Consider the following 57,671-nt stretch of genomic DNA (forward strand, 5'->3'; position numbering starts at 1 on the left):
GCGCCTGAAGGCTGTACACCAACGGTGCGGATCGATGCCAACCGTTTTTCAGCGCTTCTCGCTCTCGCGGAAATACTCGCCGGGGAAATCTGCCTGAGGTGCGTGATCGGGATGACGCCAGGGGAAATTGGGGCCGCGATCTTCCAGCAACGGAATCTCGTTGCCCTCGGATTCTTTCAGCAACGACCAGAGTGTCTGATTCATGGCGTTGATTCGCGTTTGATGCGAGGGATCATCGATCAGGTTGTTCATTTCCTCTGGATCGTTTTCCAAGTCATAAAACTCGTCGCGATCCCAAAGCCCATGGCAGCGAATGTATTTCCACCGTCCACCGATCACGGCGTGCAAGGTCGGGGTGTGGGGATAGTTGCGTTCCCAGTAATATTCATACAGCAAGTGTTTTCGAGTCACGTCTTCGGTCGACGTTCCGCAGATTGATTTCCACAGACTGATGCCGTCGATGGCCGCAGGGGATTGGGCACCGGCGGCTTCCAGTAGCGTCGGCGCGATGTCGATATTGCCGATCAGATCGGTGTAGGTTTGGCCTGCAGGGATTCGGCCGGGGGCTTTCATCAACAGCGGGACCTTGGCGCTCGCTTCGTAAGCGACCCGTTTGTCGATCAATCCGTGATCGCCGAACTGAAATCCGTTGTCGCCCATGTAGACGAAGACGGTGTTGTCGGCGAGGCCGGATTGTTGCAAGTACCGGTCCAGGCGTCCCACACTGTCGTCGACCGCGAGGATCGATTCACAGTAGCGGCGGTAATAAACCGTCGGTGAGAAATCGGCCATGTTGTAACCGAAATCGACTCCGTGTCGGCTGTTGCGTTGATTGCGGACCCACATCGGCAGCTTTCCGCTCACCATTTGCTCGGGCGTCGGGATGTGAATCGGCAGGGCTTTGTCGTCGTAGCGTCCGCGATGTCGATCCGCCGGCACGAAGTCCGCGTGAACGCCCTTGTGGCTGACGTACAAGAAAAACGGCTTTTCGGTTTGCCGGTTGGTTAGCCACTCGATGGCATAGTCGGTCAACTCGTCCGTGATGTAGCCTTTTTGTGCAACGCGTTTCCCATTGACGTTGAAACCGTCGTAGGTGGTTTGGGGCACTTCACGTGTCGTGCCATGACCGTCCGGCCAATAGGTGCCTTGCCCCTTGAACGCCACCCAGTGGTCGAACCCACGCTGCGGGTCATCGATGTCTCCACCCATGTGCCACTTGCCGACGAAGGCGGTTTGGTAGCCGGCTTTTTGAAGCTGTTGGGGAAAGAACACCAGGTTCGAGTCGACGGGATGGTAGTTGTCCACGACGCGGTGGTTGTGCGCGTATTGTCCGGTCAAGATCGACGCGCGACTGGGCGAGCAAAGCGACGTCGTGACATAGGCATTGGTGAACAGCGCGCCGGCCGAGGCGATCGCATCGATGTGGGGCGTTTCGATGAACGGATGGCCGGCAACGCCCAAGCAGTCATATCGATGGTCGTCACACAGGACGAACACGATGTTGGGAGGCGCGGCGGCACAGGCGTTTTGGCGGTTCCAGCATGAGAGCCAGGCGATCAGCAACAGCAGCAGGGCGGGGACGACGGACCGGTGACGGGCGATGCTTTGTGGCATGGGATCAAATCGGGGGACCAGGGCGAACGGACAGAGGCGTCCAAGATAGTCTGACGATCGGCTGGGCGGGGACGATCGAGAGATTGCCTGACTGGATCGAGAGATTGCCTGACTGGATCGAGAGATTGCCTGACTGACGAGGCGATCGGTATCCCGAAGGGATGAAAGCACGTAGCCGGAGGTGAGCGNNCACAGCGTTGCCGTTCGGGGTGGGCCAACGCCGTTGGCCCGTCGGCTCGCGGCCGCTGCCGATCACTCTTCGCGGATGTCGGCGGTCAGGATGGCTTTGGCGGTGACAGATTGATCGCCGGCGGTGGTGATCAGGACGGTCACCTTTTGCGGGCCTTCGGCGTCGGTCGGGGTGAAGGTGGCGGGAACGATGTGGATCGTCTTGGCGACGGTTGCTTGGGGGAAGGAGACGTCCCAACCTTCGCAGGTGATCGATTCGATCGTGAAGGGGGTGGCGCCTTTGATCACCAATCGCTTTTCAATTTTTTGCCCCGGCTTCAGGCTGCCGAAGGCGATCGCCTGGGGAGAGATACTGAGCGGGCTTTCGACGGTTCCGCTGACCGGGAAGGGGACTTCGGGGCGTTTGGTGTCGTTGGTGATGACGATGATTTCGTTTTGGAAGGGCCCCGTGGGCGCGTCTTCGCGGATCGCGACGGTCAACTCATAGTCGGCTCGGCCGGCGCTTCGGCTGACCAGTTTCTTGCTGGGGACCAACCACGGCACATTGCTTCGCACGTCGGCAATTTCCCAGTCGCTGCGGCCGGCATACAGCACACGAGTGGTCTTGCTGGCCGTTTCGCCTTGATTGACGGTGCCAAACTCGATCGCACCGGGGTGGAAGACCATGTCGCTGCGAATGTAGCCGTCCACACGCAGCCGTACTTCGCTGAAAAAGGGCTTGTCGACCACAACGGTCAGCGTCGCGCCCTTGGTTCCCCGAAAGGTGTCGGTGTTGAATCGCGCCAGAATCGATCCCGTTTGTCCGGGCTCGATGTACTCGGTTTCGACGATCGGCGTCGTGCATCCACAGCTCCGTCGGACCGTTTGGATGTGCAGCGGTTGCGTGTAGGGGTTGTAGACCGGGAAGCGGAATTCCGTTTTGGAAGCAACGGCCACGGTTCCAAAGTCATGCTTCTTGATCGCAAAGGCGTTGTCGGGCCATTGAGACTGGGCCGGTGCGGATGCAGCGATCGAAAACGAAGTCGCAATGGTCGCAAGAGTGATAACGGTGGCGCGGAACATGTGTGGGAATCCCCCCGGATGGCGATGTTGTGTAGTGACAGTGTTCATGCAGCGCGAATACTCCACAAGGTGTTCCCCGCTGGAGGGAACCTAGGTCGAGAATTTGACATTGGTCGCCACGGCGCCGGAAAAAAACAATCGCTTGGAGTCGCGGCGATCGGGCGGCTTGCTCCATTTTTCCGGGATGAATCCTGTTACGATGGGAATGATTACCGAATCCAGGTAGACGGGCAAGGGAATCCCCCTCGGTTGAACTGTTTTTCCGCAAGATCCGTATAATCCCGCGGTCGGATTATCGCGACGACGTCGACCTTGCGCCCCGCCTTGCTTCGACACTTGCTTTGCAAGGTCCCAATCCAGCCAATCCACCGCTTTTTTGATCGTCTGGACGATGTTATGGAATGGCGCAACAATCTGAACGTGATGGACAACCACCCCAACGATCCTCCCGGAGCCGACAGCAGTGGAGCGGAACGGTTTGCCGCTGCGCTGGAGCGTGTTCGTGAGGGAGACGACGAAGCGATCGGCGAGCTCTGGAACGGATACTTCCAACGGCTGGTACGTTTGGCGGCCAAGCGTCTGCCGTCCAACCTGAAGCGAGCCGGTGACGAAGAAGACATCGCACTGTCGGCCTTCAACAGTTTCATCGCGGGGATTCGACGCGACCAGTTCCCAGATCTCAGTGGCCCCGACAACTTGTGGGGGTTGTTGATCACGTTGACCGGCCGCAAAGTCAATGCCCACCTGAGGTTCCAGACCCGTCAGAAACGTGGCGGCGGTGCCGTTCGGGGGGAATCGGTGTTCATGCATGAAGACGATACCCGGAAGTCACCCGGCATCGGTGGGGTTTCTGACGAATCGATGACCGCAGATCTTTACGTGGAGCTGGAAGAGACATGCAATGCTCTGCTGGATCAATTGCCAGACGCCCAGTTGCGTCAGATCGCGGTGATGCGGATGGATGGGTTTTTGGTCGACGAGATTGCCGACCGGTTAGGGCTCAGCAAACGCGCGACCGAGCGGAGGTTGCAATTGATTCGGCGGACTTGGTCCGAAGCCGTCCATTCCAACGACGAGGAAATGGACGAGTCGGTTTGAGCCTGGTGAGTGAATGGTCGATCGTAGAACACCCGATGGCTGCGGCAAGCGACGCGGCACAAACAAGCCTGTGACCCGGTGGTAAAACACGATGAACTTGGACGACCTGACCGCCGACGAATTGGCCGCGATCGATACGGTTTGTCTGGAATTCGAGGAATGCTTTCCGACCGATCGTCCGTTGTCGGTCGAACAGGCGATCAAGTTGTTTATTGAGCAACATCCCAGTACGCCGCTGCGCGAGCACATCGAACTGTTGCGTGAAGAGCTGCTGGCAATCGAAAACGAACTGCAATCGAAACGACGTCGCGCCAGCCAGGCGGCCGAATCCCGGCCCACACCGTTCCAGTCTAAGACCGGCGTCCCCGTACAACCGGACCCGGTGTTGGGTTTTGCCGACCCGACCGGCCCGCCGGTCGGTGAGCAACCAGCGTCCGATGCCGATGCCCCGGTTGCCCGCGCTGATGTTGCCCGCGCTGATGTTGCCCGCGCTGATGATCGTCCGGCGGCTGTCGGTCCACGAGCGACCCAATGGATGGCTCCGGCGCCGGTTGCGGGGCGATCACCGAAATCGAGCGAACGCCCAGCCTCGGAGGACGGTTCCGCCTCGGCGAAATCGCCTGCTGCGGCGAAATCCCCTGGCACTGCTGATCGAGCCGGTGCCAACGATCGCTTGGCCCGCGGCGAATCGGTCAGCGCGATCGGGCCGTATGCGATCGGTCGGATTCTGGCCCGTGGCGGCATGGGGATCGTCTATCGCGCCCTCGACACACGGCTGGACCGCCCCGTTGCGATCAAGATGTTGGGCTTTCCGCACTTGGCACCGTCGGACCCCAAGCGAATCGAACTGGTGGAGCGATTTGAACGCGAGGCCAAGGCCGTCGCGGCGCTGTCGCATCCCAACATTGTGGAGCTGTTCGACGTCGGGATGGCGGGCGATGCGCCGTATGCGGTGATGGAGTTTCTGAGCGGTCTGACCTTGGCCGAGCAACTGGTCGCCGGTCCGATGTCTCCAGAGCAGACCTGTCAGATCGGGATGCAGATCGCAGGTGCACTGGCGACCGCGCACGCCGCGGGAGTGATCCATCGCGATTTGAAACCACAGAACGTGATGCTGGTCGACCATCATGATTCGGCAGGCGATTCGGCGCCGAGAGTCAAGTTGGTCGATTTCGGACTATCGCGGGTCAGTGATTCAGCGTTCGCCGATGCCGACCAAGACACCAGCCGGACTCGATCGGGGATGATTCTGGGAACACCCGGATACATGGCGCCCGAACAGGCGCGGGGCGAATCGGCGACCAGCGCGGCCGACATGTTTGGATTCGGGTGCGTGTTGTACGAAGTGTTTTATGGAAAGCAGGCGATCCCCGGTGAGACTCCGGCCGATCGATTGGCCGGCACATTGAGGGGAGAAGTCGAGTACGATCACGGCCCATGCGAGAAGTCGGCGGTGTTGTGTGAGCTGATCGCCCAGTGCCTGAACAAGGATCCCGCCAAGCGTCCGACGGCGACGGACGTCTATGCGCGTTTGCGTCGCTTTGACTTGAGCAGCAGCATCGCGGCAACATCGCCGCGGACCAACGAATCGGTCGACCGACACGGAGCCGGCGAGGGAATCTTGCGGCGACACGTGTTGACGACGTTGGCCGGCGGGCTATTCGGCGGCATGCTGGGCGGACTGTCATTGGGCAAGACGTCCTCGCGGATGGGATCGATCCAATCGATCGCGGTCTTGGAGCTTCGTGACATCAACGCCAAGGCGGGTGAGCGGACCGGTGGAGCGACGCCGTTGGCCGACCGGAGCCTTGCCGACGGTGAAATCCTTGCCTCGGCGCTCGTCAATGAACTGTCGGCGGTGGACGGCCTGACGGTGCTTCCCTACCGGCCGCTGACGGCCCAAACGCCCGAGCAGTTTGTCGCGCTGGGCGAAGAACTGGGGGTCGATGCGTTTTTGACCGGGGCCTTCGAAAGTCAAACGGCGGGACAACAAACCTATTGGGTCGTCAGCTGGCAACTCGTCAGTGCCGTCGACGGCAGCCTGATCGATGGCAAACAATTTGTGACCGAACAGTCGGTCGCCATGCCGGGAGGACAGTTCCTGACGCAAAGTGCGGTGGCGTCAGATGTCGCCAAACAGATCGGACGTGCCCTGGTCACCAGCGGGCAAAAAAGCGATGCACCGGACCCGATGGCCTACGGATGCATGATGAAAGGGCATGCCTACGCGGATGCCGACAGCACCAAGGGCCTCATGCGGGCGCTCAGTTGTTTTGAAAAGGCCCATGAAGAAGACCCGCGGTTGAGCGAACCGCTGGCGGCAATCGCCCTCGCTTCGCTGACCCTGGCCTCACGAACCGACTCGGCAGAGTCGCTCGCCCATCTGGAAAAAGCACGCAGCAGCATGACCAAGGCGCTCGAAAAAGATCCCAACTCCGTCGACGCTCGATTGGCCCAAGCGATGATCGAATGGCAGTCGCTGGATCATTTCGACGAAGCCTATCGGATCTTCGCCGAATTGCACCGCAAGTATCGATACAACTTCCAAGTCCAACACCAGCGCGGGTTGCTGTTGGCGGCGCTCGGTTTGGGCGAGCAAGCGATCGACGCATTGCGGACGGCGACGAAACTGAACCCGATGTCGATGCTGATCAAAACCGACAAGAGCCGCGTGGATTGGTTCTTCCAATATGATCGTCGTGCACTGATCGATGCACAACGCTATCGCGACTCGACGCCGGAATCGAATCCTTCCCGAATGCTCGCTGTCGGATTGCTGATCGACATCTACGAACAGCGAGGCGATTTTCAAAACGCGGCCGAGCAGCAGGGGATGGCAATGACGCCGACGACGTCACAGGACTATTTTCGCATGCGTCAAGACACGTTGGCAGAGTATCCCTACGGCCCGTTCGGCACGACTCTCAATCGGGCCATCTTTGATTTGCGGACCCTGCCGAAGCTGGACGATTCGATACTGGGTGTGTTGAGCGAATCCGGAGCGACGATGTTCTCCCTGTTGCTGGCCCAGCATCCCGCGTTCTTCCAGCTTCGCATCCGCCCGGCCGCCGCCCCTTACTTGCCATCGACAAAGAATATCGGACGGAGTGCCTGACCGGGCGGAGTGCCTGACCAGGTCGGTGCGGGATGGCCGTCTGGAAGCCGCCGCGGCCAAGCTTTTCCTGGAATCGCAAATGACCTTTACGGACCGCATGATCGAGTTGGCGATCGCAATGAAATCCGCCGGTGTCCCCTGGCAACCCTCGGCGGGACACTATGTCTTGGACCAAGATCGGGTGGTGCAGCGAGCGTCACCGTTTCAGGAGCACGTTTACTTCGTTCTGAACCTGCCGCACTTCGTGAAATTGGCCGGTGGGGTCGACGCGTTCGTGGACAAAATGGTCTGGTTGCCGACCTGGGAACAGTCGCGTCAGGTCCTTCGCGATGCCGGAATGACGGACCAATGCCTACAATCGATCCTGCTGGAAAAAAATTCGATCGCCCGGCAAGAGGAGTTGGTGACGCTTTACGAGCTGATCCTGGATCGTTTCGGCGGCGCGTCGCTCTCCGCCGATTCCCCCAATCTTGCCGTCTAAGGATCGGACGACGGGCAGCTGTTGAATCGCTGTTGGTGGGATAGGCTTCGAATCCGTGGGTTCGGCATCGACGCCATGATGTGAGCCCGTCGCGCGAGCGCGAAACGCCGCGTTGCCCCTAGCTCACACGTGCGGGCTTCAATCGACAGCCCGCTCGTGCCCTGCCGCGACCAACAACCACCCCCGCTTGGCTGAAGGGATGAGCGAAGGGATGAGCGAAACGGCGCGAGCCGTCCGGTTTCGGCTCGGACGACCGCAGGGCGCGCGCCCTGCCGCGAACCAAACCACATCGCTCGACCCGGACTGGGAAAACGCTCGTTGGGGCGATTGTGACGCCGTCGATCGGCATCGCTGATTGCTGGAACCGAGACCCTTCGTCGACTAGACTGCAGACGCGTTCACTTTCCTTTTCTCTCTCCGCATGAGCGACTTTTCCCGCATGCCGACCGCAGCAAGAACTCAGGCCCTGACGTTGCTCAACAAGGTGACGTGTCCGCATTGCTGGCATGCGTATGCGCCCGAGGAGTCACTTTGGATCGCCGAACACCCCGATTTGTTGGGCGATGCCAAATTGGGGTTCCAGCACGCCAAGCGGTTTTTGCCGAGTCGTTTCAGTCCCCAGGGGGATGCGATCGATGAGATGGGGCAGTACGCGACGCGGATGGCCTGTCCCAAATGCCATCTGCACGTCCCGCGTTCGATGTACCAGGTGCCGAGCCTGTTCTTCAGCATCTTCGGTGCGCCGGCGTGCGGCAAAAGCTATTTTCTGACATCGATGTCCTGGAAACTTCGTCAGACCTTGCCGAAACGATTCGCCGTTTCGCTCAGCGATGTGGATGCGGAAACGAATTCGCGGATTCATGAATACGAAGAGTTACAGTTCATGAACCCGGATCTGGACACGCCGGTCGCGCTGGCGAAAACGGAGGAGCAGGGGGACATGTACGACACGGTCGACATGGGCGACCACAGCGTCTCGTTGCCGCGGCCGTTCATGTTCAATCTGCAACCGCTGTCCAATCATCCGCGTTACCGTCTCAACCGCGAGATTTCCAAGTTGGTTTGTCTGTACGACAATGCGGGGGAGAGTTTCTTTCCCGGAGCGGACAAGACGGTCAACCCGGTCACCCGGCACTTGGCCTGTTCCAAGTGTCTGTTTTTCTGTTTTGATCCGACACAGGACACGCGTTTCCGCCGCGCTTGCGAAGGCAAGACCGAGGATCCGCAGATGGTGTCTCGAACCTCACGCTTGGCTCGCGAGACCACGGTGCGCCAAGACACGATTTTGTTGGAGGCGATCCAGCGGGTGCGTCGCCATGCCGGCCTGCGCGACGATGAATTGCATCAACGTCCCCTGATCGTCATTGTGACGAAGTGGGATGCGTGGAAGAATCTGTTGCCGGATGTTTCGTCCGAGGAGCCGTATTTGCCGGTCAAGGGCACCAAGTTCTGCTCGCTCGACAGCCGACGCATCAAGGAAACGTCTGAGCGGGTCGGCGAGTTGATGGCGGAGATTTGTCCCGAGATCGTCGCCGCGGCCGAAGGGTTCTCGACCAGTTTGACCTTCATCCCCGTCAGCGCCAGTGGCAGCAGCCCGACGGTCGATCCGGCAACCGGCACGTTGGGGATTCGGCCGCGAGACATGCAGCCGTATTGGGTCGAGATCCCGATGTTGATGGCGTTGCACAATTGGGCGGGCGGTCTGGTCGGAGCGACCGGCGATACCGCCTCGTTGGACGACGGTCGCTGGCTGACGGAACAACTCGAGTGACCTTTGAGTACTGAATTACTTTACACGTCCGCGCCCCAAGGGCTGCGTCATGGCAGTCGAGGTTTCTGTACGGTCCTGACGACGGCCGGAATGCCGATCAACGTGATCGGAAAGTTGGAAGCGATTTCCAGCTACCGGCATCTGTTTCCACCGGACAGCAACCGGGCTTCGGAAAACCCCGTTGCGCTTGCCCACCAACGTGTCAATCTGGGCGGTCAAATCGTCTCGGTCCTGTCTCGCGTCGCGGCTTACGGGACCGACTACTCGGGCCGGACCAACAAGATCGCCCATCACGTCACGATCGACCCGAGCGAAATGCCCGCGGCGGGGCCGGCTTGGTTGATCCGCCAGGCTTCGATCCTGCGCAGCGAGTGGTTGGGGCAGTGTGAAACACCGGCCACTGGACCGGCGATCCCCCGCGGCGACCAGCCGTCACGCATCTGCACGTCGTGGAAGTCGGTCGCCGGTGATGCCGGCTGGGGCGGCGTGGTGGCCGAAGCGATTTCGCAACCCGACGCGACGCCGTTGTGGGTGATTTACCCGCTGAACCAGCAGGGGCGACTGCTGGAGCTGATCGACGAATCGATCGCCCTGCTGCCGACCAGCCAACGCTGGAGAGCCACGTTCAATACGTTTGCGGCGAACATCCCGCCGGACGTCGAATGCAAGATCCGCTTCGTTCCCGTCGGTACCGAAGAGGCACGGTTTGCGGCTTCCGCTGGAAAAGCGATCGATCTGACCAAGCACCCATCGATCACCACGGCGTCGCAATGGGTGGAGCGGGCACGGGGGGTGATTCGCGGAGAATCCCGAACGCCGATTCCCAGCGGCGGATTCAATGCGGTCCAGGACGTCGACGTCGCCGCCCCGGTCGAGTCGTCGTGGTCGTCCGACGATGACGCGCCGGTCGGGCCGCCGCCGCCGATCGAACCCCCATCGTTGCCGATGGACTTGATCCGCGGCAGGGAGCGACGCAAGAAACTTGTGCTGGCCGGCACGGTGTTGACCGTGATCATCGGATTGATGGCGACCTGGACGGTGGCACGACTGATGGCGGGGCTTCCCATTCTGCCCGGATCCGGACCGCCGCCGGCACCGCAAATGCCGATCGACATCACGCCGCCGATCGAAGAACAAGAGCCCGTTCTCGCGCCGGCTCCCGTGCCGATCGAGACGCTCGATCTGGTATTGCACTACGACAAAAAACAACTGCTGAAGTTTGCGGTCCAACACCCCGACGAAGAAACTCCGCTGCCGGAGCCGGTTTCGCTGCGGGGCTATGTGCGACTCAAGCCGATCCCCGACGATTCGCAGAATGCTCCCGACATCAAACGCACCAAACTGGTTGCTTGGGGCGGCGGTGCCCTGCCGTTGGGAAAGACCGAGGAACTCGTCGTCGCGACCACACAATTGACCGAGCGGACGCAAACGCTGGCCGTGGAGCAGTTGCCCTCCATCCCGGAGGTGTTGGGCCCGACCAAAGTTTATTGGAGTCGCCAGACCGGCGACCTGATCGCGATCGCCGAATTAGACGTTTCCAACGAAAATGAACGGTTTCGCGAGCAGGGTCGGGCCTACCGCACCGCCGCGGTCAAGCTTGCCCGATTCGCGGATTTGGCCGACTCGATCGAGCGAGAGAGCGCCTCGTTGCCGCCGAATTTAAAAGAGGTCACCGAAGCGTTTTTCCGCCACTTGTTCCCGGGCAAGGCCCAGGCTCGGATCGAATCGCTGATTCGCCGGGCCGGAGGAGTGGACCTTTCCGAGGCGTCAACCAAACTGAAAGCGTCGTTGCGGTCCAAGCTCGAGTCGTCTAACAAGGCGTTGAAAAAAGACCAACAGGCGGCACTGGTGCAGATCGTGGACGACTGTGGACAACTCGGCCAAGTCGCCGCCGAACTCCATCGCGCCTTTGCCGTCCTGGCAGAAGGTCATCGGGTCGAAGTTCCCGAATTGAAATTCCTGGAATCGGAATCGGTCGTGCTGCGACGTGTTCCGCTTCACCTACATTTTTCCTGGTAAGTGTTGCCATGCCGACGACCGTTGACAAGATCCGACGCGCTCTCGAGAAACGCGATGGGATTGCCGAAGACGAGATGCGTGTACTCGCCGATTCCTACCGGACGAAAGTCCAGGAGGTCAATCAGCGTCTCGACGACGCCGTCATGTTGCTGCGCAAAGGGCTGCGCAGCGAAGCGATTCAACGCGTCGAAATGACGCCCAATGCGCTCGACGCCGCGGCCGAACTGGAGTTTCCCGAATGGGATGAGTGGAACGAGATCCTGCAGTTCATGGGGATCCCACTGCCGCCCAAGCTGAACCAAGATTACGTCGCCCAGATCAATGAAGCGATCATCGAAAGCCTGCCGCTGGACGCCCTGCTGCGACGGCATCGACGGTTGGCGATCGCAAAAGCGCCGTTGGCGGTCCGGCTGAGAACGCTTCGGCAGATTGCCCGCGTGGATTCGGCCAACAGTGTCTGGCAGGACGATGTGGAGAAATGGGAAAAGGTGCGGCTCAGCCAGATCGATCATGAGCTCAAGCACGCCCTGGAGCAAGAAGACGCGCGCTACCTGTATCAATTGAACCAAGAGCTGACCAGCGGCAACTGGCGGGTCGCGCCCTCGTCGCGGTTGATCGATCAATGCGCCTTCGCCGCCGAAGCCCACGTCCGCCAATCTCAAGAATCCGAACTCGGTGTCTTGGCCCCGCAAATCAACGCGGCGTTTGAAGATCGTGACGAGTCGCTCGCCAGAACGCTGCGATCACAATGGCAATCGGTCCGCGGCAAGTACAAGGTCAGTGTGCCGGGCCATTTGGAATCCAGCGTCGCCGGGGCGATGCAGTGGCTCGAAGATTTGGATCGGCAAGCCGTGATGGAAAGTGAACGGCAGATGGCGATGGCAAATCTGGAATCGACGCTGGAGTCCGATTCGCCGATCGAAGAGGTCAAGAAGGCCTATGATCAGGCATCGCGGTTTGGTGAGCCGTTGCCCGAAGATCTGACGCAGCGCGTCGAAGAGCTGGCCAAGCAGCCGGCCAAACAAGCCAAACGCAAAATGATCCTGATCGGAGCCGGTCTGGCAGCGGTCGTGCTGGTGGGAATCATCGGCATCGGCATGTTCATCGCGTCCTCGGGAAAGCAAACCGCACAACAAGAAAGCGTCGACCAGATGACCCGGTTTGTCGAGACCGAACAGTACGGCGCGGCGATGGATTATTACAACTCGGTGCTTGCCTCCGACCCGGACCTGGCGCGGTTGCCCGCAATGGTCGCGATGCAGGCGACGGCAAAGAAAGCCATCGAGAAACAGACGGCACGACTCGAATTATTCGAGAAACTGATCGCCCAGGCCAGCAACGACGACCCGGCCTTGATCGACGAAATCCTATTGCCGCAACTCGACGAATTGGCCGCCACGCCAGGCGAACAGGCCCGCGTCGATGATCTCCGCAAACGCAAGGCGGCCTACCGGGCCGGCGAGGCGATGCGACAGTCCGACGAAATGATCGGCAAGGTCGCCGAGTTCCAGCGACAGTTCGGCGAACTGTCCTCACGCGGTGATTCGACCGCCAACCGCCAGGCCATCGGGCAGTTGCTCTCGTCTGTCGTCCGGCTTCCCAACCAATTCCCGCTCGCTTCGGACGGGGCGCGGGCGAAGCAGGAAACACTGCGTTCACAAGTCGATTCGACGTTGAAACGTCTCAAGGACGAAAGCATGGTGTCCCAGCAACGCGATGCGGCCATCGATTCGTTGCTCAACTCCCGTTCGTTGGAAGTCTACTCCGATCGGCTGCGCGATTATTCCACGCAGTCCGTTTCACGCACCGACTTCGTCGAATTTCGTACGGTCATTGATGAAGAAGACCACTGGTTGAATGTGGAGCGGACCAACGCGTGGCTGGCCGATCTGGAGTCCAAGTTGAACAATGGAGTGACGTCGACCGAAGCGGCGGCGTTGATCGAGTCGGCGGAAAGGATCCAATCAATTGTCTCGCCCAATCCGGTCTTGCAGGCCATGCCGCGATTTACCGAGACGATGAAAGAGATCGTCGGGCGGAAGGTCATCCTGGACGGCGCCTTCGGGCTGATTGCCAAACATCCGCTGTCGCAATTGGTCACGCTGCCGATTCCAGATTCTGAAAGCCCCACCGGCACGACGTCGCATTTGATCTACAAGACCTTTGCCGAGCAAAACACCGACCGCATGGCCCGCGCCGGTAGTATCGGCGTGGACGTCGTTTCCGATCCGCTGGGCGGTGTCCGCAACCGAGCCTTCCAGGGGCCGTTGCCGAAGGTCATCGACGAACCGATTCAATCGATCGCCCAAGTCGTCAGCCAAAAGTCCAAGCAGGCGATTGAGTTTGACAGCAAGTGGGAACTGACATTTCTGTTGCAAGTCAGCGAGGTGATGAAGCGGCCAGAACTCGACGGCGTCATCAAAGAATGGCTGATCTATTACTTGCTCGACGCCGCCACGCGCGGCAGCAATAAACTCAAGGAGATGATTCCGTTGACGATGCGAACGCTGGTGCGACGCAGCACCGTCCGCGAACAGTGGCACCAGTCGCGACCGACCGACCCCGAACTGAACGCGGAGGTCAAGCGGGTGATCGCAGCCGAATTGCCCATCGCCTATCGACGTTTGGCCAACCCCTTGTCCGACTACGAAAAAATTGCCGCCGAGCGGCTCAAGTGGGTCGGTTTTCTGACCAAATCGTCCGGCAACCAAATCGAGTATCATCTTCGCGGTGGAACTCCAGAATATGACGGCACGTTGTATGTCGCCGCGGCCTCCAGAGAGGGTGACGCGGAAACGTCGATTTTTCCGGTCGGAAAACTGCAGCAAGGTCATGTTCAATTGACACCCAATCCCGTGCATCAAGTCCCCGGACGCCCCCTGTTCTTGTTTCCGAACTGAATCGCATGACTCAAATCGAACGTGTCTTTATTCGTTTCCGCGGTCGAACGATCGGCCCGCTGACACCGGACAAGGTCAAGGACATGGTCCGTCGGGGCCAGGTCACTCGGATGCATGAGTTGTCCGGCGACGGGTTGAGTTGGATGAAGGCCGATGAGTTCGGTAACTTTTTCCCCCGAGCGGTCGCCAGCGGTGGCATGGCCGGCGATATGGCGGCGTCCGCATCGAGCGTGCCGCCGGGTAGCGAAGGATCAGACGGCGAAGGCGGCACCGCGCCGGCTTCCAACGACAACGCCACGGCGCAGTGGTACGCCCACGTCAATGGTGAAAAACAGGGACCGGTTTCGATGGACCAAATGCGTCTCTACAGCGAGGCGAAAATCCTCAAGAAGGATTCGCTGGTTTGGAAGAACGGCATGGACACGTGGAAACCGGCTGCCGAAGTGATTCCGGAATTGTTCGGCGGTGCCCCAGCCGGCGGCGGCCAGACGATCGTGTCACACGTCACCAGCGAGACGCCTCCGTCCGACGGCGGCGCGCTGTCGACCGAGTTGGCCAAACACCACGCGCTGATTCTGGCTTTCGGCGTCAGTCTGCTGATCATCGCCGCGATCTTCATGGTCGGCCAGATCGTGGCCCTCAATCAGGGCGGCAGAAAATTGAAGTCCGATACGATGTCCGCCGCGATCCGGATTTCGCTCAGCGGTGTGGCCGCGATCGCGGGCGTGATGGCGGTGCAGTCGGCGGTCAAACTGAAAGCCGCCGCCCAATCGTCCTCGGCCATCGCCGCCTTGATGGCCGCACGGACGTTGAACCAATTCTGGCTGCTGACCTCGGTCGCCGTCATGATTTGGCTGGGGATCCTGTTGCTGATCCTGATCACCGCCCTGGCCACCAACGTGCCGATCACCAACGTGTTGGCCTAAACCATCCGAGCCCGGCGACTCCACCGCGTCATGCAAGGCATGCCGTCACCACGTAGGGCATGCTGTGCATGCCGTCGCTTGGTAGGGCATGCTGTGCATGCCTTCGTTTGGTAGGGCATGCTGTGCATGCCGTCGTCACTGAATAAAATCTCCCTTTTCTTGCACGGATCATCGCGTCGCTTCCCACTAACTCGGTAACTGTTTCCCGACTCTGTTTAGTGATGAGACGAACGATGCGACTGACGCTGCGAACGTTGCTGGCCTACTTGGATAACACGCTTGAGCCCCAGGAGGCGGAAATTCTGCGGCAAAAGGTCGAACAGAGCGGGTTCGCCACGCAACTGGTTCAGCGAATCCGCCGCTCCGTGGCTGACCCTTCGTTATCCGCTCCCGCTCCCGATTCGGTGCATCCGATCGAGGAGCCCAACATGATGAGCAACTTTTTGGACAGCACTCTGTCGCCGGAGCAGATCGCTGAAATCGAAAAGGCCTGTCTGGAATCGCTGCCACATCTTGCCGAGGCGGCCGCCTGTCATCAGATCTTGACGTTGGTGTTGGGACGACCGGCCGCAGTGTCGGATCAGTTGCGTGAGCGTGTGATCGCGATGGTCGACGCCAACGGCAAGGTCGTTGCGACGGATCCGTCGCTGTCGACCGGCCCGCTCGGGGGAACCGCATCGCCGGCGATCGCCGGCGAAATCGGACCCCGTTATTCCGGCATCGATCTCACCGACGCCGATGACAGGGCGGCAACGCTGCCGCCCGCAGAAACTCCAGACGACGCGGCCGTTGGAACGTTTCCCGATGCATCATCGGAGCCGATCGCCGATCCCCGAGCGACACCGCCGCAAGACGTGAAACCGGTCGGAGTGAGCGATAGTGGGGTGTTTCAGGCGGCGACAAAACTGCGTGAACAGTCGCATCAATTTGCCGAGGCCGGGACCGCATTGGACGATGCCGAGCCGCTCGCAGGCGATCGGCCACTGAAACAATTGGAACGTTCCGATTTCTACGACGGAGAAGTGCGCACGTCGCGGATCACCCCGTGGCTGGTAACGCTCGCGCTCGTTGCGATCTTGTTGTTTGCCATCAGCAAAATATTCACGCCGCTGCTGGGACCGCAAAAACTCGCTCAGTCCGATGCCGAGTCCGGTGTTTCCCAATCCGACAGCGATGTGCCCGCGTCGGGCGACGGTGCCGGCGAATCGAAAACCGATGAGTCGAAAATTGGTGAATCGGCAACCGGCGATGCAGATGCAGAGGTTGACGACGGGTCGGGCGATCCGATGGCGATCGATCCGGAGATGTTGCCGGCGCCGGAACCGGTCGCCCAACAGCCGCCAGTTCCCGGGACCGACGATGCGCCACCGGAGCCTGATTCGGCGGCCGACTTGGTGGAGGTTCCCGCCACGACCGAGACGGCGGAACCGATGGAGGGTTCCGATGCACCGCCGCTGCCACCCACTCCCGATCCATCGATCGCACCCGACAATCCCGATCCGCTGGACGGAAACGCCGAAGTGGTGATGGAAGATTCCGACGCGCCTCCGCTGCCGCCTGGGATGGCCGAAGAACGGATCGCTTCGTTGCCCGATACCAAGACGCCACGCGCTACCGATTCCGAGACCACAACGCCTGAAATGGACAGTGCGGTTGACCCGACCACGGATGATGCCGCCGCATCCGAATTGGCTCTCGCAACACTGGTTTCCGACAATGCGTTAGTCGCCAAGCGGCAGGGGGAATCGAACTGGACGTTGATGGCACCCGACGCCGCCGTGACCCCCGGCAGCGTGACCGTTTGTGGCCCCGAGTACCGCGCCAATTTTCAGCTGTCCGGAGATGAATCGCTGACCAGCACGCTGGTCGGACCTGCCGAAGTCCGTTGGGAATCGGGTCAGGCGACGGTGAACATGGAGATTCGTTATGGCCGGGGCACGGTTGAATTGCCCAAACCCGGAAACAGTGTTGCCATGACGGTCGGCGAGACCACGATTGTTGCCCAGACAGAAACGGGGCAGGCTGTGCTGGCATTCGAAGTCGCGCATCGTCGTCAGTTGGGGGCCGACCCGATGGTCGTCCAGAATCATCAGACCGTGGTGGTGCTGACCAGCGTCGCGGGCAACGTTTCGGCCAGTGGGCACGGCGACGCGGTGGAGGTTCCTGCCGGTTCGCAGGTGGTTTTGAAGCTGAACGAATCGGATCCCGGTGAGCATTCGGTGACTCAATCGACACCGTTGCCGTCTTGGATTGATCCGGAAGTGGACACCGGATCGTTAGAATCAGAGGCGGCAAGCGATTTGCTGGAATTGGTTCGCGGCGACGGATCCGATTCGCTGCTGCTGTCATTGCGAGTTGCCTTGGGATTTCGTCGTAATGAAGTCGCGGCGCTCGCCGGAAAGACGATGTTGGCGTTGGGTGATGCCTCGGCCTACTTCGGTGTAGATGGACTATTGAGTGATCCCAAGCAGCGTCTTTACTGGTCATCTCATTTGGATGCCGTCCGCCAGATGATGGACCGCAGCATTGTCGACGCCGCAGCCGTCAGGACGGCAATCGCGGGGCAAAACGCGGCGATGGACAACGCCGACGGCGACACGTTGTTTCGCCTACTGATCGGGTACTCACAAGACCAATTAGAAACCGGCGGAGACGCCGAATTGGTGGCCGATCTGGAATCCGGGTCGATGCCCGTACGGGTTTTAGCGTCGGAGCACCTGCGCGACATCAGTGGCACGACACTGTTCTTCAAACCCGAAGAGGAAGTTGCCAGTCGTCGCGAGGAAGTGGTTAAGAAATGGAAGGTTCGGTTGCGGAAGGAATCGATCCGATATCCGGAAGCCGAATGAGTTCGAACGTCAAGCGTGTTGCGCGAGTGCTGATCGCAACGATCGTCATCGTGGGGCTGGTCCTGGCCGCTCGCAGTGCCATCACGCAGTGGAGCCATCAACAGGATTTGGCCTTGCAGCGGATCGCGAAAATGGAAGCGGCGATCGAATCGGCGAAAACGGTCGCGGAGCGTCGGCAATTGGAGAGTGACGTGGCTTTGGCTCGGTCCCAGGTTCCGAACGTCCTGAATCTCGCCTGGGGAAAAATCGGCTTGGCCGCCGTGTTCTATGGACTCGGGCTGATTCCCGGCGGGTTGGTGCTGTACGAAGGAACACGGGTGTTGGGCTATCGCGTCCGTCTTCAGGACGCTTTGTCCGCCCAAGTGGTCGGCCATTTGGGAAAGTACGTGCCTGGCAAAGCGATGGTGGTCGTGATCCGGGCGGGACGACTGGCGGGGGGGGGCGTTCCAATCGTCGCGGGTTCGATCGCCGTCTTTTTAGAAACGCTGACGATGATGGCGGTCGGCGCGGCGTTGGCGGGAGTTCTGATTTTCCTGTTGCCGGTTCCGCGATGGATCGCTTGGTGTGCACTCTGCGGAGGCGTCCTGGCGACGCTACCCACCCTGCCCCCGGTGTTGAAGCGGCTGGTCAATAAAGTCTCCCCCGAACCAACAACCCCGCCCAATCTCCCCCTCCCCCCGGGGACAGACCCCAAATCGTCGGGGACAGACCCCGGGTTGGCGGGGACAGACCCCCATTGGCATCAAGTTAACGAGTCACCCTCCCGTAGGCGGGAGGGTCGAGCGCAGCGAGGGGAGGGTTCCGGCTACCCAGCATCCACCGACACCAACAATGACGTGTCGAAAACCCTCCCCGCGTCGTCGCAAACTCCTTCGCGACCCTCCCAGAGGGAGGGTGACCCCGGGTTGGCGGGGACAGACCCCGGGTCGGCGGGGACAGACCCTGGATCGTCAGGGACAGACCCTGGGTTGGTGGGGACAGACCCCGGATCGTCAGGATTGTCGGGGACAGACCCCTGGTTGGTGGGGACAGACCCTGGGTTGGTGGGGACAGACCCTGGGTTGGTGGGGACAGACCCTGGGTTGGTGGGGGCGGAGTCGGTGGTCGTTGCGGTTGGCCATGACTGGCGTTTCTTTGTCTCTGCTTGGATCGGCCAGGGCGTCGCTTGGGCGCTCATCGGTGCGTCGTTTGCCTGTTTGGTTGATAGCATTCCGGGAGAGCGGACGGCGCATTCCGCCCTGCTGCTCTACGCCGCCTCGGTCGCTTCGATCGCGTTGGCGATGGTGGTCGGGTTCGCGTCGTTGCTGCCCGGCGGTGCGGGGGTTCGCGAGTTGACGTTGGCTGTGGTTTTGGCGCCGGTGATCGGAGGATCTCACGCCCTGTTGGCTGCGATTTTGGCTCGACTTCTGTTTATTGGGGTGGAATTGCTGGCCGCGGTCGCCGTGGGACTGCTGGGGCGAGTGCGAGAAAGCGTGCTTGCGCACGAATGAGCGGAACCTGGACTGCTAGGACGGGTTTCATCGTGATAGACTAAAATGCTCGATTTCAGGCATTGATGCCGATTCTTCATTTCTCTTAGCGTCCCCGATCGTTTGGCTGTTAGCGATTCCACCGCACTGCGTTACCAGCAATCGGACCCCGACGTCCGGTTGATGATTCGTGTCAGAAACGACGACGCCGCTGCGTTTGAGGAGTTGCTGCGAAAGTATCAGCCACGGCTGGTTCGTTTGATGCGAACGATCGGTCCCAAACCGGATCTGGCAGAGGATCTGGCGCAAGAGACGTTCATGCGTGTTTTTCGGGCGCGACACAGCTACGAGCCCGGCGCCAAGTTTTCGACGTGGCTGTTTACGATCGCGGCCAATGTGGCGCGAAACGCGATGCGTAGTCAGGGGCGGCGTCAGGAGGTCAACGAGATCGACGCACCGGTGACCTCGGACGGCTCCCAGGCCGTGGGCATTCTGGCCGCGACCGCGTTGGATGCCAGTTCGCTGATGCCAGGTCGCTTGGTCGAAGGCAGCGAACGCGGTGCCATCGTCCGCCAGGCCGTCGAAGCCTTGGGGGAGAGACAGCGGACGGCGCTGATGCTGTCGCGTTTTGAGAATCTGAGTTATGCCGAAATCGCTGAAACGATGGGCCTGACCACCAAGGCGGTCAAATCGTTGCTCAGTCGAGCACGAGTCAACTTGCGCGAAATCTTGCAGCCGTATATCGAGGCGGGGGTGATCCCGAGCGAGGTGGAACCATGAGCGAAAGTGTCTTGCTAACCGACGATGAACCGGTTGATCCCGACGATGAACTGTTGGTCGCCTATTTGGATGACGAACTGGACGACACCGAGCGAAAGGCCGTCGAGAAGCGGCTGGTCGCGGAGACCGAGTTTCAGCGGCGCCTGCAAACGCTGCAATCCGGGTGGGAGTGGCTGGACGAGCTGCCCTCGGAGTCCACCAACGAGAAACTGGTTGAATCGACCATCGAGCTATTGGTCGCCGACATCATTCCGGAAAAGAAATCGGAAGCCGGCTGGGTGAGCAAGCATTGGAGACAGCTGGTCTTCTTCGCCTTGGTGGTCGCCGGTTTTGCCGCCGGCGCCATCGGCATGTCGATCGCCAATCGGATCGCACTTCGCAATGACCTGGCAGAGCTGGCGATCGCGGAGGACCACGAAGCCTACAAGCTGGGCGACAATTTTTCGTTCTACTACCAGCTCGCTTACAACCCCCGCTGGCAAAACATGATCGAAACGATGGAACAGGTCGGTCAGCGAGAAATGGCTCCGGCCAGTGTGGTCGCTTCCATTCCATTACAAGACCGCGACGCTGCGCTACAGTCATTGCCCACTGAAACCCGCGAGAAGTTGGTCGTCCGCTGGGAAGCCTATCGCGGATACAGCGAAGAGACCAAGCAGGAATTGAGGCGGATCGCCGAGGAAGTCCGCAACGCCAAAGACAGTGAAAAACTATTGCGGACCATGAAAGCCGCGTCGGTCTGGATCGAAAGCGTCGGTGAAGAATTGCGTGATGATCTGCAAAGCACCGACGAAGCCGTGCGGCAGAATGCAATCGACCTGGCGATCGACATCACGATGAACGATCTGGCCCGTGATTCGGGAAAACTGATCAGTGAAGAAACCTCGGATCGGATCTATCTGTGGTTGCAATGGTTGTTGAAGGAACGGATGGAGCAGATCCCTGGTTTGGCCGCCGGAATTGAACGGGGCAAAGCCATGCTCAAGGAGCAGGGACGCGACGATCAATGGGCGGAGTACTTCACGCTTCGCGCGATGGTCGACGACCGCGATTGGCGAGGCCGGGGGCCGGGGTTTTCCGGATTCGGAGGCGGATTGCGACTGGGACCCGGCGGTGGCGGGCCAAGGGGGCCCGGGGCCGGACCAGACAATGGACCGCCGGGCAACGGTCGACCGGCACCTCATGACGAAGATGATTCCGACGCCGACGAGCAACGTGATCCGGGGCGACGCCCGTCGCCACCGCGGATTCCTCCCGTCACCGACCGCGAATACCAAGACCTCAAGGCGCTACTGGATGATCAAGCCCGCGAGGACCTGAGTGCGTTGACGAGTCTGTCGACCGAGCTTGCCGGTGAAGTGGTTGCGGTCAACGATACGCTGCGGACGTGGACCCTTGAAGCGCTCCGCCGGAATTCGCCGGCGTTCCAAGCCGATGAATCGACTCCGCTTGATCGCTACCGTTCGCGAGAAGAGCCGGACGTGTTGGACCTGCTCCCGCCGGAGGAAATCATGAAGGCGATTTACTACCGCCCTGATCGCCGCGGAGGCCGACGCTAAGCTGACCTACGCGCACTTGATGCAGGTCGTCGCGAACGGCAAAATCTCCAGCCGGGCCGGATCGATGTGGGCACCGCAGCGAGCACAGATGCCGTAGGTCCCCTGTTCGATCGCGTGCAGTGCTTCTTTGATTTGGTTGATCTCGCGCATGGTGACGTTCCCCAAACCGGCGAGCACTTCGTCTTCTTCTTGCTCGGTCGCACGTTCCTCCCAGTCTTCGTTGACCGCTTCGCTGAGGTCGGTGTCAATTCCCTCGACGCGAGTGACCAGCTTATCGAGCTTCGCCTGTAGCTCGGCGCGGACGGCCGAGTAGTCGGGATTCGGTTGTTCGGATTCAGTTGTCATCACGTTCCTTGAAGAATGTCAAGATGAGCTTGGCAGACGAAACCACCAACATAGAACAAACGCACCCCCACGTCGATTCCACCACTCCGCTTTCCGCCCATGGTCGCCGTTCAGTTGGTCGTCAGTTGGTGCTGAATGGCGGCGGAAAGGGCAGCCGGGTTTTCGCCGCATTGCTGCCGGACGGGTGATCGGAAGAAGGTAAGTGAACGGCGCCACTGGCCAGGAATTCGATCAACAACTGGGCACGATGGTCGACGTTTTGTTCGGCCAGCAACCGCAATTTCATCGCCACCGACAGCGGCAGCGTGTGCGAGATGATGTCCGTGATCGGCCCCAACCCCATCGAGCCGGCCAACAGTTCGCTCAGCCCCTGCTGGACACTCTGGCTGGCCGGGATCACCTCGCCAAAGGCAGCCAACAGTGCGGCGCGAAGCTGGCTGCGGTCGTTCATCCCCGATGGCGGATAAAGATCGTCCAACACGTTGATCTTGGCGATCCGGAAGCAACGCCCTGCATCGACTTCCGCTGTCACCTGGGCCCGTTTGATGCCGACCAGCAAGATGTTGTGCCGGTCGTCATCGCGTTCCACGTGGGAGACGATTTTCCCGATGCAAACGGTCGGGTCGATGGGAGGATCGCCCTTGCCGATCGGTTGCGTCTCGGTCAGCGTCGCCATTGCGATCAACTCGTCGCTTTCGAGTGCCTCGGCGAGCATTTCGCAATAGCGGGGTTCGAAGATGTGCAGCGGCTGCATGGCGTGCGGAAACAGGACCAGCGAAGGCAACGGGAACAAGCGGACCTGACCGTCAAAGTCGTCCGGCAAGCGAGTCAAGTCGTCCAAGTCACCCATCAATTTCACTCTTCGGCAAACGCCATCAAGATCCGCAACACGTACCAAAACAGCAGCACGACTGATGCAAACAACGCCAGTGATGCCGCGACGTGCTGGTCGGTACGGTAGTGGTGCAGCACGTTGGAGGTGTCGTACAGGATATACCCCGAGGCAAGGGCGACCATCGCCACGCTGAACCATAGCCCGAGCGAAAAGCCCATCAAGATCCCTGCGAAGATCGCACCCATCGCGGCGAATCCGCCCAACGCCAGGAATTTGCCCCAGCCACTGAAATCGGCACCCGTGATGAACACAAACGCGGTCAGCCCCCCGAACACCACCAGCGTCACGGCGGCCGCCATCAGCGGGGTCTTGGGGTCGACGAACGTGATGGCCACGTACAGGAGCGGGAACAGCAGCGCCGCCTCCGCCACCACGTACAAGCTCAACCCCGCATACTGCATCGCGGGCGAGGCCCCATTGGCGGCCCAAGAGCGGGCCAGCCAGCCGACTCCCATGAACAGGACCAAAGCGATCAGCCACGTCCAGGGCGACACGCTCTGGACCAGTTGCATCATTTTGGCCTGCGGGACGACGGTGAAAATCACCGCCTCGATCCCGATCAACGCCAAAATGGCGCCGAACAGGTGGGTGTAAGTTCGTCGAATGAACCCCGCGCGAGCCGACTCGTCGGCAAACGCGGCTGGCACTCCCACATCGGTCACGGAATATGGATTCACATTGCTCATTGAAACATCTCGCTGATTGGAAAATCGCATCCACCCCGGGCATCATCCCAGGCACCATACCAGATGCAAGCCGGGTGCGCTGCCCCCCGACGACCTGACGCCCGCGAAGCTCTCACTGCCCAAGCTCCTGATACTGCGTCACTATAGCTTTCCATGCGTCGGTTTGATGCGCCGTATGCCGTCGGAAACGCAAATTTGAGCTTGCAAACCGAATCAATCGCCCAACAGGCAACGCCCCTGCAACCGTCACGGTTTCACAAGTATGCTCGCCGGAACAGTGGACGACATTGGTGATCGGGGGCTCAAATAGGCGATGACTACTTTCGCACGCAGCGGCCAACGCGCGTTCCACCCGCATCCGGCCGTCCGCGTGATTGGCCAGCCAGTGAGATAGGCTCCCCGGTCCGTCAGGTTCGCCGGAGCCGCCCCAGCGCGTTGGACGTCGGTTCCACTGACCCGTCGCGACATCCACCCTACCCGGTGGTGGCACGTCTGAACCAGATGTGTCACCCACGTGGACGAAGTCCGCGCCGCCCGGGGCTCTCGCGTCCCATGTCCACTCCTGGAACTACCTTCACGTTCGAGACTTCATGATGACCACTGCTGATACACCTGGAACCTATCTTGTCACCGGTTGCGCGGGCTTCATCGCCAACAGGGTTGCCTCGCTGCTGCTTGACGCCGGGCACACGGTCGTCGGCGTGGACAACGTCAACGACTACTACGACACCTCGCTGAAGGAGCACCGACTGAAGGCACTCGAGTCTGATCGATTCCGTTTTCATCGGATCGATATCGAAGACCAGGATGCGTTGGCTGGACTGTTCGACGCCGATTCCTTCGACGCCGTCTTCAATCTTGCTGCCCGGGCCGGCGTCCGGTACAGCATGGAGAATCCTCACATTTACGAGACGACCAACTCGTTGGGCAGTCTGAATCTGCTGCATCAGATGCGGCGGACCGGCGTCGGCAAATACATCCTCGCGTCGACGTCGTCGCTGTACGCCGGCCAGCCGATGCCGTTCAACGAATCGCTGCCGGTCAACACGCCGATCTCCCCCTATGCGGCCAGCAAGAAAGGCGCCGAGGTGATGGCGTACAGCCACCACTACCTGTATCAGATCGACGTCTCGATCTGTCGCTACTTTACCGTCTATGGGCCGGCGGGGCGTCCCGACATGTCGATTTTCCGATTCATTCGCTGGATCGACGAGGGCGTTCCGATTCAACTATTCGGGGACGGTGAACAGTCCCGCGATTTCACCTATGTCGACGATATCGCCCGGGGAACCATCCTGGCGGCGAAACCCGTGGGATACGAAATCATTAATTTGGGCGGGGGTGGGACTCCGGTTTCGCTTAATACCTTGATCGGCATGCTCGAAGACCGGCTCGGCAAAAAAGCGATCATCGAGTATTTGCCCTTCCACCAGGCAGATATGATGACCACCAGTGCGGACATTTCGAAAGCCGGAGAGCTGCTGGGGTGGAAACCTGAGGTTTCGTTGGAACAAGGATTGGACGAATCCGTGCGTTGGTATCAGACTAATAAACCGTGGTCGGAAAAAATTGTTCTACCATGATTCCCCCCGACCAGACCGATCTTGTTGAGCCGAAGCCTACCGTGCCCCATTCACGTCGCCGCATCGTCTTTTTGAATCGGTCGTACTGGCCGGACATTGAAGCGACCGGCCAGTTGCTCTCGGACTTGTGCCGAGGTCTGGCCCCGCACTTCGACGTGCATGTGGTTTGCGGCCAGCCGAACAGCCCTGAACCGAACAGCAATTATTTGCAGGTCGGTGCAGAGGTCCGCGACGGCGTCACGATCCACCGTCTGGCGCATCATCAATTCGCCAAGAAGAACCCCTTCGGACGAATCCTCAATCTGCTCTCGTTTTTTTATTCCGCACGTCGCTACCTACGCAACGTCGATTGGGGGGCCGACGTGGTCATCAGTGAGACCGATCCGTTTCTCTTGCCGATCGCGGGGGCGGAGTACGCCCGACGGGTGGGCGCCGAGCACTGCGTTTATCTGCAAGACATTTATCCCGATGTGGCGGAAGCGGTCGGCAAGGTACGTCTACCGCTGGTCGCACCGCTGCTGAGGCGAAAGTTGCGCGGCGCGTACCAAAATGCCTCAAGAATCATCGTGCTGGGACGCTGTATGCGGAGGCGACTGACCGGGCCTCGATGGGGAATCCAACGTGACAAGATCGAAATCGTGCCCAACTGGTCGGATTGTCAAACCATTGTCCCGATCGATCCTCGCAACAATCAATTTCGAAAACGCTTTGAATTGTCCGACGCCTTCGTGGTCATGCATTCCGGCAACATGGGGCTGACGCAACGTCTGGAAGTGTTGATCAGCGCGGCGGCCGAGCCGCATTGGCCGGCCCGGGCAAAACTGTTGCTCGTGGGCAACGGGGCGTCGCGTGACAAGTTGCTCGAGCACGCCGCGCGGTTGAATGTTCCCCCGGGGCGCGTCGAATTTGTGCATTATCAACCGCGCGACCAACTGACTGAAAGTTTGTCCGCCGCCAATGTCCACGTCGTCTCGATGCACGAAAACGTCACCGGTTGTCTGTGCCCGAGCAAGTTGTACGGTATCATGGCTGCGGGCCGCAGCGTGATTGCGGTCGCGGACCCGCAAACGGATCTGTGCCAAACCGTTCGCGAACGCGACATCGGCTGGTGCGTTCCACCGGGATCTCCGAGTGCCATTGCCGATGCCGTGGCCAAAGCCGAAGCGGAATCGCGTCGCACCTCCACCTGCGACTTTGTCAATCGACAGCGTCGATCAAGGGACGCGGCGATCCGTCACTTTGACCGCCCCGTGATCGTTAAGAAATTCTCGCAAATCCTCGCCAGCATCCTTTCCGATCACGCCATCGACCTGACCGACCACAATCTGCACGAAGCCTCGATCGGTCAGCATCACAGTGCGTCGGATTCTGGTATCGCGCTGACGCACTGAATTGTCTGACGCACTGAATTGTCTGACGCACTGAATCTTTGCCCCTTTACATTGCTGACCCGTTGAAGCTCAGCAAACCACACATGCCAACGGCACTCATCACCGGAATCACCGGTCAGGACGGGTCTTATTTGACCGAGTTGCTGATCAGCAAGGGCTACACCGTCCATGGAATCGTGCGGCGTAGCAGCATCACCGCTCGCGGTCGGTTGGATCAACTGTTTCACCAAGAAGACGTCTACAACAAACGTCTGTTCTTGCACTACGCAGACCTCAGCGATGTGACGACGATTCGTCGCATCCTGCTCAAATCAACTCCCGACGAACTGTATCACTTGGCCGGACAGAGCCACGTCGGGGCGAGCTTTGAGATACCCGAGACGACCTGCGAATTCACCGCCATGGGCACACTTCGGTTACTCGAAATCCTGCGGGACTTGGACAAACAACCCAAGTTCCTGCACATCAGCAGCAGCGAAATCTTCGGGCGTCCCGACCAGTCCCCGCAGAACGAAACCACGCCGATGCGTCCGGTTACGCCCTACGGGATTGCCAAGGCCTTTGCGACACAAATGGTCACGCTGTATCGGGAATCCTTCGGTTTGTTTGCCTGCAACGCGATCTGCTACAACCACGAGTCGCCCCGCCGCGGCGAGTCGTTTGTGACCCGCAAGATCACGCGAGCGGCCGCCGCGATTTCGATGGGACTGCAAAAAACGCTTTCGCTCGGATCACTCGATGGACGTCGGGACTGGGGGTACGCCCCTGAGTACGTCGAAGCGATGTGGCGGATGTTGCAGCAACCCGCCGCCGATGACTTTGTCGTTGCGACGGGAACCGCGCACAGTGTCAAAGATTTTCTGGCGGCGTCGTTTGATGCGGTCGGATTGAACTGGGAAGAGTTTGTGACCCAAGACCCCCGCTACATGCGACCCAGCGAAGGGACGCATTTGGTCGGCGATCCCAGTCGGGCATCCGAATCGCTGCAGTGGACGGCTGAAACGCAGCTTCCCCGACTCGCCGAAATCATGGTGCAGTCCGATTTGGACGCGCTGACGACGTCGCATCAACGTGCCGAAACCTGAGCCGATTGTATTCGCGCCAACGTCTTTCCGAATTGCTGCACTGGATCGCTGCGATCACATTCGGGATTGCCCCCGCGATGTTGGCCAGCGATTTCGGTGGCATCTTGCCATGGACCAAGTACACCTCCGCGGTCGCATTGACCCTCGCCTGCTCGATCGCCCTGCTGGCCCGATCGCTTTCGGTCGGCTGTCCGGGCGAAATTCGCTTGCCGCCCCAGGCGTTTGCGTTTACCGGGGTGTTGTTGGTTTTGTTGGCTGCTGCCATGTTGCAAACCATGCCTCTGCCGGCGCGTCTGGTCGCATGGCTGAGCCCCGCCAGTTATTCCGCGTTTGTGATGTGGGCGGGCGGGATTCTCCCCGTCGATCTCTCCCAATCCCTCACGATTTCGATCGCCCCATTCGATTCCAGGCACGCGATCGCCAACCTTTCGATCGCCGTTCTGGTCTCGTTTTTTGCCGTCTGGGTGTTTCACCATCGGGGGCGAACGACTTGGTTGCTCTCGGCGATCGCCGTGGGCGCCTGCTCGGTCGCACTGATCGGGCTTGTCCGCAAACTGTTTCCCGCGTTTCACCTCTGGAGCTTTCGCAGCGGCGGCGAAGGGGCGCCGTTTGGAACGTTTCTGAACCGAAACAACGCGGCGTTGGCGATCAATCTGGGGATCGCATCGGCGCTGGGGTTGATCGTCTATCGTGGCTCGACCCTGTCGCACCAAGGCGACGCGGGCGAGTCGGCGGAGCGACAAGCGGGACGCAAGACGTTCCGTATGCCATGGCTTCGCGATGGGGTGTTGCTGACGGCCCTCGTTTCCCTGTGCGTCACTTTGGTCGGTTTGATCGGCTGTGGCTCTCGCGGCGGACTGCTGTCGATGTTGGTGGCCGGCGTGGCCACGGTGGCGCTGACACGCGGAAACCGCGTCCGGCTGGCAGGCGTGGTGGCCGCAATCGCGGTGGTCGTGTTGGCCGTGGTGGTGGTGTTGCGAACCGGTACGATTGGAACCGAGACACTCCGCGAAGACACGTTTCAGCAAATCGGTTCAACGGTGTCGCGGGGCAGCGAACGATTGTCGACCGACACCCGGCTGTCTCACTGGCCGGACGGATTTCGCACGGCGATCGAGCATTTCCCCGGCGGCAGCGGATTGGCGTCTTATGGGTACGCGTATCTGCCGTGGCAGCAAACCAGTCCCTGGCGTCATTGTCTGCACGCCGACAACTTGTGGTTGGAAATGTTTGTCGAACTCGGCCTGATCGGCCTCGTCCTGACGGCATTGGTCGCAGTGTTGATGGTTCAGAGCCTGAGACGTTTGTACGCGTCGACAGATCCACTCGACCACGGGATTGGGATTTCCGGTTGCTACCTTTGCGTCGTGATCGCCGTCAGTCAGACCTTCGACTTCGGACTAATCTTGCCGGCGAACCTGTTTGCGGTTGTCATGCTCTTGTCCGTGGTCGTGGCACGTGCCTCGACGGTGGTGTTGGCTGCGAGCGGACGCGAGAGCGCGTCGTCGGGCACCAGCGGCCAACCGAAACTAAAATTGCTGCCGCAGGGCGTTTGGTGGCGGTCACCTGGATTCCTGCGAGAACGCGTTTTTCAGATCGCCGGTGCGGCGGGCCTGTTGGTCATCGCTGTGTTCGCCATCCATCGACTTCGCTTCGACAGCTGGGTCGACTTCGCCGTCCGCACCGCCGATGCAGAGTTCCAGCATCAGCGAACGGACCAACAATGGCTGGACCGATTCGCCGCCGAGACGCGTACACTTGCCGGGCAACACCCACACCCGGATCTGCTGGATGTTCTGACCAGGATCGATTTCCAACGCGGTCGTCTGCTGGAGTTGACCTTGATGAACGCCGGGCGAGTCCCGCAGGCTCAACAGGCGGCGCTCTACGCGGCGACCTCACGCGGACGCCGGCGACTGGCTTGGCGAGCGGCCGATCCCGTGCTTTCAATGCATGTGACCGACGCTGGAAAACCGGTGCCCCCGATGCCGCTGAGTCCGCCATTGCGTTTGCCGGGTTCACCCTATGCCCAGGCCCTGCAATCGGCCGAAGCGTCGCTGCGTCAACGACCACTGGCGATGCCACCGCGTATCGATCAAGTCTATCTGGAATTCATCCACCGATCACCCGAACGCACCAAGGCGGCGATCCGTCAATCCGCTGCGCTGTTTCGAAACACCCCCGAGTTGCAACTTCGTTTCGGGGCGTTGGCAGCCAATCACGGTGACTATGCAACTGCGGTTCAAGTCTGGCGCCGCGCAGCGACGCTCGACGATCACATGATCCCACGCGTGTTGGGACGTTCTCGCCGGTTCCCCGATTTTCCGCTCGAAGACCTGGTCTCTGCCCCCCGCGACGCCTTTCCACATTGAAACCAGATAGGTCATGAAAATATTATCCGTCGTCGGAGCACGGCCGAACTTTATGAAGATCGCGCCGATCATGCGCGCACTGGACGGTTATGGGGACCGGGTACAGCAGACTCTGGTGCACACCGGCCAGCACTTCGACGAAAAAATGTCGGACGTTTTCTTCCGTGAACTCGAGCTGCCCAAACCCCACGAGCACTTGGGGGTTTCCGGAGGATCGCATGCGGGTCAAACCGCACGGATCATGCTGGAATTCGAACCGGTGATCTTGAAACATCGGCCCGACTGGTTGGTCGTCGTCGGCGACGTCAACTCGACCGTGGCCTGTTCATTGGTGGCATCGAAGATCGGTGTTCCGATCGCCCACGTCGAAGCGGGCTTGCGCTCGCGCGACAACACGATGCCGGAAGAAATCAATCGCAAGGTCACCGACGCGATTTCGGATTTGCTGTTAACCCCTTCGCCTGATGGCGACGCCAACCTGATTGCCGAAGGCGTTTCACCGGACCGAATCCACTGCGTCGGCAACGTGATGATCGATTCGCTGATTCGTGCGTTGCCCAAGATCGAACAAAGCGAAATCTTGTCGACTCTGGGGCTGACCGCCGGCGAGTTCGTATTGGCAACCCTGCACCGGCCCAGCAACGTCGACGATCCGGAGATGTTGGCCGAGTTGATCGCGGCACTCAATGAAATCTCAGAGTCGTTGCCGATCGTGTTTCCGGTGCATCCCAGGACTCTGGCGAGATTGGAAACGGAAAACATCACGGTCGCCGACGGTATCAACATGGTGGACCCGCTGGGCTACTTTGATTTTATGGCGTTGATGAAATCGGCAAACGTCGTCATGACCGACTCCGGCGGCGTCCAAGAAGAAACGACCTACCTGGGCGTCACGTGCCTGACCGTTCGTCCGAACACCGAACGGCCGATCACGATCGACGAAGGCACCAACCGCCTGGTCCAACCGGGAAAAGACACGTTGTTGGCGGCCTGGAAAGAAGTCCAATCGAACCCGCCCCGGCGCAAATGCCCCGCGCTCTGGGACGGCAAAGCCGCCGAGCGGATCGCATCGATACTGATCAGCACGCAAGTGGGATAGGTTCCCAGCCGATCTTCCGTCTCTCAATCAATTCACAAGATCCAGTTGGAAAAAGTACGAACCATTATCGAACCTCCGAAGGCGACCTTTCTCCCCGATTTCGGAGAGATCTGGCGTTATCGCGACCTGTTGATGTTGCTGGCATGGCGTGACATCTCTGCGCGGTTTCGCCAATCCGTCGTGGGCTACGGTTGGGCCGTGCTGCGGCCACTGATCACATCGCTGATCTACACCCTCGTGTTCAGCATTTTTATCCGCGTCGAGACGGACGCCCCCTACGTGATCTTCGCGTTTGCGGGGCTGATCCCGTGGATGTATTTTTCGCAAGCCCTGATGTCCGTCACGGGCAGTATTGTCGGCGGCGGGGCGATGCTGACGAAGGTCTATTTTCCACGTTTGGTGCTACCGCTGGCAACGGTTGCGGTCGGACTGGTGGAAGTGGCGCTTCAGCTTGTCGTCCTTGGCGGTCTGATGGCGTGGTTTCGCTATGTCCCGGGAGTTCAAGTGATTGCTCTACCGATCTTCATCCTGATCGCGGTGCTGACCGCGTTGGCGTTCGGGATATGGCTGACGGCGCTGAACGTCAAATACCGCGACGTGGGTATGGCGGTGCCCTTTGCGATTCAAATCTGGATGTATCTCTGTCCGATCGTCTACCCGATCACCATGGTGCCGGAAAAGTATCGGATGCTTTACGCACTCAATCCGCTCGTCGGCGTGATCGAAGGTTTTCGCTGGTGCCTGCTGGGAAGCGCACCGCCGGATTGGACCATGATGGCCGTCTCGTTGACCGTCCTGGTCGTCGTCCTGTTGGCGGGAATGGCATGGTTCAAAAAGGTCGAAACGACGTTCGCGGATGTGATTTAGACGCCAATTTCTTCCTACTCTGTTTCCATGTCCACTGCGCTCACAATCGACAATCTCTCAAAACGCTATGCGTTGGGGCTAACCCATTCAGGGTCAATCCGCGATGGAGTGAATCGCATCGCCAGCATGCTATTGGGAAGGAAACCGAAGCAAAACTCGGTTGCGCTGGAGAATAAAGAAACCGTTGACGAAAATAGAGCATTCTGGGCGTTGCGAGGCATTTCGTTTGAAGTCGCTGAAGGCGAGGCGATCGGAATTATTGGGCGCAATGGTGCCGGGAAAAGTACGCTGCTCAAAATCTTAAGCCGAATCACCTCGCCGACTTCTGGACGGATCGAAATGATCGGTCGCGTCGCCAGCCTCTTGGAGGTGGGGACAGGGTTCCACCCTGAGCTGACGGGTCGCGAGAACATGTACCTCAACGGCACGATTCTGGGGATGACTAAGTTGGAGGTGAATCGGCAGTTCGACGCGATCGTTGATTTCGCCGGAGTTGAAAAGTTTATCGACACGCCAGTCAAGCGTTACAGCAGTGGCATGAAAGTGCGACTGGGTTTCGCCGTCGCGGCTCACCTGGAGCCGGAGATCTTGATTGTCGACGAGGTGCTAGCGGTCGGTGATGCCGAGTTTCAAAGTCGATGTTTGGCGAAGATGAACGATGTTGCAAGCTCCGGCCGAACAGTCATTTTCGTCAGTCACAACATGGGAGTCGTCCGCAGCCTGTGCCGATCGGCAGTCTATCTGCGAGATGGACAGGTTGTGAACGTCGGCGATGCAGAAACGATCGTTAGCGAATACCTCTCAGATGCGATACCTGTTGCGCAAGACCGTTCGGAATGGGATGCACGTCGCTCCGGTTCGGGCGAGGTCGTGGTGACAAGAATCCGAATGCTGGAAAACAATTCAAAGAAAGAAGTCACCGAGGTGATGGCTGGTCAAGACGTCACGTTTGAAATCGAATACCAAGCGAAGGACGGGGTCAAAAAGGTCAATGCCTTCAATTTGGGACTTGCGATCCACACCGCCGATGCACAATTTATTACCGTGCTAAACTCGGAAATGGCACACGGGAGATCACCAGACCTCCCCGCCCGGGGGTTGGTGCGTTGTCGCGTCAAGCGATTCCCTTTGATGTCTGGAAATTACCAGCTCACATCGACGTTGCGTATTCGCAAGTCGCTTTCGGATCAGATTCAGAATGCGATGACAATTCAGGTTGTACCCGGTAGTTTCTACAGTTCTGGGATTCAAAACGAACATAAACGGCAGGGGGTTTATATCCCTCAAGAATGGATATTCAGCGATCAATGAGACAGTTTCAATGTCTCGATCTAGAAAAGCAGGACACGGATGCAAGATGATCCACCGTCTTCGTTCTCTTCGATGGAAGCGTCTCTTTTATGGACAGATCGGTCTCCCGTTGAATTGCCTCAGAAGCAATCCAACGAAGCTTCGTTTTGTCTTTGGCGTTGGGCGATCCGGGACCACATGGTTGACCCGAGTGTTGGCAGGTTCAACGACGCCGATGCGTTTCTTTCAAGAACCACTACCTGGTTTTCGCCCTCAGATATTGCTCAGTTCCGGACCGGACCATGTTGCATCGCCTTGGGGAAAACGGATCGACATCCATCATCCACTTTGCATCGCACTGAACGCCCTCAGTTGCGATGAGTTCGATCCGGCGGCCGCGGGAATTGCACGACGCGAAGAACGTCATGATTCACACTCTGAGATTGCTTTGGTCAAGGAAGTGCATTCTCTGTTTGCCGCCGAGCAACTGCTCGGCATCTTTCCAGTTCCTGCGGTCGCAACACTGCGGAATCCGTTCTCTTGTGCCGACAGCATTCTTGCGACCAATGGCCTTCCCGATCCCTACCGATATCTCATGGAAGAACTGGAGTCGTTCGCTTCTTCAAAGATGCAACGCATCGGGAAATGCCAATCCGATACGCTCCGTTTAGAATTGGAGAAACTGCCGAGAAGGGTGGACCAATCGGACTATGGCGTTAGGCTGATCGTTGCCGTCTCGTTGCTGAATGAATACCTTCGCGACATCGGAAATCGCCAGCCTCTGTTGCGAGTTGTTCAGTTCGAAGAATTGTGCATTGACCCTGAAACGTTGTTTCCCCAAATTGCCGAGCATCTTACGATCGACTGGAGCGATCGCAATCAAGCGGTCCTTGAGGAACTCGAATCCGATAGTGACGGTTCACCCTACGACACGAAACGTCGCCGCGATCAACAAATCGACAAACCGCTGCGAGTGATCAATCGAACACAGGCCAATCTTGCATTGGATCTTCTCGAACGCGTCGGACTGAGTGCGCCCGATGCGGTTCCTTTATGCGTCGACGGATAGCGGGTTGTTTCGAACAGACGGGCCCGCAAAATGGTCCTTCGAGTGTTGCACATTCTTGAATCAATGAGCTGTCTACGATGAAATCCCGCGATCAATACGTCCAGGAAGACCTGAAAAATGCGTCTCTTTTGAATGCAGTCTTTGCGCATGCTCCGCCCGCGACGATCTTCGATATTGGGGCATGCGAAGGCCTTGATTCGATTCGCTACTCCCGCCTGTTCCCACAAGCGACGATCTATGCGTTTGAGCCTTTGCCCGAAAACGTCGCAATGATCGACGATTCCATCCGTCGGTTTGATGGGCAACGCGTGAAAGTTGTCAACGTCGCTCTTGCGAGCAGCAATGGCAAAGCGACGTTTCATGTTTCTGGAGGCTGCCCGGAAGGCCGACAACACGAAACTGGTGATTGGACGTTCGGGAATAAATCGAGTTCATTGATCGCGCCAAATCAAGACGAAATCAAACGCCACTGGCCATGGCTGCAGTTTGAAGGGACGACAGATGTCGACACGATGACAATGGACGACTTTTGTGAACGCGAGAACGTCATGCCTGACTTCCTTCACATGGACGTGCAGGGTGCTGAATTGGATGTCTTGCGTGGGGCAGAGAAGAGCTTTGGATCGATTCGGGCCATCTGGATGGAAGTCTCACTCACAGAAGTTTACGCGGGGCAACCGCTTGTCGAGGATGTCCGGCAATTCATGAGCGGTCATGGAATGTTCGAATCTGTCATGCTTCCTGAAGGACCGCAGGCGGATGTCTTGTATGTAAAAAAACAACTAGCCGATCTTGTACCCGCCGAAGTCATTGCTGAGCTGAAATCACAATGTGTTGAAGCTCAAAAGCCTCGATGTGAGAGCATTGCCAAACCCGGTATTCTTCATCGCGTCGTCAATCGCCTCTTTCATTGACGCCCAGCGAGTGAAGTGAACGATCAATCTTCTTGCCTAACCCACTGCGTGATGCCGCCGCCGCTGTCGGTGCTGATGAGTGTTTACAACGGCGAACGCTATCTCGCTTCGTCGTTGGACACGCTGCTTGATCAGACATTCAAAGACTTCGAGCTGCTGATCGCGGATGATCGATCGACGGATCGAACACGCGAGATCTTGATGCTGTATGCTGCCAAGGACTCTCGGATCCGCATTCTTGACGGCAGCCGCGAAGGGTTGGGCGTTGTTCGCAATCTGCTGGTCTCGGCAGCCTCGGCCCCGTTGATCGCCTGGCTCGACGCCGATGATTTGGCCTACCCGACCCGGCTGCAAAAACAGATGCGGTTCATGCAAGACAATCCCGAAATTGTTGCAGCCGGTACATCGGTTCGTGTCATCGACGAAGATGGTGCGGTCATTAAAACGGACATTCGCCCGGGCGATCACGAATCGATCGACAGCGAATTAATTGAGTATCGTCACAACGCAATCTTCTTTCCTAGCTCAATCGTCCGCGCTGACGCACTCGATCAAGTCGGCGGGTTTCGCAACGAGTTCCCCGTCGGATGTGACACGGATCTCTGGTTGCGATTGGCCGAAATCGGCAAACTGGCCAACCTGCCGGAAATCCTGTTGGATTACCGCTGGCATGCAGAAAGCAACAGCTGGAAAGTCCCGCACTGGCAACGTGAACGCGCCATGTTGGCCATCAACGACGCCCGTCGACGGCGGGGGATGGAAGCCCTGCCGTCAAGCCTGCAAACCGCCTCCCACGCTGAAACTCCTCGCTGCAAAATTCATGACACCTGGTCCGCCGTCGCCCTGCACTCTGGCAATCCCGCCACCGCGAGAAAGCACGCTTGGAAGTCGCTGCGACTCAACTTGACACTGCCGAGACCCTGGAAAACGTTGGCGCTTGCCTACTTTCCGCTGGAAGACGATCGCACGCGCCCCGCCCTCGCCAGGCCGTTCGTGTCAGCGATTCGAAGAGTCTGCTTTGCCGTCAGCCGCTGGCTGGATTCTCACAACGCGTCAAACGAGTCGGCGGGTAGTCAAGGAAACGTTGCAGATCGCTCCGCGATTTGAAGCATTGTGTCCACCATGAAGCTCCCCACCCAAGCCATTCCGATTTGGCCACGCGTCGAAGCGGAACTGCGCCGTGCCGACACCGGGGCGAAACTTGAGCCGATTCGAGTCGTCATTCCAGGTTCACGGGTGATGGCGATCGGGGCGTCCGACGGTCAGCAATGGATGGTGGACCTGCCGGTGGGGGCCGCCATCAAGGCTCCCGCAACGTTGAACCCCGCGACGGGAGAGGTCATTGCCAAGCATGCACACACGGCATGGTACGCAGAACAGTTGCGACACGCCTATGCGCAGCGTGACCGCAATACGGAAATCATCCCGAAGGTCGTTGTGCGCAAAACATGTCGAGAAATCGTGATCGTCAACTGCATTGATCATCTGTACGGTCACTGTCTGTTGAAGCTCCTCAATTGCGACTACCACCATCGCCGTGACCCCCAGACAGGCATTTGCGTGTTGATCCAGCCGCAGATGCGTCACCTGGTGCCGGATTATGTTGCGGAGATCTGGGAGGTTCCCGTCGGACTGTCCGATGGTGTCGGTTGGTTTGATTCCATCGACCGGTGGATCTTCCAGCGGTTGGGGCACTATGACTCGGCCAGCGTCAGTCGAGCGTACAGTCACCTTTCGAAAGCTCATTACGACATCAACCGTTTTGTCCGCGGTCGAATCACGCCGACCGCAGAATTGCATGAACGGTCACCCATCATCCACTTCAGTTGTCGCGGCGATCGTTGTTGGGGGACGGATCCCACGATGCAGCAAAAACGCCTCCACAAACTCTACTTTCAGTTGCGTCGGCGATACCAAGACATTGGCTTTGTGATTTCTGGATTTGGCGATCCGGTCCAATTTCCATCGGACGATTCATGGCATTCCGGTTGGATCGATCTCCGCACGAATCGACTGGATTCGACGACGGAAGACGCCTGGTTATCGACGATGGCCGCTGCCGACGTTGTCGTTGGAGTCCATGGCAGCAACATGCTACTACCCACGGCGTTTGCGCCTTCCGCCGTCATCATGCTTCCGCTGGAAAAGTATGACGGGATCGGCTTGGACGTCTTGATGCCGACGACTGAACTGGAGCCTCGCGAAGAAATGCTGAACTACGCCTTTGTCTACGGTGACGACCATCTGTTGGATGTGACGCCGAAGACGATCGCTCGCATGATCGCCAACAAACTTGGCTACTCACGCATCAACATGGAATGGTTTCGATTCGGTCCCGATTTCAACGACGATACTCGTTTACAGCAACTGTTGGTCGATTCGGAAAAAGTGGGAGCGGTTCATCGAATCCAGCGAAATAACGTTTCTGGTCGCGTGAAGGACTCGCTGCACCGCCTCTGTCTGCGTCTGGCAGCGACGTTTGAGTGAATCCGGCCGGCAAAATCGTGATCGATAGCCACACCACCGACGCGTTTTCCGAAACCGCACTTTTGTCAGCCAGCATTCCCGGCGGCTTCGGTGTGGGGGCGGCTTACCTGGATGCCCTGCTGGATTCCGAATCGGGGCAAAAAATTCGAACAATCCATCCCAGCGGCGAAGCGTCCGGCGATGTCGAACTGCCATCCAAGGATCGACTGAAGCTTGCCGATTGGCCGGAGGAACGCTATCGGCCCGGCTTACCGGGTAAACTTGGTTCGCTGCAAAGTGCTTTGCATTACCGTCGAAACCGAACCTCGATTGCCAAAAAACTGGCTCGGCAGATTGAACGCTGGTGTGATCAAAACAGTATCCGCCGGATCTGGAGTGTGTTGGAATCTCCCCTCGCCTACAGAATCAGCACGCTGCTGGCCAAATCGTCGAAATACGAATTGGTTGCCACGATCTGGGATCCACCGGAAAGCGTCGCACGTCAGTTCGGCTTGGACCGGATGTCTCGCAAAGACGCCATCGGTGACTTTGACGAAGCCGTCGCCGGATGCTCCCGATTGGGAGTGATTTCTGAGGCGATGGCGGAACACTTTTCGACGCTGCATCCAAATCTGGACACGACAGTCATGCGTTTGGTGAGTGATGTTGTCATCGCTTCCGATGCATCGGGAACTCGATCAGCCGAATTCGTCATCGCGTTTGCAGGCAGCCTCTACGCATCAGATGAATTCCGAATGCTGCTCGCCGCGCTCGACTCGTCCAACTGGACCATTCATGGGCGGGCCGTGCGGGTCCAAATCATGGGCGCAAAGCTACATCACCAGACCACTTCACCGGCGTGCATCGAATTCCTCGGTTATCGAAGCCCCGACGATGTCGCGCGCGTGATGGCGTCTGCGGATTGTGGCTATGTTCCGTACTGGTTCGATCCAACCTATGCGCCCGCCGTCCAACTGTGTTTTCCATCGAAGTTGATCACGTGCCTGTCATCTAAGACGCCGATTTTTTTTCATGGCCCGGCGCAATCGAGTCCTGCCGAATTTTTGAAAAGATATCGCGCGGGTGTTGCATGCCACGCGACCGATCCGGCCGGAATCATTTCAGACCTCGAGTTACTCGCCGATTCCGATCGCTCGCAGTTCACTGCCGAAGCCGAGCGAGCGATCACAGAAGAATTCAATCATGCAACTTTTCAAAAACGTTTTCAATTCCTCATCGCCGGAGACGCAACATGACTGATTCAACTCCGACACCATCCGAAAGCAGGGTCTTGATCACCGGCGGAACGGGATCCTTCGGCAAGACGATGGTCAAGCACCTGTTATCACAGGGCTACGGCGAGATCCGCATTTTCAGCCGTGACGAATGGAAACAGGAAGAGATGCGTGTCGCGATGAATGAACCGCGACTGAAATTCTACGTCGGTGATGTGCGCGACGAGCACAGCGTTACAAGAGCGATGAACAACGTTGATCTTGTCTTTCACGCCGCCGCGCTCAAGCAGGTGCCGTCCTGTGAATTTTTTCCCATGCAAGCGGTCCAGACCAACGTCATGGGCAGCTACAACGTGGTCGATGCCGCCGTCCGCTGCGGCGTGAAGTGCATCGTCGCCTTGGGGACCGACAAAGCTGTTTATCCCATCAACGCGATGGGCATGACGAAAGCACTGATGGAAAAAACGGTTCAGTCGTTCGCCCGCAATGGTGAAGACCATAACACACGTGTTTGCAGCGTGCGGTATGGAAATGTCATGTATTCACGCGGCAGCGTGATCCCGCTGTTCGTCGGTCAAATCAAATCGGGAAAACCGGTCACGATCACCGATCCACAGATGACCCGATTTTTGCTGCCGCTTTCCGAGTCTGTCCGTCTGGTCGAGTTCGCCTTCAACCACGCTGAATCGGGTGACGTGTTCATCAAAAAGGCTCCCGCCAGTACGGTCCAAGACTTGGCCACCGCGCTGTTTGAGCTCTTCGAGCAAAAACCCAACATCAAAGTCATCGGAATTCGTCATGGCGAAAAAATCCACGAGACCTTGGCGACCCAGGCTGAAATCGCCCGCAGCGAAGACATGGGAGACTTTCTGCGGATTCACATGGATGACCGCGATTTGAATTATGGGAAATTCTTTGTGGAAGGTGAAACCGATATTTCGGCAAACGATGACTACAACTCGTCAAACACACAAATTCTGAACGTGGCCGAAGTCAAAGAGCTTCTGTTGACGTTGCCTGAGATCCGAACGGAATTAGGACTGTAGCCCAACCGTCTTGATCGAGACTCGTCCGGCGACAACCGAGCTACACCATCATGAATCTACTGATTACAGGCAGCGACGGATTGGTCGGCTGGCACACACGTTGCCTCGTTCATCGACTGGACGGCGTGCAATTCATCCCGTGCAATCGCCAACAGTTCGCAGACGACGTCTACCTGGATGCTGCACTTACGAAGGCCGACGCGGTGATCCACCTTGCCGGGGCCAATCGCGGCGAGCCGAACGAGGTTGCCCAAACCAATCGTGATCTTGCCAAACGGCTGGTCGATCGTCTCGCAGCCACTTCCGAGACGCTGCACGTTCTTTTTAGCAATTCGATTCACAGTGATCGAGACACGCCCTACGGACAATCCAAACGCGACGCTGCTGAAACGTTGCGTCAATGGGCCGATCAATCGGGAGCTTGTTTCACAAACTTGGTTTTGCCGCACATCTTCGGCGAACACGGAAGACCATTTTACAATTCCGTCGTCAGCACCTTCGCTCATCAATTGGTCGCGGGCGAATCACCGCAAATCCGGGAAGACGGTGAGCTGGAACTGATCCACGCCGGACAGGTCGCCGAATTGTTTCTGACCCATGTGCGATCGCAAACGAACGATGACATCCGGCCGGTCGGCATCAGAATGAAAGTGTCTGAGCTGCTCAGCCGCATCAGTTCACTTTGGAAGTCTTACACCGGTGGTGTCTTTCCAAACACGACCTGCCCGACCGACACACAGCTGTTTAACACTTTGCGCTCCATGATGACGCCTGAGCAGCGCGCTATCGACCTGACCCTTCACAGTGATCAACGGGGGGGACTGTTTGAAGCCCTGCGTTGCGACGGCGGTGGTCAAGTCTTCTATTCGACCACGAAACCGGGCATCACTCGGGGCAATCATTTTCACACTCGCAAAGTTGAGCGTTTCCTGGTCGTCAGTGGTGACGCGGAAATTAGATTGCGTCGTGTCTTGACCGACGAAGTCCTGATGTACCGCGTTTCGGGTGAACGTCCACAGGCGATCGACATGCCGACGCTGCACACCCACAACATCACAAACGTCGGGCAGACGGAGCTGAAAACTCTGTTTTGGTGCAATGAACACTTCAACGCCGACGATGCTGACACGTTCTTTGAAACGGTTTGAGTTCATGAAAAGGCTGAAAATTTCGACGATCTTGGGAACCCGGCCGGAAATCATCCGTCTGGCCTGCGTGATCAGCGCCCTCGACGAGGCCACCGAGCAGCGTATCGTTCACACCGGGCAGAATTACGACTACGAATTGAATCAAGTTTTTTTTGAAAACTTGGGCATCCGAAAGCCGGATCACTTCATGAATGTCGACACGTCTTCGCTGGGCGCTGTCTTGGGAGGGATCCTGACCGCGACCGAGTCAGAGCTTTTGGCCAACCGTCCCGATGCGGTCGTGATCCTCGGGGATACCAACAGTGCGCTCTCGGCAATCATTGCAAAGCGGATGGGAATTCCCATCTATCACATGGAAGCCGGCAATCGATGTTTCGATGCCAACGTGCCCGAAGAAACGAATCGACGCATCGTCGATCACATCAGCCACTTCAATTTGGTCTATACCGAACACGCACGTCGACATCTGATCGCCGAGGGGATTTCCCAACGTCATATCTATGTGACGGGATCGCCGATGAACGAAGTTTTGACCAAGTATCGTGACCCGATTGACGAATCGACGGCGCTTGATCAACTCTCACTGACGCCGAGGGGATACATCTTGGTGAGCATGCATCGCGAAGAGAACGTCGATTCCGAACGACCCCTCAGCCAGCTCGTCCAAGCACTTGATCTGTTGGCCGAACATTTTGACGTTCCCGTGATCGTCTCAACCCATCCGCGGACACGCAAGCGGATTGATGGCTTCGGGATCCAGGCAGGCGACCGTGTTCAGTTTATGAAACCATTTGGATTCTTTGACTACGTCCAGCTTCAGAAACAAGCCAAATGCGTCGTTTCCGACAGTGGGACGATCAGCGAAGAGTCGTCAATCCTCAACTTTCCGGCCGTGACGATTCGAAACGCCATCGAACGGCCCGAAGCGCTCGATACTGGCAGCATTGTCATGACGGGAACATGCCCCGAGCACATCTTGCGCTGCGTCGATCTCGCCGTTCGGGAATTCGAGGCGGGACAATTCCCTCCCGTTCCGGCCGACTACCGAGTCGGAAATTGCTCGCAGCGCGTGGTGCGATTCATTCACAGCACCGTGAACTTGGCACATCGCTGGTACGGAATCGAATCTCCACATTGAACATCATCCAAGTTACTGGGACTGATGTCGGCGGCGGTGCGGAAGTGGTCGTGCGTCAGCATCACGCTGAACTCACTTGCCAGGGGCACAACGTTCAGTTGCTTGTCGGACGCAAACAGACGGATGATCCGGCGACAACGCAAATCCCGTTTCGACGTGGTCCGAAGGGGATTTTGAGAACGGCTCGTTGGTTGCAGCGAAACGCCGGTCTACAGAACCTGTATTCCCCCGGATTTCGTGCACTCGAAGACTCGTTCGCGTTCACTCCCGACGTGATACATTTTCATTCGCTGCACGGTGTCGACAGTTTTGCCGAACTGTCCGTGTTAAAACGCTTGTGTCGAAAATATCCTTCCGTGATGTCGTTGCATGACCTTTGGTTGATGACCGGGCATTGTGGCCATCCGCTCGGTTGCCCAAGGTGGAAGACGGGATGCGGCAAGTGTCCCGACCTGACGCTCTACCCCGCAGTTTCTCGTGACGCGACGCGGTTGAATTTTTGGCGCAAACGACGTTTGTTTCGCAATCTGCCGACCCGTCTGATTGTTCCGTCACATTGGTTGATGGACCAAGTGCGTCAGAGCCCGATCTTGAAACACTTGCCGATCGATGTCGTCCCCAATCCTGTCGACATCGACGCATTTCAGCCGGCACTCAACGACAATCTAAAACAGCAACTCAATCTCGCCGCGACGGACCCGACGGTCATTTTGGTCGCACAACATTTGGACAACCCCTTCAAGGGAATCCAAGACGCTGTCGCAGTGCTCAACTCCATCACAATCCCAAACTTGAAGGTCATTTTGGTCGGCGGCGCGGCCAATGAAGTTTCGCAGTTGATCGATCACCCGTGTGTCGTTTTGCCGTTTACCCAATCGAAACAGGAATTGGCGACGTACTACGCCACGGCAGATGTGTTGCTGATGCCATCGCGAGGCGAGACGTTCGGATTGGTCGCGGCCGAGGCGATGGCCTGCGGTACCCCGGTCGTCGCCTTCGAGGTCGGCGGACTTGCCGATGTGATCGGAGACAACATTGGAGGGACACTGATCCCCGACCGGGATCGGGCAGCAATGGCTCAAGCGGTCGAACAATTGCTCTGCGACAATGCAATGCACGAAAAAAAGTCGGCGGCCGGACGAGACCGAGCCGTCCGGCATTTTCGATTGGAGCGACATACCCAACGTTGCCTGACGTTGTACGAACGAGCGATCGAGCAACATGCGGCGTCGGCCTGATTTGATCGATGCTTTTCAACAGTCTCGACTTTCTCGGTTTCTTTATCGTTGTCTTCGTGGTGCAATTGTGCCTGCCGCATCGACCGCGAAACCTGTTTTTTCTCGCTGCAAGTTATTTCTTTTACGGATGCTGGGATTGGCGATTCTTGGGACTGATGGCGGTTTCGACCGTGATCGACTACATCTGCAGCCACAGAATTGCGACCAGCGACGACGCTGCAACGAAGCGGCGGCTGTTGGCAGTCAGCATGATCGCCAACCTAGCGATCCTTGGGTTTTTCAAATACGCCGGTTTCTTCGTCGATTCTTGGATCACGCTTGCCGCCAGCCGGGGGATCGAATTGTCCCCGCGGACCTGGCAAATCCTCCTTCCCGTCGGGATCAGCTTTTATACCTTTCAGACGATGAGCTACACGTGGGACGTGTACCGTGGAGAGATGAAACCACTGAAACGCTTTGCGGACTTCGCGCTTTACGTCGCGTTTTTTCCGCAGCTCGTTGCGGGGCCCATCGAACGCGGAAAACGATTGTCGCCGCAAATCAAATCCGGACCACGGACGACCCTGGACGGTTTTCAGTCGGGAAGTTGGTTGGTCTTTAAAGGACTCTTTAAAAAGGCAGTGATCGCCGACAACTTGGCTCCGGTGGTCGATTCCATGTTCGCCTTGGAAAGTCCCTCGGCCGTACAGGTGATGATCGGAGCCTATGCATTCGCATTCCAAATCTATGGAGATTTCTCAGGTTACACCGATATCGCCCGTGGCGTGGGCCGGATGCTCGGATATGACCTTTCGCTTAATTTCCGGTTGCCCTACCTGGCGACCAACCCGAGCGAATTTTGGCAGCGCTGGCACATCAGCCTTTCCTCTTGGCTTCGTGATTATCTGTACATTCCACTGGGTGGCAATCGGAATGGCCCGTGGATGACCTCTCGCAATCTGATGCTGACAATGTTGTTGGGGGGCCTTTGGCACGGTGCAGCCTGGACCTTTGTGATCTGGGGAGCGTTTCATGGGGTGCTATTGATTTGTCATCGACGCACCACACGCGGTGTCGGCTGGAGCGATCATTGGATTCGGCGAACCTATCCGCTTCGCCTTTTTTGTATGTTCCACCTGACCTGTCTGGGATGGCTGATCTTTCGCGCCGACTCGCTTGAAAACCTACACAACATGCTCAGTGGGCTTTTGCGGTGGTCGGCGATTTCGATCGCCGACTGGCAGAACATTTGGATGCTCGCCTTGCTGGCGGCTCCCTTGATGGTGCTGCACTGGATGAAGGAACGATCCCAAACGCTCGTTTTCGTACCCAATCTCTCGCTGGTTCCCCGGCTGACCATCTACACCACAATGGCTGCAACGATTTTGGCGTTGGGATCGTTCGGCAAACAAGATTTTATCTACTTCCAGTTTTGAACCTCCCCGAAGAACAATCGAATTCGGCAGCCAAGCAGACCATTCGTCTGATCGAGCGACGCGTCGTCAGCGTACTGATTTGGTGTTCGCCTGTGCTGTTTGTTGCCGGATGGTTTGGCGCATCTTTGTATTGGCGGACGCTCCTCTATCTACAGCCACCGAACCAATGGGACACCGTTCTGACGAGCCGCATCGGGGTTCTGATCGGAACCGTTTTCGCGTCCGCTCCCTTTCTATGGAAGGCCGCGCTGAAGTTTTCGCGTTTGGACGCAAACCGCTTCCGCGGTTTTCTGAGCGTGTCGATCGTACTCGTGATTCTTATCCTGGCAGGCGTGGTGCTTGATCATCCCAAGGCGCGATTCGCCCTCGAGGAAGCCGTCAAGGCGCGAGCCCCGCAGTTGGACTTCGTTCGAAACATCGCGTTTAAGCAGCAACTGTTGCGAAATTCGCCAGTCCCACATCACGATGGCCGACCGCACATCCTCATCGTGGGTTCCAGTCAAATCAACCTCGGCATCGATACGGAGATGCTCCGCCAATCGAGTGGGGCCGCCGACATCCAGTCGCTGTGCATGCCCGGTATGGTCCCTCTGCAATACTCGGTCTTGGCCAAACCACTCTGTCAACAAAAGCCGACACACGTGCTGTGCTGGGTCAGCGAATTTGATTTTTTTCGGGAAACATCCGTGCCGGTTGTCAGACTGCGGTGGTGCAGCAACGCAGACAACCTGGCTCGCCTCGCATCAACATTGACCAGCCGGCAGCAATTCGACAACCGAAGTGAATTGGCGGATCTGGCACTGGCAAGTCTTTCTCCGATTTGGCAGCAGCGCAGTCTGATCAATCTCGTTGCATTTCGATTCTGGTGGCCTTGGAACGTGGGCGTCAGCGAGGTCGACGAAGACGAAGCGAAAGTGGGAGCTGCCCTGGTGGGCCAGCAACGGGGCCTAGAAAACGCCCGCCGGAACATCAGTCGGACCGCGATGGTCCGGGCGAATTTCCAATCCTTTGGCGAGTTCGCCAAAGTGATCACCGGCAATCACATTCGATTGATCGTGATCGAGGGCGAGTCACATCCCGAAACGATGAAGGCCTATCCGGCAGAGTTTCGGCTGGAAACGCGAGCGCGAATCAAACAATTGGCCGATACGATCGGGTTTGAATATTTCGACGAAACCCTGCGCCCTGTGTTTGTCGAATCCGATTGGAGAGACGCTGTGCACTTGAACGAGCAAGGTCGCGATCGCTTGACGCGTTTCGTGGCGGGAATCATCGACACAGAATTTGCCAGCGGGCAGAAGCCAGAGCCAGCACAGCCAGAGCCAGCACAGCCAGAGCCAGCACAGCCAGAGCGACCATAGCCAGAGCCATCGATCATGTTGCAAGCAGTCATCACAACAATCCAGCATCCCACATCGAGTGTCATCCGCTTGACGGAGTTTCTCGCCGCGAATGATGCCGGTTTGGTAATTGCCGGCGATACGAAAGGTCCCGATGCATTCGATCTATCCTCTGTTGAGGCGTTCGATTCCGGGCGATTGACGTTTCTCTCCATCGCAGATCAGTTGGCGTCGGGATTCTCGATCGTCGACTCGCTTCCGACCAAGCACTATTGTCGAAAGAATGTCGGGTATCTTGAAGCGATCCGGTCCGGCGCGAGTTGCATTTATGAAACGGATGACGACAACGCGCCGCTGGATCACTGGACGCCTCGCGGGCAGTGGATCAAGACGCCGCGTTTTGCCGAGAACGCAACGGTCGACAACCGACCGACGTGGGTCAACGTGTACAAGTTTTTCTCAACGGATTTGATTTGGCCGCGCGGGTTGCCGCTGGACCAAATTCGGGAACCGTCGGCGATCACCGCTGTTCCCAATCAATCGCTCGCACACTCAGCCGGCGAAACCGGGGAATTTTGGGCCCCAATCCAACAAGGGCTGGCCGACGGGGCGCCCGATGTTGATGCAGCTTGGAGACTGATCTTGGACCGGGAATTTGTTTTCGACTGCCATGAAAGCGTTATGCTCGCTCCCGGGCAATGGTGCCCCTTCAACACTCAGACCACTTGGTGGTGGCCGGCGGTTTATCCCTTGCTGTATGTTCCGAGCTATTGCTCGTTTCGCATGTGCGATATCTGGAAAAGCTTCGTCGCTCAGCGATGCCTCTGGGAACTTGGTACGGGAGTGGTGTTCCATGCGTCCGAAGTTGTCCAGGAACGCAACCCGCACAACCTGATGCGCGACTTTGAAGACGAGATTCCTGGATACTTGCAGAACCACGAACTGGCCTGCGTTTTGGAGTCGATCGATTTAGTGAGCGGCGTTGCCGACGTGGGGACAAATTTGCGTACCTGTTACGCAGCATTGGTCTCGAAAGGCATTTTTCCGGAAAAAGAACTTTTGCTCGTCGACACTTGGCTTGCCGATGTTCAAGCGGCGCTCTTGCAGTCCACGCCACAGGCCTGATCGACCTTGCGTCAGCGCGGCCTCAAAAACTGACACCTCGTGAGTGGACAAAAAATCGTTGTCGTGAAAGGCTCCGGAGGAGCTGGACTTGGTGATCGCATGTGTGGTCTGGCGGTCGGCATCCTGTATGCCCGGTCATCCGACCGCGCGTTGCACGTTGATTGGCGGGATCGTGCGTTTGGGTCCCAACAAGACAATCTGTTTCCACAGCTGTTGCGCGTTCTGGACCTGCCGACCACCGACACGCTGCCAACCTCAACGAGCGTACTTCCCGAGATTTGGAACGGCCGCTTGGATCTCTCACTCGACGAGTTGCGGTCGCTCGATTTGGAACAACGGGGAATCACGTGGTCCGGCGATGCCCCGGCCTGGGACCGTGACGACGCGATTCGACGGTATTCCATCGATGTGACCCGGTTCGATCTAGCAGAGGATGTGGTAGTCATCTGGTCGGGCGCTTCGATGAATGAACTCGTCACAGCGCAACAGCGACTTGGGATGATTGATTCAAGTATGACGGCGGATCAAATGTTGGGGGATGTGATTCGGAGCTCCGTCCGATTCGTCGACGAAATCGAAGATCGCGTCGCGGACTTTCGAAGCGGCAGGTTCGCGGAACGAAGCGTGCTGGGAGTCCACTATCGGAAAACGAACGAAGCAGCAGCTGCACGATCGCTTCCGACGGAAAAACAATACGTCCGCGCGACCGATCGAGCACTCGATCAGATGCCGGACGATGCCGTGATCTTTCTTGCCACCGACAACGTGATGGTCCAGTCGCTGTACCAACAGCGTTACGGAAAAAATCGGATCTACTGGACAGAGAAGTGGCTGCCGGCGGATGGCCGATCGATTCACAAAAATTCCGATTGTCCCGATGGTTCGCTTGCCGCCAAAGATGCACTGATGGACGTCGGCTTGCTGGCCAGCTGCGATCGACTGGTCCTGACAGGAAATTCGTCCTTTAGTTCTCTCGCCGCCTGGTTTGCCAGGTGTCCCACGTCGGACCGCGATCTCGTGTTTCCGGAAAGTGGGTCGGTGCCCCGTCGCATCCTGAGATTCCTAAAGAGGCTAGCAATTCAATGAATGCCAGAATAGGAAAGACCGTTGTTATTTAATCTAAGCCGTCTCCGCAAGCAGTGGAGAGGACTACATGCCCGCGTCGAACGACTTGAACATCAACTCAAAGAAACCGATGGAATAGTCGATGCGTTGCTTTCTGATGCTCAGTACACGCCGCATCGTGACCTCGGGATGAACGGGCAGCATCGGCGCAAAGAGGTCGTCGAGCATTTGTTTGACCGGCTCGGCTTCGAACAAGTGATTGAAACAGGAACCTTCCTGGGGGCGACGACCGGATATTTTGCGACCACCTTTGGCGTTCCGGTTTACACCAGTGAATTGATTTCCCGAAACCATCATTTTGCCAAACGCTCATTGAGAAACATTTCCAACATTGAATTGCATTTGCAGGATTCAAGATCCTTCCTGCGCGATTTATCGCAAAATGCTGTCGTGACGGAAAAGCGTACATTCTTCTATTTAGATGCTCATTGGTACGATGATTTGCCTTTGGAAGATGAAATCGACATACTCGCCCCGGTCTGGAACAATTTCGTGATTCTGATCGACGATTTCCAGGTTCCCCAAGACCCGGGATATCAGTATGACGATTACGGTCCGGGGCAATCGCTGACAATGGACTATTTAGACCCGATCGCGAAGCGGCATCAGCTGTCGATCTTTTTTCCCCGGGCAACATCCAGTGAGGAAACTGGAAAACGTCGAGGCTATTGCGTTGTCGCATCGGCCACCTTGGCTGATGACGTCAGGACCTGCGAATTGCTAGTTGCCAATTAAGATGACTCCACTGAATCCAGTTGCAGATCAACCGACTGTTTCGATCCTGATCCCCAGCTACAACCAGGGTCAGTTCATTCGTGAGTGCATTGATTCGATCCTTCAGCAAGATTATCGACCGATCCGAATCCACGTCGTTGATGGGGCTTCGACGGATGAGACAGTCGACGTGCTGAAATCGTATGGTGATCGTCCCGAACTGGATTGGGTATCGGAGCCTGACAATGGCGTTGTTGATGCCGTCAACAAGGGATTTCGACGCGTCGATGGCGATATCATCGGCATCCAAAGCAGTGACGACATGTACCTCTCAGGGACCATCGCCGCAGTTGTTGACGCATTTCGGTCGTCGCCGAGTGTCGGCTTGGTCTATGGCGACACCCTCAAGGTCGACGGGGATGGGAACGAATTGCTGCGACAAAAAACGAGCGGGTTTTCGCTGAAAAACCTGTTTACCTTTCGCACTTGGATCCCGCAACCATCGGCCTTTTTTCGACGCGAACTGTTGGCCCAGTGTGGAGGTTGGGACGAATCCATTCCCTACGCGCCGGACACTGATTTGTGGATTCGCATGGCCTATCGATGTGAGGTCCAGAAATTGGATGCATTCCTGTCCCGGCGCCGAATGCACGCGAACCAGCGAGACACACAGGGGGCGAAAATCATTCGGGACTTTTCAAAGATGGTGGATCAGTCGGAAGAGATCGCAACTAGCGATCCAGAGATCAGGAAGGCGGCTCAGGCCGGGAAACATCTGATCCGGATCCGATACAATACGTGTGGCAGCGATTGGTTGAACGCATGGAATCTGTACCGTGCCGGCCGATTGTGCCCTGAGATTGCAGATCACAAACAAGTCTTACAACATTTGTGTCTCCCGACGCGGCGATTCCTATCACGGGTCAAGCAGACACTATTGAAACGTGGCGATTGAACCGCGCCGCGGCGCACTTAGGATGCACGACAAAGTAGGACATTGCGAGCGGGCAAGGAGGACGCACATACGTTGATGAATGCCACACCGTTTATCACCGTTCTGATTCCAGCTCTCAACGAGGCATCGCACATCGAAGGCTGCCTCGCCGCGCTGCGTCAGCAAACCTATCCGCGCGACCGCTATGAAGTCGTCGTCGTGGATAACGGTTCGACCGATAACACCGCCGAATTGGTCCAAGCGACCGGGGTCCGTGTGCTTCGTGAAGAACGCAAATCGGCCTACTGGGCACGCAATTTGGGAATCGCGAACACCTCCGGCGATTATCTCGCGTTTACCGATGCCGATTGTTTGGCCGACCGCGACTGGTTGACAAAATTGACGGCCAAGGCGATCGAGTCGAATGCGTCGGTTGTCGGAGGAATGATTCAATACGAAATGGTGACCGACACATTGGGCAACCGATTGCTGATCGAAACGCACGGTGCAGACCAAATTCGTCGCAATATTGAAAAACACTACAGTGTTGCCGGCGGAAACATGTTCGTTCGCCGAGAGGCATTTGACACGCTCGGATTGTTCAACGTCATCGCCTGGGGTTCCGACATCGAGTTTTCTCAACGTGCCGCGGCGGTCGGAAGAACCGTTGCGTTTGCTGAAAATGCGGTGGTTCGCCACCAATGTGATCTGAGCAACTGGGAGTATTGGCGCCGCAGCTACGAGACGCGATATGGCCAAGTTCTGTTGTTCGACCCGCGTTCGGGATTCAGGGCGGCAATCGGGAATTGCACAAAGCTGCCCTGGCGACCAGGCTTTCGAAGCGGACGTAATCGATATCAATCGGACTCCGTTGCCCCCGCACCGCTGCTGACGGATTGGTTGTACCGCTGGGGAAACCGTTGGATGGAATTCTTCGGCGAACAGACCGCTTTGATGACGAAGAAGCCGGCATGATGATTGAAAATCTGGTTTCGACCATTATCCCAGTCCACAATCGACCGCAAATGCTACGCGTCGCGGTGAAGAGCGTGCTCGCGCAGACTCATCGGCCGATCGAAGTCATCATCGCCGATGACGGATCGACCGACCAGACACCCGCCGTCGCACGCGAGTTGGTTGAACAGCATCCTGATATTGTTCGATACATCCGGCATGAAAACGCCGGTCCAGGTCCGGCACGTGAACTGGGACGCCGAATCGCACGCGGTGAGTTTATTCAGTACCTCGATAGCGACGACCGTCTGCTGCCAAACAAATTCGCCGATCAAATCGCAGCGTTCCGCAAACGTCCCGACTGCCTGGTCGCGTATGGGATCACTCGCTTGGTCGATCGAAATGGCAAGGTCTTGGCTGACCCGTTCAAATGGACCTCCCGCGAAATCCCAGAATTGTTTCCCGGGCTACTTGTCGATCGCTGGTGGTGCACCCACACACCGCTGTACCGTCGTTCGTTGACCGACCAGATCGGACCCTGGTGCGATATGCGATGGAGCCAGGACTGGGAATACGACAGCCGTATCGGATCCCTGGGCACAAAGCTCGTTCATTGCGGGACCCATGTCAGCGAACATGTTCACCACGACGGTGTGCGACAAACATCGTCGGCATCATGGACGACCGATCCCACACGGTTGCGAAACCGGGTCCAATTGATGAACGTCCTGTGGGAGGGGGCGACAAAAGCCGGCGTCCCGCAATCCGCTCCCGAGCGACAGCATTTCGCCAGATGGTGTTTTGCGATCGGACGCAATTGCGCAGTTCAAGGGATGCGTCCGGAGGCGCTGCGGTGTTTTGAATTGGCCGAGTTTTCAGCCGGGTCCGCCGGTGCCGGTCGAAAGGGCATCGCGCTCTATCGTCTACTTTTCAATACCCTCGGCTCAGGAATCATCCGCCGAATCGAGTCCGTGGTCCAACGGGTTCGGCGTCGCCCCGGTGCCGCAACGATGGAACAGTCGTTTGCATCGACATCACCAGTCAAATGAGAGTCCTCGTCAACGCCTTGTCGGTCAACAATCAGAGCGGGCGACACGTTTTGATGGGGCACCTGAACCGGTTGCGGGCCTGGACCGAGGGGACACATGACTATGTGTTTCTCTATCATCATGCCAATCGGGACATCGTCGTCGATCTGCCCGGCTACGCGTGGATCGAGTGCCCGGCATCGACATCCCGATGGAACCGACGGGCGCTCTGGGAATACCAACATTTGAACAAAGTTGCTCGACAGACCCGGAGCGATTTTGTCTTTACGCCTGCCGGTGTCTCCGTACCCGGCATCAAGACGCCACAAGTCGTGTTCTGTCAAAACCCCTGGTGTATGGTGCCCGAATTGCACCACGGTTTGAACGACAAATTCAAAGCGTGGTTGCAACGGCGTGGCTATCGTCGCAGCATGCGTGAAGCGGCGTTGATGGTCTTTAATTCACAATTCATGCACGACGCCTACCGCGAGAACGCGGGCGGCGAAGCGAAGCGTGCGATGGTGGTTTATCAAGCCATTTCTGAAACGACCTGGGAAGCGGCCCGTCGATTGGGAAAAAGTCTGCTGGAAAAAAATCACATTGTCAGCGTCTCGGCGATGGCGCCTCACAAGGGGGCCGATGTCCTGGTGCGGGCCTTTCGTCTGGTGCGTGACGCGATTGCCGACGCGAGGTTGACGTTTGCCGGTGGTTGGCCCGATCCATCGCACCGCCGACAGATTGAAAACCTGGTCAACGAACTGGGGCTGGGTGACGCGGTGACCTTTTGTGGTTGGATCAGCGATGAAGAGCTCCAGCAACTGTACTCCCGAGCGCACGTGTTCAGTCTGCTCAGTCGTTGCGAATCGTTCGGGATTCCCGCGATCGAGGCCCAGAGTTTTGGCACGCCGGCGATCGGGACCGACACCTGCGCCATTCCCGAAATCGGCGGCGACGGTGGGATGTACAGCCCCGTCGATAACGTCGAAGCGGCTGCGGCGAATTTGGTGAATGTTCTGACGAACGAAGGGCTGTGGAATCAGTTGAGCGATCGTGCGAGTGAGAACGCAAGCCGATTCCGCTGGAGCGAGTGCAGTCGGCCGTTGTTGCAAATGTTTGATATCGTCCAATCGGCACGCTGAAGCTTGATCGCCAAGGATACATCATGGAACGCGTCTGGGACGACAGACCCGATGCGGTTTCACGGTTTTGACGCGCTGCGTGTCGCCGGCATGTTGGCAGTCATCTACATCCATGCCAGTGATACGAACGATGTTGTCGAGTGGGGAATGCGGTATCTGGGCTTTGCGGTGCCGTGTTTCTTGATGATGAGTGCCTTTCTGGCCCAGCAAACCATCCTTCGAAAAAACATCGCCCCTATCGATTGGATCACCCGCAAGTTCAAACGCTTGGCACCTTCTTATTTTGCCTGGACCGCGATCTATTTAGCCGTGCGATTCGCGAAATCGATGGCGACCGGTGAGCAACTTGAATCCGGGATACTCGGCAGCATCTTCTGGGGCGACGCATCGCATCAACTTTATTTTGTCCCCTTCCTTTTCTACAGCTTCGTCTTATGGACCGGCTTGATGAGGCTGGCTCGGCGGCGTCCGGTGACGACGGCAGGATTATTGGCCGTTTCTACCGTGATTTTTGTGTGGCAGGCGTCAGCAATTGAAGCAAGCTTGCCGGCCAATCGTTGGTTTATCGGAAAGAACATGGCTTGGTTTCCGATCGGAATGTTGTTTGCCATCGTGGTTGAACAATTGCGAGAGAAACGCGAGTGGTTTTTCTGGCCGATCTTGGCGTTGCTGGTCGTGATGTTGCTCAGCGACTTTCTGAATGTCTATGCGATTTCAACGGTCGTTTTCGCGTTAGCGATTGCGGCCCAGCGTCCCGCGCCCGACTGGCTCAAGCACCTTTCGATCTACAGTTTCGGGGTGTACCTGTCGCACGTCCTGTTCATCGAAGGGATGCAATTCATCGCACCGCGACTCGGACTGAACCTTCAGTCGATCAGCGTAACGCTGGGAATCATGGTGATCGCGGGGCTCTTCTCCTATGCGACCTGTATGCTTCTCGGCCAGTCCAAGTGGAGTCGCTGGAGCGTCACATGAGCGGGGCGAAGCAAGACCGCCCGCGTGTCTCGGTCGTGATGGGGGTTTACAACGGTGCGTCTCAATTGACGGCGACGGTTGAGAGCATTCTTGAGCAAACATTCGAGGACTTCGAATTGATCCTCGTCGATGACGGGTCGACGGACGGATCATCGGAAATGCTGAGGGAATTTGCGGCGCAGGATCGTCGGATTGTGCTGTTGCATCAACCCAACGCGGGGCTGACCTGTGCACTGATCAAAGGATGTGATCACGCGCGGGGCGAGTTCATTGCTCGACAGGACGTCGGTGACCGATCGCTTTCGAGGCGTTTGGAAAAACAGGTCCAATACCTGGATCGTCATCCCGATGTGGTTGCGGTCGGCGCGGGATGTCGAAGAATCGGCCCTGAGGGAGAGTTTCTTGGGGAGACGATACGAGATCAAAGTCCAGAACAGATCACCGCCGCGTTCCTCGCCGAAGGAATTGGCATCTCTCATACCGTGGCGACGTATCGAACCGATGCCTACCGCTCGATTGGCGGTTATCGCCGCGAGTTCCGGTTTGCGCAAGACACGGATCTTTGGCATCGAATGACAGGTGTCGGCCAACTCGGCGAGTTGCCGGAGGTTTTGTTTGAATGGGGAATTGACATGGATGGGATCAGCTCGACCAGTCACGATCGGCAACGCCAACTCGCGATGCTGGCACAGGAGTCCTACCGGTGTCTCCAACGCGGAGAGGATGATCACGAGATCCTCCGCCGGGCGCAACAGACGAGCTGGGGCGAAATTCCGCCAACGACGGTGATTTCACCGCGTGTCGCACTGGCGAGTGCTGAGTTTTTTATCGGTAGCCAGCTCTACGCCATCGGGGACCATCGCTGTCGGCCCTATTTGTTGCGTGCCATCCGGCAGCGGCCGTTTTGGATTCGCCCCTGGGTGAAGGTTGTGTTGTCCTATTTGCGATTGCCGGTAAAAGATGCTTGAGACGTTGATACGAACGTTTCGCTTGGTCAGTTGGAGGATGCGCGCGTTCGGTTGGTCCATTCGCGGCGCCAGGCTCCAACCAAAGGTCAACATCGGTGCGCGATGCCGCATGGATTATCCTCACGGCATCTGGTTGGGGACTCGGGTGACACTCGAAGACGACGTGTGGTTGAAACTGGTCAATCAACAGGCAAAGCTTAACGTCGGTGGGTTCACTTTTTTGGGCCGGGGGACCGAATTAGATGTTTCCCAACAGGTCTCCATCGGCAGCAACGTTTTGATCGCCCCGCGGGTGTTCATCACCGATCATTCGCACAACTCCAGGCGTGGCCTTCCGATCAATCAACAGGGTTGTAACAGTCAAGCGGTCAGCATTGGAAATGATGTTTGGATCGGAACTGGAGCGACGATCCTTTCCGGAGTGACGATCGGCGACGGCGCCGTAATCGGTGCCGGAGCGGTGGTCAGGAGCCACGTGCCCGAGAATGAAGTTTGGGCCGGGGTTCCGGCACGGAAAATTGGTGAACGGTAACGGTGCGATGACGAAGTTAGCGGCGATTCAGACTCCAAACGATCTTCAACGTTGGCAATCCGGACAGCCATCGATGATGCGGCTTGCCGCTTTCCTCAATCGAGTTTCGCCACGTGGCAAGGGCGCCATTCCCAGATTCATCGGCCGGAGGTTCGGGGGCAGGTGGAAAACGACCATCACCACCGATTCCGGATGCAAGTTGGCCGTCGACCCGGCTAACTTGGACCTGTTTGTGACGATTGAGAACGAGGGCGCTTGGGAGCCATGGATACGCCGCGTTTGTACAATCGCAATGCAAAACGGCGGTGTGATGTTCGACGTCGGTGCCAACGCCGGCGCGATCTCCAATGAAACCGCGCTGGCCTGCCCGGGAATCACCATCAAAGCATTCGAGCCACAAGTGGAACTTGCGAGGCTCGTGGCCGTTTCCGCGCAGCTGAATGGATTACATGAGATCGAAGTGTTTTCCGTCGCCGTCGGTGATCACGAGGGAACTGTCCAGCTGCACAAACCGGCTCATGCCTTACATGCATCGTTGATGACATCAGGTCAGGCCGGAGAAGCGGTCGTCGATGTGCCCCTCATTTCACTCGACTGGGCGGTCCATTCGGGACAACTTCCTGCGCCGACATTCATCAAAGTCGACGTCGAGGGTGGCGAACTCGGCGTTTTGAATGGGGCTCAGCAAATCCTGACGAAATACCAGCCTGTGGTGATTTTCGAAGCCAACGAAAGCTCCGATCGCTTCGGCTACGGCCGCGAAGATCTGTTTGCCCGATTCCGTCAATGCGGAGACTATGAATTTTTCTGGATCGCGCCGGGCGACGTCCTCGCCAGCCCGAAGCGGCGCGCGACCGAATTCGAATCCCACTATCAACGCGTTTAAGTTCTCCACCAGATGTCACCCAACGTGTCAATCGTCATACCGACGCTCGGACGCGACACGGTTCTCGCCGCGACGATCGAATCGCTGTTGGCGCTTCCGTCGCCGGCCGCAGAAGTCTTGATCGTTGATCAAAGCCCCGAACATGATCAACCGACGACAGAACAACTGACACATTGGAACTCAACGAGGGCGATTCGTTGGATGCGACTGCCGAAACCATCGATTACGCGGTCCATGAACCACGGTTTGCGCGAAGCGAATTCTCCACTGGTGCTGTTCTTGGACGATGACATTCGCCCCAACGCGGATATCGTCGCCGTTCATGCGGCGGCTCATGCCCGGTGTCCGCAACTGTGGGCGACCGTCGGACAAGTCATCCAACCCTGGCAAAAACCGAAGCCGATCGACGCTCCGCGCGCCCTGACGGGCCTACGCCGCGACGAAGACTTTCCGTTTCACTCCACACGTGAGATGGAAGTCCATAACGTGATGGCCGGAAATCTTTGCGTCCATCGCGAACGCGCTCTGTCGATCGGCGGCTTTGATGAAAACTTTCAAGGTGCCGCTTATCGATTCGAAACCGAATTCGCCCGCCGATTGGAAGCCGCCGGCGGATCGATCCGATTTCTCGGGTCGGCGGGCATCGATCACTTGCGTGTCGAGACAGGAGGGACACGTGTGTCCGGCAGTCATTTGACCAGCTCTTCGCCTCGACATGGCGTCGGTGACCACTATTACGCTCTGTTGCATGCTCGATCGGCATGCGAAGCGAATGCCTACTGTTTGCGACGCATCCTGCGTGAGGTCCGGACCAAGTTCCACCTGACCCATCCGTGG

General features: G+C 57.9%; 47 protein-coding genes (1 of these 47 running past the window's edge). 41 read left to right on the forward strand and 6 right to left on the reverse strand.

Going from position 1 to position 57,671, the window contains the following annotated elements:
- Positions 1-48: 48 nt before the first annotated feature.
- From NZK35_RS22300 to NZK35_RS22310, 3 genes are all read right to left on the reverse strand, one after another.
- Positions 49-1,614, reverse strand: coding sequence for a sulfatase family protein (locus NZK35_RS22300; RefSeq protein WP_259634737.1), 1,566 nt, complete (start codon positions 1,612-1,614; stop codon positions 49-51).
- A gap of 252 nt (positions 1,615-1,866) precedes the next feature.
- On the reverse strand, positions 1,867-2,913 hold the full coding sequence (locus NZK35_RS22305; RefSeq protein WP_259634738.1) for a DUF1573 domain-containing protein: 1,047 nt from the start codon (positions 2,911-2,913) through the stop codon (positions 1,867-1,869).
- A 42-nt stretch (positions 2,914-2,955) separates the two neighbouring features.
- Complete coding sequence (locus NZK35_RS22310) at positions 2,956-3,099, reverse strand: hypothetical protein (RefSeq protein ID WP_259634739.1); 144 nt, start codon at positions 3,097-3,099, stop codon at positions 2,956-2,958.
- Positions 3,100-3,288: 189 nt separating this feature from the next.
- Between NZK35_RS22310 and NZK35_RS22315 the strand changes: the two genes are divergently transcribed.
- The 11 genes from NZK35_RS22315 to NZK35_RS22365 all read left to right on the forward strand — a co-directional run bounded on the left by NZK35_RS22315 (position 3,289) and on the right by NZK35_RS22365 (position 21,832).
- Entirely contained in the window at positions 3,289-3,963 is a 675-nt protein-coding gene (locus NZK35_RS22315; RefSeq protein ID WP_407699817.1) for an ECF-type sigma factor, read from the forward strand.
- A 91-nt stretch (positions 3,964-4,054) separates the two neighbouring features.
- Positions 4,055-7,078, forward strand: a complete 3,024-nt coding sequence (locus NZK35_RS22320) for a protein kinase domain-containing protein (protein ID WP_259634741.1) — start codon at positions 4,055-4,057, stop codon at positions 7,076-7,078.
- 79 nt (positions 7,079-7,157) lie between these two features.
- Entirely contained in the window at positions 7,158-7,559 is a 402-nt protein-coding gene (locus tag NZK35_RS22325) for a hypothetical protein (protein ID WP_259634742.1), read from the forward strand.
- A 421-nt stretch (positions 7,560-7,980) separates the two neighbouring features.
- Entirely contained in the window at positions 7,981-9,330 is a 1,350-nt protein-coding gene (locus NZK35_RS22330) for a hypothetical protein (protein WP_259634743.1), read from the forward strand.
- A 3-nt stretch (positions 9,331-9,333) separates the two neighbouring features.
- Entirely contained in the window at positions 9,334-11,349 is a 2,016-nt protein-coding gene (locus NZK35_RS22335) for a GAP1-N2 domain-containing protein (RefSeq protein ID WP_259634744.1), read from the forward strand.
- Between the two features lie 8 nt (positions 11,350-11,357).
- On the forward strand, positions 11,358-14,249 hold the full coding sequence (locus NZK35_RS22340; protein WP_259634745.1) for a hypothetical protein: 2,892 nt from the start codon (positions 11,358-11,360) through the stop codon (positions 14,247-14,249).
- Between the two features lie 5 nt (positions 14,250-14,254).
- On the forward strand, positions 14,255-15,175 hold the full coding sequence (locus NZK35_RS22345) for a DUF4339 domain-containing protein (protein WP_259634746.1): 921 nt from the start codon (positions 14,255-14,257) through the stop codon (positions 15,173-15,175).
- 221 nt (positions 15,176-15,396) lie between these two features.
- The gene (locus tag NZK35_RS22350) at positions 15,397-18,024 is read left to right on the forward strand and encodes a hypothetical protein (RefSeq protein ID WP_259634747.1); all 2,628 of its coding nucleotides are present in this window, start codon (positions 15,397-15,399) and stop codon (positions 18,022-18,024) included.
- Entirely contained in the window at positions 18,021-19,514 is a 1,494-nt protein-coding gene (locus NZK35_RS22355; protein ID WP_259634748.1) for a hypothetical protein, read from the forward strand. The genes NZK35_RS22350 and NZK35_RS22355 overlap by 4 nt, the downstream gene beginning before the upstream one ends.
- Before the next feature lie 102 nt (positions 19,515-19,616).
- Positions 19,617-20,273 (forward strand): RNA polymerase sigma factor, encoded by a 657-nt coding sequence (locus NZK35_RS22360; RefSeq protein WP_259634749.1) that lies wholly within the window; start codon positions 19,617-19,619, stop codon positions 20,271-20,273.
- Positions 20,270-21,832: an anti-sigma factor gene (locus tag NZK35_RS22365; RefSeq protein ID WP_259634750.1), complete on the forward strand. Its 1,563-nt coding sequence runs from the start codon at positions 20,270-20,272 to the stop codon at positions 21,830-21,832. Before NZK35_RS22360 ends, NZK35_RS22365 begins: the two co-directional genes overlap by 4 nt.
- Before the next feature lie 6 nt (positions 21,833-21,838).
- Here NZK35_RS22365 and NZK35_RS22370 read toward each other — a convergent pair whose 3' ends face one another.
- The 3 genes from NZK35_RS22370 to NZK35_RS22380 all read right to left on the reverse strand — a co-directional run bounded on the left by NZK35_RS22370 (position 21,839) and on the right by NZK35_RS22380 (position 23,758).
- Positions 21,839-22,177 (reverse strand): TraR/DksA family transcriptional regulator, encoded by a 339-nt coding sequence (locus tag NZK35_RS22370; RefSeq protein ID WP_259634751.1) that lies wholly within the window; start codon positions 22,175-22,177, stop codon positions 21,839-21,841.
- Between the two features lie 121 nt (positions 22,178-22,298).
- Entirely contained in the window at positions 22,299-23,027 is a 729-nt protein-coding gene (locus NZK35_RS22375) for an LON peptidase substrate-binding domain-containing protein (protein WP_259634752.1), read from the reverse strand.
- Positions 23,028-23,032: 5 nt separating this feature from the next.
- A complete protein-coding gene (locus NZK35_RS22380) occupies positions 23,033-23,758 on the reverse strand; it encodes a Bax inhibitor-1/YccA family protein (RefSeq protein WP_259634753.1) in 726 nt (241 codons plus the stop codon).
- 593 nt (positions 23,759-24,351) lie between these two features.
- Between NZK35_RS22380 and NZK35_RS22385 the strand changes: the two genes are divergently transcribed.
- The 30 genes from NZK35_RS22385 to NZK35_RS22530 form a co-directional block, all read left to right on the forward strand.
- Positions 24,352-25,341 (forward strand): NAD-dependent epimerase/dehydratase family protein, encoded by a 990-nt coding sequence (locus tag NZK35_RS22385; protein ID WP_259634754.1) that lies wholly within the window; start codon positions 24,352-24,354, stop codon positions 25,339-25,341.
- Positions 25,342-25,382: 41 nt separating this feature from the next.
- Entirely contained in the window at positions 25,383-26,732 is a 1,350-nt protein-coding gene (locus NZK35_RS22390; RefSeq protein WP_259634755.1) for a glycosyltransferase family 4 protein, read from the forward strand.
- Positions 26,733-26,815: 83 nt separating this feature from the next.
- Positions 26,816-27,817: a GDP-mannose 4,6-dehydratase gene (locus NZK35_RS22395; RefSeq protein ID WP_259634756.1), complete on the forward strand. Its 1,002-nt coding sequence runs from the start codon at positions 26,816-26,818 to the stop codon at positions 27,815-27,817.
- Positions 27,818-27,822: 5 nt separating this feature from the next.
- Positions 27,823-30,189, forward strand: coding sequence for an O-antigen ligase family protein (locus NZK35_RS22400; protein WP_259634757.1), 2,367 nt, complete (start codon positions 27,823-27,825; stop codon positions 30,187-30,189).
- A 13-nt stretch (positions 30,190-30,202) separates the two neighbouring features.
- Entirely contained in the window at positions 30,203-31,288 is a 1,086-nt protein-coding gene (wecB, locus tag NZK35_RS22405) for a non-hydrolyzing UDP-N-acetylglucosamine 2-epimerase (protein WP_259634758.1), read from the forward strand.
- Between the two features lie 45 nt (positions 31,289-31,333).
- Positions 31,334-32,155 (forward strand): ABC transporter permease, encoded by an 822-nt coding sequence (locus NZK35_RS22410; protein ID WP_259634759.1) that lies wholly within the window; start codon positions 31,334-31,336, stop codon positions 32,153-32,155.
- Between the two features lie 27 nt (positions 32,156-32,182).
- Positions 32,183-33,466: an ABC transporter ATP-binding protein gene (locus tag NZK35_RS22415; protein WP_259634760.1), complete on the forward strand. Its 1,284-nt coding sequence runs from the start codon at positions 32,183-32,185 to the stop codon at positions 33,464-33,466.
- 214 nt (positions 33,467-33,680) lie between these two features.
- A complete protein-coding gene (locus NZK35_RS22420; RefSeq protein WP_323379653.1) occupies positions 33,681-34,514 on the forward strand; it encodes a hypothetical protein in 834 nt (277 codons plus the stop codon).
- A 77-nt stretch (positions 34,515-34,591) separates the two neighbouring features.
- Positions 34,592-35,428 (forward strand): FkbM family methyltransferase, encoded by an 837-nt coding sequence (locus NZK35_RS22425; protein ID WP_259634762.1) that lies wholly within the window; start codon positions 34,592-34,594, stop codon positions 35,426-35,428.
- Between the two features lie 15 nt (positions 35,429-35,443).
- Entirely contained in the window at positions 35,444-36,535 is a 1,092-nt protein-coding gene (locus tag NZK35_RS22430) for a glycosyltransferase family 2 protein (protein ID WP_259634763.1), read from the forward strand.
- A 15-nt stretch (positions 36,536-36,550) separates the two neighbouring features.
- Positions 36,551-37,915, forward strand: a complete 1,365-nt coding sequence (locus NZK35_RS22435) for a hypothetical protein (RefSeq protein ID WP_259634764.1) — start codon at positions 36,551-36,553, stop codon at positions 37,913-37,915.
- Complete coding sequence (locus NZK35_RS22440) at positions 37,912-39,150, forward strand: glycosyltransferase family protein (RefSeq protein WP_259634765.1); 1,239 nt, start codon at positions 37,912-37,914, stop codon at positions 39,148-39,150. The genes NZK35_RS22435 and NZK35_RS22440 overlap by 4 nt, the downstream gene beginning before the upstream one ends.
- Positions 39,147-40,175 (forward strand): SDR family NAD(P)-dependent oxidoreductase, encoded by a 1,029-nt coding sequence (locus NZK35_RS22445; protein ID WP_259634766.1) that lies wholly within the window; start codon positions 39,147-39,149, stop codon positions 40,173-40,175. Before NZK35_RS22440 ends, NZK35_RS22445 begins: the two co-directional genes overlap by 4 nt.
- 50 nt (positions 40,176-40,225) lie before the next feature.
- On the forward strand, positions 40,226-41,323 hold the full coding sequence (locus tag NZK35_RS22450; RefSeq protein WP_259634767.1) for a polysaccharide biosynthesis C-terminal domain-containing protein: 1,098 nt from the start codon (positions 40,226-40,228) through the stop codon (positions 41,321-41,323).
- Positions 41,324-41,327: 4 nt separating this feature from the next.
- Positions 41,328-42,461 carry a non-hydrolyzing UDP-N-acetylglucosamine 2-epimerase gene (gene wecB, locus NZK35_RS22455; protein ID WP_259634768.1) on the forward strand — a complete coding sequence of 378 codons (1,134 nt, stop codon included), beginning with the start codon at positions 41,328-41,330 and terminating at the stop codon, positions 42,459-42,461.
- Positions 42,458-43,699, forward strand: coding sequence for a glycosyltransferase (locus NZK35_RS22460; protein ID WP_259634769.1), 1,242 nt, complete (start codon positions 42,458-42,460; stop codon positions 43,697-43,699). Before wecB (NZK35_RS22455) ends, NZK35_RS22460 begins: the two co-directional genes overlap by 4 nt.
- 8 nt (positions 43,700-43,707) lie before the next feature.
- Positions 43,708-45,114: an MBOAT family O-acyltransferase gene (locus NZK35_RS22465; protein WP_259634770.1), complete on the forward strand. Its 1,407-nt coding sequence runs from the start codon at positions 43,708-43,710 to the stop codon at positions 45,112-45,114.
- Complete coding sequence (locus tag NZK35_RS22470; protein ID WP_259634771.1) at positions 45,111-46,475, forward strand: hypothetical protein; 1,365 nt, start codon at positions 45,111-45,113, stop codon at positions 46,473-46,475. Before NZK35_RS22465 ends, NZK35_RS22470 begins: the two co-directional genes overlap by 4 nt.
- Before the next feature lie 15 nt (positions 46,476-46,490).
- Complete coding sequence (locus tag NZK35_RS22475; protein WP_259634772.1) at positions 46,491-47,579, forward strand: STELLO glycosyltransferase family protein; 1,089 nt, start codon at positions 46,491-46,493, stop codon at positions 47,577-47,579.
- 99 nt (positions 47,580-47,678) lie between these two features.
- Positions 47,679-48,665 carry an O-fucosyltransferase family protein gene (locus tag NZK35_RS22480; RefSeq protein ID WP_259634773.1) on the forward strand — a complete coding sequence of 329 codons (987 nt, stop codon included), beginning with the start codon at positions 47,679-47,681 and terminating at the stop codon, positions 48,663-48,665.
- Between the two features lie 21 nt (positions 48,666-48,686).
- A complete protein-coding gene (locus NZK35_RS22485) occupies positions 48,687-49,439 on the forward strand; it encodes a hypothetical protein (RefSeq protein WP_259634774.1) in 753 nt (250 codons plus the stop codon).
- A gap of 1 nt (position 49,440) precedes the next feature.
- On the forward strand, positions 49,441-50,373 hold the full coding sequence (locus NZK35_RS22490; RefSeq protein ID WP_259634775.1) for a glycosyltransferase family 2 protein: 933 nt from the start codon (positions 49,441-49,443) through the stop codon (positions 50,371-50,373).
- A 75-nt stretch (positions 50,374-50,448) separates the two neighbouring features.
- Positions 50,449-51,327, forward strand: a complete 879-nt coding sequence (locus NZK35_RS22495) for a glycosyltransferase (RefSeq protein WP_259634776.1) — start codon at positions 50,449-50,451, stop codon at positions 51,325-51,327.
- Entirely contained in the window at positions 51,324-52,355 is a 1,032-nt protein-coding gene (locus NZK35_RS22500; RefSeq protein ID WP_259634777.1) for a glycosyltransferase family 2 protein, read from the forward strand. Before NZK35_RS22495 ends, NZK35_RS22500 begins: the two co-directional genes overlap by 4 nt.
- Complete coding sequence (locus NZK35_RS22505; protein WP_259634778.1) at positions 52,352-53,473, forward strand: glycosyltransferase family 4 protein; 1,122 nt, start codon at positions 52,352-52,354, stop codon at positions 53,471-53,473. The genes NZK35_RS22500 and NZK35_RS22505 overlap by 4 nt, the downstream gene beginning before the upstream one ends.
- A 51-nt stretch (positions 53,474-53,524) precedes the next feature.
- Entirely contained in the window at positions 53,525-54,448 is a 924-nt protein-coding gene (locus NZK35_RS22510; RefSeq protein ID WP_259634779.1) for an acyltransferase, read from the forward strand.
- Positions 54,445-55,416 carry a glycosyltransferase family 2 protein gene (locus NZK35_RS22515; protein WP_259634780.1) on the forward strand — a complete coding sequence of 324 codons (972 nt, stop codon included), beginning with the start codon at positions 54,445-54,447 and terminating at the stop codon, positions 55,414-55,416. Before NZK35_RS22510 ends, NZK35_RS22515 begins: the two co-directional genes overlap by 4 nt.
- Positions 55,417-55,525: 109 nt before the next feature.
- Positions 55,526-55,948: an acyltransferase gene (locus tag NZK35_RS34750; protein ID WP_323379654.1), complete on the forward strand. Its 423-nt coding sequence runs from the start codon at positions 55,526-55,528 to the stop codon at positions 55,946-55,948.
- A gap of 7 nt (positions 55,949-55,955) precedes the next feature.
- Positions 55,956-56,834 (forward strand): FkbM family methyltransferase, encoded by an 879-nt coding sequence (locus NZK35_RS22525; RefSeq protein ID WP_259634781.1) that lies wholly within the window; start codon positions 55,956-55,958, stop codon positions 56,832-56,834.
- 24 nt (positions 56,835-56,858) lie between these two features.
- Positions 56,859-57,671, forward strand: partial view of a glycosyltransferase family 2 protein gene (locus NZK35_RS22530; RefSeq protein WP_259634782.1) — the 5' portion only. The gene runs 123 nt beyond the window's last position; the window shows 813 of its 936 coding nt (coding positions 1-813); the start codon lies at positions 56,859-56,861; the stop codon falls past the right edge of the window.

Source organism: Stieleria sedimenti (genome assembly GCF_025060895.1).
GTDB classification, from domain to species: Bacteria; Planctomycetota; Planctomycetia; order Pirellulales; family Pirellulaceae; genus Stieleria; species Stieleria sedimenti.

Coding starts and splice junctions, on each gene's coding strand:
- NZK35_RS22300 (WP_259634737.1), bottom strand. CDS start 1,614: ATGCCACAAAGCATCGCCCGTCACCGGTCCGTCGTCCCCGCCCTGCTG.
- NZK35_RS22305 (WP_259634738.1), bottom strand. CDS start 2,913: ATGAACACTGTCACTACACAACATCGCCATCCGGGGGGATTCCCACAC.
- NZK35_RS22315 (WP_407699817.1), top strand. CDS start 3,289: ATGGACAACCACCCCAACGATCCTCCCGGAGCCGACAGCAGTGGAGCG.
- NZK35_RS22320 (WP_259634741.1), top strand. CDS start 4,055: ATGAACTTGGACGACCTGACCGCCGACGAATTGGCCGCGATCGATACG.
- NZK35_RS22325 (WP_259634742.1), top strand. CDS start 7,158: ATGACCTTTACGGACCGCATGATCGAGTTGGCGATCGCAATGAAATCC.
- NZK35_RS22330 (WP_259634743.1), top strand. CDS start 7,981: ATGAGCGACTTTTCCCGCATGCCGACCGCAGCAAGAACTCAGGCCCTG.
- NZK35_RS22340 (WP_259634745.1), top strand. CDS start 11,358: ATGCCGACGACCGTTGACAAGATCCGACGCGCTCTCGAGAAACGCGAT.
- NZK35_RS22345 (WP_259634746.1), top strand. CDS start 14,255: ATGACTCAAATCGAACGTGTCTTTATTCGTTTCCGCGGTCGAACGATC.
- NZK35_RS22350 (WP_259634747.1), top strand. CDS start 15,397: ATGAGACGAACGATGCGACTGACGCTGCGAACGTTGCTGGCCTACTTG.
- NZK35_RS22355 (WP_259634748.1), top strand. CDS start 18,021: ATGAGTTCGAACGTCAAGCGTGTTGCGCGAGTGCTGATCGCAACGATC.
- NZK35_RS22365 (WP_259634750.1), top strand. CDS start 20,270: ATGAGCGAAAGTGTCTTGCTAACCGACGATGAACCGGTTGATCCCGAC.
- NZK35_RS22370 (WP_259634751.1), bottom strand. CDS start 22,177: ATGACAACTGAATCCGAACAACCGAATCCCGACTACTCGGCCGTCCGC.
- NZK35_RS22375 (WP_259634752.1), bottom strand. CDS start 23,027: ATGGGTGACTTGGACGACTTGACTCGCTTGCCGGACGACTTTGACGGT.
- NZK35_RS22380 (WP_259634753.1), bottom strand. CDS start 23,758: ATGAGCAATGTGAATCCATATTCCGTGACCGATGTGGGAGTGCCAGCC.
- NZK35_RS22385 (WP_259634754.1), top strand. CDS start 24,352: ATGACCACTGCTGATACACCTGGAACCTATCTTGTCACCGGTTGCGCG.
- NZK35_RS22395 (WP_259634756.1), top strand. CDS start 26,816: ATGCCAACGGCACTCATCACCGGAATCACCGGTCAGGACGGGTCTTAT.
- wecB (WP_259634758.1), top strand. CDS start 30,203: ATGAAAATATTATCCGTCGTCGGAGCACGGCCGAACTTTATGAAGATC.
- NZK35_RS22415 (WP_259634760.1), top strand. CDS start 32,183: ATGTCCACTGCGCTCACAATCGACAATCTCTCAAAACGCTATGCGTTG.
- NZK35_RS22420 (WP_323379653.1), top strand. CDS start 33,681: ATGCGTTTCTTTCAAGAACCACTACCTGGTTTTCGCCCTCAGATATTG.
- NZK35_RS22425 (WP_259634762.1), top strand. CDS start 34,592: ATGAAATCCCGCGATCAATACGTCCAGGAAGACCTGAAAAATGCGTCT.
- NZK35_RS22435 (WP_259634764.1), top strand. CDS start 36,551: ATGAAGCTCCCCACCCAAGCCATTCCGATTTGGCCACGCGTCGAAGCG.
- NZK35_RS22445 (WP_259634766.1), top strand. CDS start 39,147: ATGACTGATTCAACTCCGACACCATCCGAAAGCAGGGTCTTGATCACC.
- NZK35_RS22450 (WP_259634767.1), top strand. CDS start 40,226: ATGAATCTACTGATTACAGGCAGCGACGGATTGGTCGGCTGGCACACA.
- wecB (WP_259634768.1), top strand. CDS start 41,328: ATGAAAAGGCTGAAAATTTCGACGATCTTGGGAACCCGGCCGGAAATC.
- NZK35_RS22465 (WP_259634770.1), top strand. CDS start 43,708: ATGCTTTTCAACAGTCTCGACTTTCTCGGTTTCTTTATCGTTGTCTTC.
- NZK35_RS22475 (WP_259634772.1), top strand. CDS start 46,491: ATGTTGCAAGCAGTCATCACAACAATCCAGCATCCCACATCGAGTGTC.
- NZK35_RS22480 (WP_259634773.1), top strand. CDS start 47,679: ATGTGTGGTCTGGCGGTCGGCATCCTGTATGCCCGGTCATCCGACCGC.
- NZK35_RS22490 (WP_259634775.1), top strand. CDS start 49,441: ATGACTCCACTGAATCCAGTTGCAGATCAACCGACTGTTTCGATCCTG.
- NZK35_RS22495 (WP_259634776.1), top strand. CDS start 50,449: ATGAATGCCACACCGTTTATCACCGTTCTGATTCCAGCTCTCAACGAG.
- NZK35_RS22500 (WP_259634777.1), top strand. CDS start 51,324: ATGATGATTGAAAATCTGGTTTCGACCATTATCCCAGTCCACAATCGA.
- NZK35_RS22505 (WP_259634778.1), top strand. CDS start 52,352: ATGAGAGTCCTCGTCAACGCCTTGTCGGTCAACAATCAGAGCGGGCGA.
- NZK35_RS22510 (WP_259634779.1), top strand. CDS start 53,525: ATGCGGTTTCACGGTTTTGACGCGCTGCGTGTCGCCGGCATGTTGGCA.
- NZK35_RS22515 (WP_259634780.1), top strand. CDS start 54,445: ATGAGCGGGGCGAAGCAAGACCGCCCGCGTGTCTCGGTCGTGATGGGG.
- NZK35_RS34750 (WP_323379654.1), top strand. CDS start 55,526: ATGGATTATCCTCACGGCATCTGGTTGGGGACTCGGGTGACACTCGAA.
- NZK35_RS22525 (WP_259634781.1), top strand. CDS start 55,956: ATGACGAAGTTAGCGGCGATTCAGACTCCAAACGATCTTCAACGTTGG.